The following is a 57016-nucleotide window of genomic DNA, read 5'->3' as shown; positions in this document are numbered from 1 at the left end:
TTTGTACTATCTACACAGTTTTTACTGCGAAATGTGGCTGGATCAGCATTGCCCTGAGCTAGACTTCTTTCGCACGTTCACCAACCAGCGTTGCCTGACCCCTTACCTCGACAAGCTGGCGTTGCCACTAGAGCAAAGCGTTGTTGTCCGGCAGGCCAACCGCAACGCCTAACCCCAGTACTCCTCCGCTGCTTTTCCACCAAAACATTCCGTTTCGTCTTTCTGGGCTATGGCCCCGGTAGCAGATAGCCCACCCGGTGCCATCTGCTGCCGGGGTTGCCTGTTTTTAGGGGTTTTCGATAACCCAACCGCCAATTTTCAGTTTGATAGCGTGTTCTGGCAGCTCAGTGTGAGGTGCCTTTCTTCATTCTATGTAATCTGTATGCAACACCGCGAACTAGGCCGCTCAGGCCTGCGTATTGCGCCGCTCGTGCTGGGTGGCAACGTTTTTGGCTGGACGGCCGACGAGGCAGCATCATTTAAAGTACTAGACGCTTTTGTGGCGGGCGGCGGCAATGCCATCGACACGGCCAACGTGTACTCGGCGTGGGTGCCGGGCCACCAGGGCGGCGAATCGGAGGCGGTGCTGGGCAAGTGGCTGAAACAGCGCAACCGCCGCAACGACGTACTGATTTTAACCAAAGTGGGCATGCAAATGGGCGACGGCAGCCAAGGCCTCGCTAAAAAGTACATCAAGCAACAGGTAGAAAACAGCCTGCGCCGCCTACAAACCGACTACATCGACCTGTACCAGTCGCACAAAGACGATGAGAGCCTGCCCGTAACCGAGCCGCTGGAAGCCTACGCCGACCTGATTCGGGAAGGTAAAATCCGGGCCATTGGGGCCTCCAACTACTCGGCCAGCCGCCTACGCGAGGCGCTGGATGCCAGTGAGCAGCACGGCCTGCCCCGCTACGAGTCGTTGCAGCCGGAGTACAACCTGTATGAGCGGGCGGGGCTGGAACAGGAAGTGCTGCCTCTCACGCGGGAGCGGCAGGTAGGCGTTATTCCCTACTTCGGGCTGGCCTCGGGGTTCCTGACCGGCAAGTACCGCACCGAGGCCGACCTCAGCAAAAGCATCCGGGGCAGCAGCATCGGTCCGAAATACCTCAACGACCGGGGCCGCCGGATTCTGGCGGCGCTTGATGCCGTGGTAGCCCGGCACGCGCAAGCCACACCCGCCCAGGTAGCGCTGGCCTGGATTATGGCCCAGCCCGGCCTAACAGCGCCCATTGCCAGCAGCACCACTCCCGAGCAGATAACCGAGCTGCTGCGCGCCACCGAGCTCCAGCTCAGCCCCGACGATTTGCGGGAGCTTGGCGAAGCCAGTGCCTAACAACGGTGGTTTAGGCCACTAAGCCCTAGCGCACACCCGTGTTTCAACGCCAGTGCCTGCATCAGGTGCTGGCGTTTTCATGTACGATTTGTGGGCTGCCCCCAAGGCCAGCAGGCCTGTGGCGCACATATAGAGACGTGCTGTGAGCAGCTGATTTTGTGGCCGCTACCTCTTGCTACCTCGGCCTTCCAACTGACCCATTATTTGCGAAGCCCGCGTTTGGGTTCTACTTTCACCTGTTTGCCTGCCTCCAGCTGCCGCCTTTTCACCTCCGTATGACCATTCGCGAAGCCACTATTCATGACCTCGACGAGCTGTACCGGCTGTGGTGCGAGCTGATGGAGATGCACCAGGCTTACCATCCAGTATTCGGCTTCCATCGGGCGGCCAAGGTGGAGCTGAAGCGGCTGTTGCGCGACCGGCTCTATGAGTCGTACACCCGCATATTTGTGGCCGAGAAGCCCGACGGGCTGGCGGCCCTGCTGGTAGCTACCTACCAAATTGGCAGCAAGGGCATGCACCTGCACCGCCGCGGCTACATTGCCGAAACCTTCGTGGAAGAAGCCCACCGCCGCCGGGGCGTAGGCCGGGCCCTTTTTCACGCGGCCAAAACCTGGCTAACCACCCGCGGCGCCGACCATCTGGAACTGCAAGTGGCCGTGGCCAACCCGGCGGCGGCGCAGTTTTGGGCGGCGCAGGGCTTCACCATCACCACCCAGCACATGACGCTGCCGCTGGTGGAGTTGTAGCACGGAGCAGCCTAACTGAACAGGGTATTCTTGCGTTAATGCGCGGACGTGCTTCCGCGCTTACCACTTGTTAGCCACCCCGTTCATGTTGCTTGCCGCCTCTGTCACCCCTTTCGATTGGAACCGTATTTTCTTTTCTGAAGAATCTCCGCCCCTCTTCCTACTGGAAGTGGTGCTACGCTGCGTTATCACCTACTTGCTGGTATTGGGTGCGCTACGCGTAACCGGGCGGCGCGGGGTGCGGCAGCTGTCCATTTTCGAGTTGAGCATCATTCTGGCCCTGGGCTCGGCCGCCGGCGACGCCATGTTTTACCACGACGTAGCCCTTCTGCACGTGGTGGTGGTGTTTGTGGTAGTAACGGTGCTGTACCTGCTTTTCAACCGCCTTACCGAGAAGTACCCCCATTTCAGCGACTGGCTGGAAGGTGCGCCCGTGCTGCTGGTAGAAAACGGCGAAATCAACATGGTTAATTTCAACAAGCAGAATCTAACTCAGAAAGAAATGTTTGGGGAATTGCGGCAGCGGCAGGTAGAACACTTGGGGCAAGTACGCCGCGTTTATATTGAAGCCACGGGCAATTTCAGTGCTTTCTTTTTTGAAGATGACGACGTGCGGCCCGGCCTACCCATCTATCCAGAAGGCTTAATACAGCCGCCGCACCGGGCTGAAGCGGCCGGCTTGCACGCCTGCGCCCAATGCGGCCACGTGAAGGAACTGCCAGCCGGCCCGGCCCAGTGCCCCGTGTGCCAAAACGATACCTGGCTTGCCACAATTGACAGCAAACGGGTAGCCTGAGTACCTGGCGGATTTTGGCTACTGCCCGGCCATGTCGTTGCAACTTTGCATCTTCGCCTTCATGCTGCCACTGCTCCACGTCCACCACATTGCCATTATTTGCCGGGACTACGCCGTATCAAAACGGTTTTACACCGAAGTACTCGGCCTGGAAATTATCCGGGAAGCGTACCGGGCCGAGCGTGACTCTTGGAAGCTGGATTTAGCGTTGCAGGGGCACTACATCATCGAGCTGTTTTCGTTTCCGGCACCACCGCCCCGCGCCAGCCGCCCCGAAGCGGCCGGTTTGCGCCATTTGGCCTTTGCCGTAGCCGACCTCGACGCCACTGTACGCGAGCTAACCACGCACGGCGTAGCCTCGGAGCCGATTCGGGTAGATGAGTTTACCGGCCGGCGCTTCACCTTCATTGCCGACCCCGACGGGCTGCCGCTGGAGTTTTACGAAGGGTAATTGCGCGGCAGTTAGCTTAGGTGATGGTCAGCTTCCAGTAGCTGGAAACCGGGCTGCTGCCCCCGTACGATTCGCGCCGCAGATACAAGCTGGTGGGAGAAGCCCAGAATATTTCGCGCGGCTCCCAACTGGTAGGGCGCATTTCCCACACTTTCTGTAACACGCCGTTCTTTATCTGGAGCAGTTGCACCACGTTGGGCTGCCCGCCGCTGTAGTCGAGGCCCGCGCAGATAGCCACTATGCTGTTTTGGTCGGGGGCGTACACGGGTTTGCCCCACAACGTGAGCCGGAGGCCATTTTCGGCAATCAGCCACCACTGAGTGGTTTCGTAGTACCCCACCTCTACCAGGTGCCGGTGAAAGTGCGCCAGATACCCCCGGTAGGTGTAAAGCGTGTGCTCAGCTTCGGAGTGCCCCTGCTGCACCTCGGTTTCACCAATCAGTATGTCTTGCAGCACCAGCGGGCCTTTGGTGGTTGGAATAGTGAGCTGGCTGGCCTTTTTCCAGACCGGAAATGTAATAGTGGTTTTGCTAGGCTGAGTGGCTCTTTGTTCCCGCTGGTACTCGGCCACACTGATTTGCTGAAACACCACCCCCGCTGCCTGCCCAGCCAACGGCATCATCAATAAAAGCGCAAGTGAAAAAAGCAGCTTAAGGAAGGCAGGCATACCTGTTGCCGGGTGCAGAATGGCGGGAGTTGTTACTGGCAAGATACACAACGAAGCCCTGCCATTGCTTTGTATAGTTGAGGCACCCACCTTATCACAAGTAGGGCTATCCAAAGACGCTTTACTACACTTGGTCCCTCAGTTGCCGCTTGGCTCAGCTACCGTCCAGCTTGCAGCAACCAGGCACGACGCGGTTGGCCATATTCTCCCTAGCAACAGCAACTGAATTTGGGGTTGCGAACAGCAGATTACGGCTTCTTACTTGGCATGTACAGTATTTTAAAAGGAAATTACTGTATGATTATTTTAATAATCATATAAAAATAACCAGTCGATTACCTTTGTAGCGTATTAGGCTACCCGCCTTATAAGTGCGTACTCCCTTTATGACTTCCTTCACCATTCCTTTAGCCAGTTGTTCCGACAAAGCAGCCAATCAGTTTCCCGACTTATTTCCTTTGTCTGCTGCCGTAACTGTTCCAACTCCTAGTGCCGTACTTGAGCGGAACAATGTGCGCGTATTCGGCAAAGGCGAGCAGGTAATGATGCTGTGCAACGGTTTCGGGTGCAGTCAGCATATCTGGAATCGTTTGACCACGGCCCTTTCCACGCGCTACCGGCTGGTACTGTTCGATTATGTTGGGTCCGGCGGATCCGATTTGAGTGCTTACACGCCTGAGCGCTATTCTTCGCTGGCAGGCTACGTGCAGGACGTGGTAGATATTTGCCAGGCTTTAGACCTGCGCGACGTGGTGCTGGTGGGCCATTCTGTGGGCGCTAGCATTGCTATGCTGGCCACTATTGCTGCACCTGTTCACTTCAGCCGCCTGATTGCGCTGGCCGCTTCGCCCTACTTTCTCAACGAAGACGATTACTATGGTGGCTTCAGCAAGGAAGACGTAGAGCAGTTGCTGGGGCTGATGAAAGTGGACCACGACAGCTGGGCCAATCTGTTTGCCAACTTGCTGCTCGGGGCTGAAAACGATGCGCTGCTGTCCAAGGAACTAGCGCAGCACTTCTGCAATGCTGATTCCAACATTGCGCAGCACTTTGCCCACATCACCTTCCTCTCCGATTGCCGAACCGAAATGGCCCATGTACCGGTACCCACTCTGCTGGTGCAATGCTCGCAGGATATTGCGGCCCCTTCGGAAGTAGGCGCCTTCCTGCTCGATCAAATTCCGCAGGCCACGCTAGTTACGCTCAGTACCACCGGCCACTGCCCACACCTGAGCGCCCCGCTAGATACTTTACGAGCCATGGAAACCTTTCTGGCGGCTTAGCCTGGCTCTAACGCCGTTTCAGTAAACCCCTAAGCTTAGGCAATTTCTCACCCTGCCAAGCAACACTACCACGCACCGCTGCAAGCAAAAGCCGTAATTTTGCGCCATGAATATGTTTCATGGCCAGCAGCTAGTACCCGTTCATCCGTTCAAGCCCGACGAGGCGAGCGGCAGCAAACTACTCACGATTGTTCGCTCGGAAGGCGAGCTGGCTTACGAGGCCGACATGCTGCTGCCACACCGTAAGGCGTATTATCTGCTGGTGTTTGTTAGGCACAGCCCTGGGTGCCACTGGGTGGACGCCATGCCATACGTGCGCCAAGACAACACGCTTTATTTCACGGTGCCGCGCCAGATGCTGGTTAAGGAAGAAGCCGTTCCTTCGTGGAGCACGCACCTAACATTTTCCGAGGAGTTTTTGGCCTTGCAGCAAAACGCGGCCCTGCGTACCCTGCCTCTCATCCAGAATCCGCACAACGGTCACCAACTAAACTTAACGGCCGCAGACACCGCCTTCATAGAAGAGCAATTACTAAAGCTGGAAGCCGAGTACCGCCGCCCCGGCGAGTGGCAGCACCGCATGCTAAGTGCCCACCTGACGGTGCTACTTACTTACCTGAGCCGATTATACACCGAGCAGTATGCCAGTCAAGCGCCATCGGCCGACCATTTGCTGCTACGAACCTTCCGGGCCAAGATTGAGGAGTGTTTCCGGGAGCGGCACGAAGTGGGCGCATATGCAGAGTTGTTGCATCTGTCGGCAGGGCATTTGAGCGAGGTGGTGAAAGCGCAGAGCGGCAAGCCCGCCATCAAGCACATTCATGAGCGGCTGGTGCTGGAAGCCCGGCGCCTGCTGTTTTACACATCCGATTCGCTCAAGGAAATTGCCTTCAGCCTTGGGTTTGCGGATGCCTCCTATTTCAACCGTTTCTTCAAGCGTGAAACCGGCCGCACCCCGGCTGAGTACCGCAGCAGCGCCCGGAAAATGTACCAGTAACACCGCGGAATGGGCAACAGTTACGCATTAGCGGCCCGGTAGCTTTGTGTCGTTCATCATCTACCTCATCAAGCACCCATGAAAACTGCACTCATTACCGGCGCCAACAAAAGCATTGGCCTGGAAACGGCCCGGCAACTACTTCAACTTGGCTACTACGTGTACCTCGGCAGCCGCGACCTGCAAAAAGGCCAGCAAGCCGTTGCGCAGCTCCAGTCAGAAGGCTTATCCACTGTGGAGCCGCTCCAACTTGATGTAACCGACAGCGCCTCCATTGCCGCGGCTCGGCAGACCCTAGGTCAGAAAACGCAGGCCCTAGATGTGCTTATCAATAATGCGGGCATTTTGGGCGGTATGGTGCAGCCAGCATCAAGCACCGATGTATCTCTGATTAAGCAGGTATTTGAAACGAATGTATTCGGTGTAATTGCGGTAACCCAGGCGTTTATCGACCTGCTGCAAGCTTCACCTGAACCTCGGATAGTCAACGTAACCTCGGGCCTGGGCTCCCTGACGCTGCACAACGACCCTTCCTGGAAATACTATGCAGTGAAAGGGGCCGCCTACCAGCCTTCCAAAGCCGCCTTGAATGCCTACACCATCATGCTGGCCTACGAGCTACGCGACACGCCCTTCAAGGTAAATGCCGTAGACCCCGGCTACACCGCCACCGACTTCAACCACCACAGCGGCCCCGGCAGCGTGTCCGATGCTGCCGCACGCGTGGTAAAGGCTGCTGTACTGGGCCCGGATGGCCCTACTAGCCAGTTTTTCAGCGACGACAACGCGTCCGAAACGGGCATTAGCCCGTGGTAAGCTAGGCGGAGTTGACTGGTGGGGCGGTCGGGTTCATGGAGGCTTCGGGCGCTGGCGGTGGAATTTTAGCTGTTCAGCCCAGCAACCAACCGTCAGTTTCCGTATACCAGTAGCACATACTTTCTCACCGCTACGCTATGCATAACGACCCCACCGCCAACAACACGCAATTAGTCCGGCACGAGCTGCAATTCGCGTCGGAGGCCAACAATGAGCAGCTGGTTGCCGCCCGTGAGTTACTGACCGAGCACGGTTTTGTAGTGGATACGCTGGCAGCCAACGAAGCCGTAGTAACCTCTGCCCACGGCACCGACCCGGATTGGCAACTAATCAAAGAAGCTTTCCAGCAGCTGAACTGGCCCATCACGCACGTAACCACCGCCGAGTAGCCGGGTAATTGAACACGCTGACGGGCAGACGACCCCATTAGGGAATCGTCTGCCCGTCAGCGTGTTTTTGGGGTATGCTGCCGCTCTCAATAGTACAGTCAGCAACGAGCCTTAGCTATATGTGCTACAGCCGGTACGCCAGCCCCAGCCGAAAGAATTGTGAATACGCTTCGCCGTCGATGCCTATGGAGTTGCCGTAGTTGTTGGTCAGGCCCCTGGAGTATCCTGCCGTTATGCCGAAATGCTTGTAATACGCGGCTGCATTCAGGCGGGCCCGGAAGTCAAGATAGGACTCGACGCGGGTATTGTCCGCATTGAATTTCTCACCTAGAGCAGTGGCATCAATTTCTTCTCGACCCGACAGCACAAACCCGAATTCCGGCCCCGCTGTCAGGTCGAAATCGATAACTTGGTGAGCCAGCCGGCGCCCGAAAAAGGGATGCATAGTAATGGTTTTATTGGCCAGCGTAGTATGGCCCGAAGCGGGGGTTTGCAGTCTGAAAGCCAGGATTTCGGTGATGTCCACTTGGCTCCGCAGCACCTCATAGCCCGCCTGCACGCCAAACAAGCTACGCTTTGGTGTAACGCGCTGAATCTGCCCGACCAGCCCGTAAGAAAATCCAAGGTTCTTACCGTATGGATTATTGGTGTAGGGCTTTGCAGGATAAATATCGGGCACCAAAACCACCGAGCTAGCGGCTGCTCCACTTCCCCGGTATGCAAAGCCACCCGAGTTCAGGTGCCCCGAATACTCTGTTTTTTGCCCGTAGCAAACGTGAGCGGCGAAAAGCCCGAAGGCGGCAAGCATGGCAGGTTTCATACGTTGGTAGTAAGGGACACCAGAACACTGAACTGCAAACTTCATTCAACGAACTGGTGGCCCGGCATTGGTTAAGGGATACTCTTCACAGAGAAACGATTGCAGCGTATACGTGGCCGATTTTTGTTCGGCTTTTCCTGCATGAACCAGCATTCCGGTTTACCTTGCCTGCATTATGCCGCACGACCCCGCACCGCTTCCGTACCTCATCATTGATTTCGACAGTACGTTTACCCAAGTAGAAGGCCTCGACGAACTGGCCGATATTGCGCTGGAAGGCCACCCCGACCGGGAAAAAGTGGTGGGCGCCATCCGGGCCCTCACCGACCGGGGCATGAGCGGCGAACTGAATTTTTCGGAGTCGTTGAAGCAGCGGCTGGCGCTGCTGCCGGCGCACCAGCGGCATCTGGCGCCGTTGGTGGCGCGGCTGAAAGGCAAGGTTTCGGAGAGTATTGCGCGCAACCGGGGGTTCTTCGAGGAGTTCCGGGGGCGGGTGTACATCGTGAGCAGCGGCTTCCGCGAGTTCATTGAGCCAGTGGTAGCTGAATACGGCATTGCCTCGGATTTTGTGCTGGCCAACACGTTCACCTACGCCCCCGACGGCAGCATCAACGGTTTCGACGCTACCAACATCCTGAGCCGCGACGGGGGCAAGATCGAACAGCTCCGGCAGCTCGACCTCCTTGGCGACGTGTACGTGCTCGGCGACGGCTACACCGATTACCAAATCCGGGAGGCTGGCTTGGCCAACCGCTTTTACGCCTTCACCGAAAACGTAACCCGCGACGCCGTAGTGGCCCGCGCCGATGAAGTGCTGCCTTCTTTCGACGAATTTCTCTACCAGAACAAGCTTCCGATGACCCTTTCGTATCCTAAAAACCGCATCAAGGTGCTGCTGCTCGAAAACCCCGACGCCCGCGCCGCTGAACTGTTCCGCCAAGAAGGCTACCAAGTGGAAACCATTACCGGTGGCCTCGACGAAGACGAATTGGTGCAGCACATTGAAGGCGTGAGCATCCTGGGCATCCGCAGCAAAACCAACGTGACGCCGCGCGTGCTGGAAGCCGCCAACCGCCTCATTGCGGTGGGTGCGTTCTGCATCGGCACCAACCAGATTGACCTCACGGGCTGCATGAAAAAGGGCGTGGCCGTGTTCAACGCCCCGTTCAGCAACACCCGCTCGGTGGTGGAGCTGGCCTTGGGCGAAATCATTATGCTGGCCCGCCGCATTCCGGATAAGAACCCCAAAATGCACCGCGGCGAGTGGGACAAGTCGGCGAGTGGCTCGTTTGAAATCCGGGGCAAAACGCTTGGTATTGTGGGCTACGGCAACATTGGCAGCCAGCTCTCGGTGGTAGCCGAAGCCGTGGGCATGAAGGTAGTGTACTATGACGTGGCCGAGAAGCTGCAACTGGGCAACGCGGTGAAGTGCCGCACCCTGGAAGAGTTGCTGCGCCAAGCCGACGTAGTAACCCTGCACGTAGACGGCCGCAAAGAAAACACCAACCTCTTCGGGGCCGCCGAGCTGGCCATGATGAAGCCCGGCGCGCTGCTGCTCAACAACAGCCGCGGCCACATTGTAGACATTTCGGCGCTGGCCGATGTGCTCCGCTCGGGCCACCTGGGCGGTGCCGCCGTCGACGTGTTTCCGTACGAGCCCAAAACCAACCAGGAGAGCTTCGAGAGTGAACTGCGCGGCCTGCCCAACGTGCTGCTCACGCCCCATATTGGCGGCAGCACGGCCGAGGCGCAGCGCAACATTGCCGAGTTTGTGCCGGAGCGCATCATGCAGTACATCAACTCCGGCAACACCCAGCAGAGCGTCAATTTCCCCAACATTCAGCTGCCCGAGCAGCAGGCCCACCGCCTCATCCACATCCACGCCAACGTGCCCGGCGTGCTGGCCCGCATCAACAACGTGCTGGCTCAGCACCACGTCAACATCCTGGGGCAGTACCTGAAAACCAACGAGCACATCGGCTACGTGATAACCGACATCGACAAGCAATACGACCAGGAGGTAATCGGCGAGTTGCGCAAAGTAGAGCACACCATCAAGTTCCGGGTGCTATACTAAGCTGCATGAACCCTAGTGGTTTCTGCTTCATTAGAAAGACCGTTGTGCCGCGCTACGCCTTGCATGACGGTCTTTTTAGTTGCTCTCGATAGATACTACTACTATGCCCGCAGACAACTGGATGGGGAGCTTGAAGAGAATAGTAGGCCACCGAAACGCTATTCTGTTTTGGCCGGGCTTGTTCTTTCTTGCTTTAGGCGCTACCCTAACATATAGAGGCGTTAACAACTTCGCCTACCCTGGACATACCGGCACACCCGCCCTGCTCTATTGGCTTGGCGGCGCCTTTGTAGTATTAGGAATAGTACGGATTATGCTTGCGCAGTCTGATAAGGCGGCCACCCAACGCAAGGCTTTGAAAAAGGCCGCCAACCGCCGTCATACTATCCGGCGAAAAAGCAGAAGATAATGCAGGCCATTGACAGGCTACGTAAGGCGCATACCGACACCTAAATTCGGGGTATGCAGGAAGACTTTTGGCAACAAAATGGCCTATATATAGTTGGTTTTTTATACTCGTTTATAATCCACTGCTATGAGAACGTACCTGCTTGGTTTACTGCTCTTACTGGGATTCTCTGTTAGCGCCCAGCAGGCTACATCTTTCACGCTCAAGGGTACTATTGGCAAGCTGAACCCGCCCGCCAAAATTTTCCTGTTGCAGGATGGCATATTCCATCAATCGGCCACTTTGCACAACGGGGCTTTTGAGCTGACAGGCACAGTAGACAATCCCATGTCCACGATGGTGCTACTGGCACACAATGGGAAGCTGGCCGACGCCATGCGTAGCCCTGCTATAGACCGCGCTTTCTTTTTTCTGGGGCCGGAGGTAGCGGTATTTACCAGCCCGGATTCCCTAAAGAATGCTAGAGAACACCGCAGGCTATTGGATGCCCTTCAGCCTATTAACGATAAGCTGGAGGCGCTGGAGGCACAATATCCGGAGGCACCCGAGCTGCAGCCAACAGAAGTCACTAAGCGTTTGGACGCACAGAAGAAAGTGCTTATACAAGAGCAACTCCGACAGCTCAAAACTCATATCAAAGCCAACCCCGGCTCGCCCGTGAGCCTTTATATGCTGGAACTGATAGGCGGCCCCATTCCGCAGTACGCAGAAGTAGCACCACTCTACGCTGCACTAACTCCAACCATCCGCAATAGCCCAGATGGCCGCGTCTACAACGACCGGCTTCAGATTATTAAAGCCGCAACCCGGGGCACTCAGTTGCCCAATGACCCAGCCGTGGTGGCAGCCGTTGAAAAATATGATAAAGCCCAGAGCGCCATTCTCGACAAAAAGCGTGAGCAACTGCGCGAAGCTCACCGCAACGAATTAATAGCTTTTGTTAAAGCCAACCCCAGTTCCTATGAGAGCTTAGAGGCGCTGAAGGAAGCAGCGGGGCCCGTTCCGGATTACACAGAAATAATGGCGTTGTATAGTACGCTAGCTCCTTCCGTGAAAAGCACTACAGAAGGCAAGGCCTACGGTGAAATGCTGGAGAGCCTCAAGGACGTTTCTGTTGGCGCCAAAGCTCCTGATTTTACGCAGAAGACACCCGACGGCCGGATAGTATCGTTGGCCGATTACCGCGGCAAGTATGTGCTAGTGGATTTCTGGGCTTCTTGGTGTGGCCCCTGCCGGGCCGAAAACCCCAACATGACCAAGGTGTACAACGAATACAAAAACCGCAACTTCGACATCCTAAGCGTGTCGCTCGACGACGAGAAAGGGCGCGGCAAATGGCTGAAAGCCATTCAGGACGACCAACTGGCCTGGACGCAGGTTTCGGACTTAAAGGGCATGGACAGTGAAGTGGCCGTGCGCTACCATGTGCGGGCCATTCCGCAGAACTTTCTGATAGACCCCAACGGCAAAATTATTGCCACCAACCTGCGCGGCGACGCCTTGCAAGCAGCAGTGGCACGCCACATCAAGTAATTTCCTTATTGCGTAGTTGCCTACAAATCCAGCATACATAGTAGGCCAGTAGGCCAAAGTAGCGCAGACCTACTGAAAAAACATATGGAAGCAGACGAGAACAGGGAGCCACAGTACCTCAGAGCTATCCGACTTATCAACACGGATGAGGAGCGGTGCTCATTTGAGGTAGGTAAACTTCCGATTAAAGCGCACATAGCGGCCACTTATTTCTTTGGCAAGACCGAAATAAGCAACGAACATAAGCCTCACCCCGCTCCTTGCACACAGTTTGTTGTCACCTTGAAAGGCAAATTGCGCTTTATGGTGAGCAACGGCGACACCTTTATTGTCGAGCCGGGCGTTATTCTCCTGGCGGAGGACACCAAAGGCCCTGGCCACAGTTGGGAGCTACTAGAAGGTGATACGTGGGAACGGTTGTACATCCCTTACCCGCCAGGCACCGACCACGGATTTGTCTCTGATAAAGTCAGTGCAGCAAGCAAGAAGTAACAACTCATCGGTTGCTTCCACTCCCCACTGCCCTGATCATTATCCTTGCGGTAATGGTCGGGGCAGTAGGAATTTTATAAGGAAGCTGTTTAGGAAGTTGTTCGACGGTCATGCTGAGCTTGTCGAAGCATCTCTACCGCTTCGTTGAGTAGCCCGAACGAAGCGGTAGAGATGCTTCGGCTGCGCTCAGCATAACCGTCTTTCTCGATTTTGCATATTTCCTAAACAGCTTCATGGTTAAAGGCGCAGCTGCATGTTGTCAGATATTACTCTGATTCAACAAAGGGTTTGAGTTGGGCACAGAAGTCAGCAAACGAGTCAGCCACAAAGTACGTGTTGCCGTCTTCTTCGCTGGATTGCGGAAAAAAATGCGCGTGGTCCCACAGATACACTCCTTTGTCTTCGCCAGTTGTGATATAGGTCAATAATGCCCCCCCTGGTTCCCGGCCAAAAATGAAAGCATCCTCTTGCAAGTCTTCCTGAAATTCATTTGCCCAAAATTGCACATTCTGACTTCGAATGGGCTGGTTAACGCCAAAAAAGACGTGCATCAAAACCTCTTGTGCTAATCCTCTTACGAAAAATGACTGGTAGTCTTTTACCTCACCCCCATTATGTTCTAATAGAAAAGAGTAATAGTCTTCAGGTAAAGAGAAGCCCAATGTCTGCTCAAGAGCCTTAACCTCTTGTTCGTTAGCTCGGCCGTTTGGAATAATGTCAAGCATCGCCTTTTCTGTTGATTTTGGAGGGTTTTGAAGTTTTTGAAGCTCGCAGTTGTGAACTGTTTTGAGCCTTTATAATAGACCGGGCACCAAAGTGAGTAAACCGAGCATGGACTTCTTCAGGTACTTCCTGCATAGTCCTCAAGTTTTGATGATGATGCCACGTATTATTCTTTAAAATTTTTCCCTTAGGTGCCAGCCGATTTGCGGCTATGTAATCAGTTGTACAATTGCCTTGCATATCGGGTATATCAACTTGTTGGCGTTCATGTGGACCAAAGTTGGGAAACTCTCCCTCATATACTACCGAGTTATGTTCCCAATCGGTGTATTTCCAGTCGCCGTTATTTAGCTGCTCAATCATGCCGCCTTTGCGGTACCACTTCGCAATAGTGGGTGCGTACGGCGGCTTTCGTGTAGGATCAAGTGCTGTTTTGGGCGGTTTGAATGCAACGACGGGCGGGGCGACAGCCGCCGCTGGCAACGGGGCAAGAGGCACCACCCGCAAACCGGGCGAGGGAAGCAAGGCGGCTGGCTGCGTGAGGGCGTTGAAGCGCGTTATCGGGTCTTTCTCCCACCACAGGCGAGTGTGGTTTTCAAGACGGGCACCGTTCAGATCTATAGCCGCCGCCGAAAAATGCACGTCGGTTTCCACGGAAGGTCGGTTTCCACGGAAGACTGGCTGGACTGCCCACGTGCGTCGAACCGGACTGCATAATGCACGCAGTAGGCATCATAAAAGGTAAGGCGTTGCGCCGTGTGGCCCGCTTCGTGAAAAAAAGCCAGGTGCCCACTCACGCGCCGAAAGGAGTCGAGTCCTAATTCGGCCCATACGTCGGCCAGGGCTACTTCCCCATCGAACGTCAGCTTAACCAGCCCACTGCGCACCTCGGTGCTGGGTCGGCCCTCGTAGTCGGTACCCTGCCAGAGGGAGTGGTGCGTATACCGGCAGGTGGCCCGAACTCCCGCTACCTGAACTTCAGCGTGTAGGATAGGCATAGTAGCTATAAGGTATAGTTGATAGACTAAGCTACCAGGTTTTCGCCGACTTGTTGCTGGTGGCTTGCCGCATAGACTGCGAGGCAGTTTTGAAAGGATTTGGCCGGCGGAAACAGCGGGTAGCAGCCGGAACCAAGTTTGGGGGCGAGGGAGTGGTTGGGGCAGTGCCAGCCTCGTGAGGTAGAGGGTGTCGGCCGCAGCTATTCCGCTAGCCGCGCCTCATAATCATAGTCAGGGAAGGCAATGCGGCCGAAGTCCTTGGTGGTTTCGATGTGAGTTTCCACTTTCTCGGGGTCGGCGGCGTGGAAACTGTCGCCGCCTTCGCGGTGCAGGTACCATTGCTGGTCGACGGGGGCGTACTTGAAGGTGGTAATGTGCGTCCATCGCCAGGCGCTGCCGCCGTAATGCTCGACGGAAAAGAAGCCTTTTTTAATGGTGATGCCCTGATACGGGTCGCCCATCATGCCGCCGCAACTGCTGCACATAACCGCCCGCTCGTTGCGGGCGGCCAGCCGGTAGCGGTGGTTGGGCTCACCAATCAATAGCAATAGTGGCCGGTTGAGCGTGTCGCCCATCGTGGTGGTGTCGGCATTTAGTTTCTGAAGCACCAGCACCTTGTCGGGCAAGGCATCTAGGTTCAGGTCGCCGCTGGTGGCGTCAAGCAGCTTGTAGCCCGCCGGAATGAATGGCGCTAACTGCTGCGCAGAATCAGGAGTGGCCGAAACGTAAGCAGCGCTATTGGCAGTTTTTTCACCGGGCGTTGCTTTCTGCGTCGGCGCCGTGGCCGCAGTGGCAGGCGTGTCGGTTTCACTTTTGGTGCTGTTGGACTGGCAGGCAGCGGCTCCCAACCACAGAATTACCACAAGGCAAGGGGCCTTTTTTATAGTGTATATCATCTTATGGAATGTGTACAGGCAGGCTTGCTACAGCCGTTCCCGCACCTGGGTTAAGATTTTTTCCATCTCGCTGCGCACGGGGGCGTCGTTGCCGGGGATGTTGTTGTTGAGGAAGCTGAAGGCCAGCAAGCGACCCGAGTTGGTACGCAGGTAGCCTACCACGTTGTGGTTGTTGGTGAGCGTACCAGTTTTGCCCCACAGCCACGGGCGGCCTTGCACCACCGGGCGGTAGCGGCGGCGCAGCGTGCCGTGGCCCCCACCCGTCGCCAGCAAGCCAAGCAGGCGTTTTTCGGGTACTTCTTGGTGCAGCTTCAGCAGCAGGCTGGTCATGGCGCGGGGCGTAACCAGGTTGAGGCGCGAAAGGCCGGAGCCATCCACCCAGCGGGGCGCGTCGGGCAGGTCGGCCAGGAACAGCGTGCGCATGACGCGGATGGGCCGGATGGTACTCAGCGAGTCGTTGCCGAGGCGGCTGCAACACATCAGCAGGAGCTGCTCGGCCAGGAAATTGTCGCTCACCTGCAACATGCGGCGGTACAACGAGTCGGCGGGCAAGCCGCGCAGCACCTGCACACTATCCTGAGTGCGCAGCCGGAATGGCACCGTACCAATGGGGCGGTGCAGGGTGTCTTGGAGCAGTTGCAGCAGTAGCGTGGGGCTCGTCCGGAAGGGCGTTTCGTCCACCCATTTCTGGGTGATAGGGAAATAAGAAAATCGATTTTCCAGCTCCGGGCGGCGGATATGGTCGTCAGCCGGATTGGGGGTGCCGGCGGGTACGGGCTCGGTCAGGCTGCGGAAGAAGCGGGGGTACACGCGGGGCCGGGGCTGGCCGGCAGTGGCATAAAAGCGCACCGTGTGGCCGTACACCGGAAAAGCGCCCCGCTCGGGCTGGTAGTAGTAGTTGTAATCGTCCCAGGTCCAGCCGGGGCCGTAGGGCGTTACACTCGGAATTTCGGCGTAGAACAGTTTTTCGGGGCGGGTGCGCAGAAAATCCAGCGCCCGGCGGCTTGGCACGTCGCCGTGCAGCAAGGTCGGGTCGCCGGTTCCCCAGAAGATGAGGCTGTCGTGGCGCACCACGTAGCGCAGGCTGGGCAACGAGTCGGACAGCAGGTGCAGGCCGGTGTACAAGCTGAACATTTTCATCACGCTGGCCGGCGTGAAATACTTATCGGCGTTCCACTCCACCACTTTCTGGCCGGTGTTGGCATCAGTAACGCATACGCCCACGTGGTGCTGCCGCAACACCACCGATTCGCGCAACAGCTTCTCCAGCCACGCCGTATTAACGGGCGCCGGCGGCGTGGGGACGGGCGTTTGGGCCGCTGCCAGGTGGGTGAACACAAGAACCACACCCGCAACCAGCAGGCGACGCGAAAACAGTGAAAACGGCATTGGGAAAACTAACAGGCAGAAACTTCTGCAACTTCAGTAAAAGCCTTGCCCTTTTCAACCTACCCAAAAATTTATGCCCCCGCTCAGACCAGCTAACAGCACCCGTTAGGGGTTAGGCAAGCTGAATGTGCTGGTTGATGCCGATTTCGTTGATGAAGTATTGGTCGTGCGAAACCACCACCACCGCGCCAGTAAAGTCCTTTACGGCAGCTGTGAGTACCTCTTGGCTATGCACGTCGAGGTTGTTGGTGGGCTCGTCCAGCACCAACAAATCAGGCGTGTTGTTGCTGACTACCAGACAGCAAAGAACCAGCTTCATTTTCTCGCCGCCGCTCAGGCCCGCGCATTTCCGGTCCCAGGTTTCGCTCGGAAACTGGTGGTAGTGCAGCAGCGTTTTCACCTCGTGCTCCGGCAGGTGCCGGTCGTTGAAGCGCTGCACCTGCTCGAACACTGACAATTGAGCGTTTACCAAGGAATATTCCTGGTCGAGGTATACGGCGTGAAAATCGGCGCGTAGCACCTCCCCTATAGTCGGCAGCGTACTGCCCAGCAGCAGATGCAACAGGGTGGTTTTGCCGCTGCCGTTGTTGCCGGCAATCCGGATTCTGTCGCCTGAGCGAACTTGGAAATTCAGTGGTTCCGGCCAAAGCACCCGTGCCCCGTAAGCATAAGTGAGGGCCCTGGCATCCAGTAAGATCTTACCGTGGTGCAGCGTCGATTTCCGCAGATCTGTTCGCAGCATGCTTTGCTCCTGAATCAGGGTTCTGAGCTGGGTCAGATGGTCGGCAACGGCCGTTATTTTCTCGTTTTGCACCTCTTTCTGCTGGGCCGAGCTTTGCTGGGCCTGAATCTTCAGGTTGCCAGCTACAATGCGCGGCAGCCCTTTCTTGTGTTGCTGGGCTTTGCCGCGGGCTTCCAGCTTCTGGCGCTGCTCGGCCAGGTCGCGCGCCTTTTGCTGGGTTTGCTTGAGCGTTTTTTCCTGCTCACCCACATGCGCCTGTAAGGCCGCCAACTGGCCCTGCTTCTGCTCCTTGTAGAAACTGTAGTTGCCGCCATACACCTCCACGGCGTTTTTACTAAGCTCCAAGGTGGTGTCCAGGAAGTTCAGCAAGGTTCGGTCGTGGCTTACTACTAGCACGGTTTCTTTGCTGCGCCGGATGAACTCGTAAAGCTGCGTCCGGCTGGCGGCATCCAAGTGGTTGGATGGCTCATCGAGCAACACAATGGCAGGCTCCTGCATAAGAATGCCCGCCAGAAATACCTTGGTTTTCTCGCCGCCGCTCAGCGTGTGCATGGGCTGCTCTAGGCTCAGATGCGCTAAACGCCAGTATGCCAAGGCAGCTTGCACTCTTTCTTCCAGCCCCCAATCATCGTTGAGAACAGTAAAGTTTTCCGCTGAGGCGTCGCCGTTCAGGATGGCGTGCAGGGCGCGTAATTTCTCGGCAACCCCCACGGCTTGTGCCACCGAGAGGTGGTCGTACTGGCCCATGTGCTGGGGCACGTAGTAGGGCACCGACGACAACACAATTTCGCCCGCTGAGGGCCTCAGGCGGCCGGCAATCAGCTGGAGCAAGGTGGATTTGCCCACGCCGTTGTTGCCCACCAACGACGCTTTTTCGCCTTTGCCAACGGTTAGATGCAGGTTTTCAAACAAAAGTGTCCGGTCGGGGTGGGAATAGGAAAGGGAGTGAACGACAATACTCATATAGCCAGGAAGGAAAGCGCAGGAAACGGGAATCAAGCCGACGAGCGAGGATGCGCCGTCGGGGAAGCAGATGTGCCGCGGCGTTTTTCCAGCATTCGAAAAACGACGGGCGTGCCGGAGCTACCAGATTGCGTCAGGGAGGTAGCCGAGAAATTGTGGTTGGATGCGCGCGCGCGGCAGAAGAAAAACTCCCGGTGCGCCGATAGTCACGCCGAAAACTGGCTTACATCAGTAGTACCAGGTGGGGCCGCCAGCACCGTGCGATGCGGCAGTCTGGAAAGAAGTGGCGTCGGGGCTGTTCCGCGGAGGGCGGAAGGCAGACAGATGCGCCAGATAGGGCCTTAGGCTTTTATTTCCATCGGGTGATTGGTGCGCTTATGCGGAGGCAAATATAAGCACTGCCTTGTATTCAACTGTTGGTGTTGGCACTGGCCGGGTACCAAGCTGTTTGCAAAGGACTTGTGAGAGAGGCAAAAGAGCAGGCAAATAAAAGTGCGGACAGCGTGAAGGCCAGGGGGTTATAGCCGTTCAGCTTCGATGGTCCTAGCTGTTTTCACTCGGCCAGTGAGCAACTTCCTGCTCGCCATACAGTACACTCTTCTTGTAATCAACCACCTGCATTCCTGTTTCCATGTCTTTCACCAACGAACTATTAAACACGGTGTTGCGCCACGCCGGCCAGGAAGTGTCGCGCAAAGAATTTCTGAACTTAGCCGGCCGCGGCCTGGCCGTGGGCGTGGCGGCCGGCACCCTCGCCAGCTGCCAGTCCGATGGGCCCGCCAAGGCCACAGCGGCGGCCACGCCTACCACCGGCACGCCCGCGTCGGAGGTAGATGCCAGCACCATCTACACTGCCCCCAGCGGCCAGCAAGTACCTTCCTCCGAAGCAGTGTCGCCGCCAGCCAAAGTGCCTGCCGGGCTAGACAAACCGATTGAGTTGGAAGCCTGGAAATCCGACGTGGACCCGAAATCGGGGCCGGTGCCTACGCCGCTGCCGCCCGACAAGCGGGTGGGCTATGCGCTGGTAGGGCTCGGCCACCTCACGCTGGAAGAGCTACTGCCGGCGTTTGGCGAATGTAAAAAATCGAAGCCGGTGGCGCTGGTCAGCGGCTCGCCCGAGAAGCTCAAGAAAGTGGCCCAACAGTACGGCATCAAGCCCGAAAGCTGCTACAGCTACCAGGATTACGAGAAGCTGAAAGACAACCCCGACGTGCAGGCCATTTACATTGTGCTGCCCAATTCCCTGCACGCCGAATACGTGATTCGCGGCGCCAAAACCGGCAAGCACATCCTCTGTGAGAAGCCCATGGCCAATTCCGCCAAGGAGTGCGAGCTGATGATTGCCGCCTGCAAGCAAGCCAACGTGAAGCTGATGGTGGCCTACCGCATTCAGTACGAGCCCTACAACCGCCAGGTGCGCGACATGATTCGGGACGCCAAATTTGGCAAGGTGAAATACATCCAGGCCCAGAACAGCCAAAGCTCCGCCAACCCCGACCACTGGCGCCACAAGAAGGATCTGGCCGGCGGCGGCGCCCTCCCCGACATCGGTTTGTATTGCCTCAACACGTCTCGCTTCCTGCTCGGCACCGAGCCTACCGAGGTATTTGCCCACTCGTACAGCACGCCCGGCAACCCGCTGTTCAAGGAAGTCGAGGAGATGATGACGTTCCAGCTGCGCTTCCCCGGCGGCATTGTGGTGGACAGCATCACGCACTACAACACCCACGACTCGCGCTACTACCGCGTGAACACCGAGCGGGGCTGGCTCCACCTCGACAACGCCTATGCCTACACCGGCCAGCAGCTGAAAACTTCCCACGCCGAGGGCGAGGCCAAGATGCAAAACCAGATTACCATTCCCGCCAAAAACCAGTTTGCCGCCGAAATGGACCACTTTTCGGAGTGCATCCTGGAAAACAAGCAGCCCCACACGCCCGGCGAGGAAGGCCTCCAAGACCACCGCATCATGGACGCCATCTACCAATCAGCCCGGGAAAACCGCCCCGTAAAGCTGCCCGAGGTAAAAGGCACCGACGTATTCCGCGGCCCAGAGCCCAAGCAAGCGTAATGTGAGGAGCTAGGAGCTAGTAGTTAGAAGCCAGAAGCTAACGTCTAGCTCCCCTCCTTTTTTCAAATTCCGCGCATCAAGCGGCGTGGGTTAGGGGTGGTTAACTAGGGTTAGGAAACTAGTTCTAACAGTCGTTCAACGATTTTACCACCCCCAGCCCCTCCTTGAAAAAAGGAGGGGAGCCATGTTCTTGCAGCCTTCTTCTAGCTCCCTCAACTCCTAGCTTCTAACTACATCTTCTCGCGCGTAGCACAAAGTTTCGTGGATTGCCCCGGATATATCCCCTAACTTTGTTTCCCGTTATGCCAGACCGAACCCCTACCCCCACGGCTGCAACGGCCAAGTACATTTTCGTCACCGGTGGAGTGACTTCCTCGCTGGGCAAAGGCATCATTTCCGCCTCCCTGGCCAAACTTCTGCAAGCCCGCGGCTTCCGCGTCACCATCCAGAAGTTCGACCCCTACATCAACATCGACCCCGGCACGCTCAACCCCTATGAGCACGGCGAGTGTTATGTAACCGACGACGGCGCCGAAACCGACCTCGACCTAGGCCACTACGAGCGGTTCCTGAACGTGCCCACCTCGCAGGCCAACAACGTCACGACGGGCCGCATCTACAACCACGTTATCAGCAAGGAGCGCGAAGGTGCTTACCTGGGCAAGACCGTGCAAGTGGTGCCGCACATCACCGACGAAATCAAGCGGCGCATGCTGCTGCTCGGCCAAACCGGCGAGTTCGACGTGGTGATTACCGAAATCGGGGGCTCCATTGGCGACATCGAGAGTTTGCCGTTTGTGGAATCGGTGCGGCAGCTGCGCTGGGAACTGCCCGAAAGCAGCTCCCTCGTGATTCACCTTACCCTGCTACCCTACCTCAAGGCGGCCGGGGAGCTGAAAACCAAGCCAACCCAGCACTCGGTGCGCGACCTGCGCAGCGCCGGCCTGCAGCCCGATATTCTGGTGTGCCGCTCCGAGTACCCCATTCCGGCCGAGATGCGCCGCAAGATTGCCCTGTTCTGCAACGTCAACATCAATTCCGTTATCGAGAGTCTGGACGCGGACAGCATCTACTCCGTGCCTTTGCTCATGCTCAAAGAGCACCTCGACGAGCGGGTTATCAAGAAGCTGAAGCTGCAAAGCAGCGCAGCCCAGCCCGACCTGGAGGCCTGGAAAGACTTCCTGGGCCGCCTCAAGAACCCAACCGAGGAAATTACGATTGCGCTGGTGGGCAAGTACGTAGAGCTGCCCGACGCCTACAAATCCATCAACGAAGCCTTCGTGCATGCCGGCGCCCAAAACGAGTGCAAGGTGACGGTGCGCAGCATCCAGAGTGACCACATCAACGAAGACAACATTGCGCAGCTGCTGCACGGCGTGGATGGCGTGTTGGTAGCGCCGGGCTTCGGGGAGCGGGGCTTCGAGGGCAAGATTCTGGCCGTGAAGCACGTGCGCGAAAACAACATTCCGTTCTTCGGTATCTGCCTGGGTATGCAGGTGGCCGTGGTGGAATTTGCCCGCAACGTGCTGGGCCTGAAGGAAGCTTCCTCCACTGAAATGCACCCGCAGACCACCGCCCCCGTCATTGCCATGATGGAGGAGCAGAAGAATATCACCCAGAAAGGCGGCACCATGCGCCTCGGGGCCTACGATTGTGAGTTGCGCCGCGGCTCGAAAGCAGCCAAAGCCTACGGCCGCAACCACATCAGTGAGCGGCACCGCCACCGCTACGAATTCAACAACCAGTACCTCCAGCAATTCGAGGACGCCGGCATGATTCCCTCGGGCATCAACCCCAGCACGGGGCTGGTGGAAGTGGTGGAGCTACCGAACCACCCGTGGTTTGTGGCCGGCCAGTTTCACCCCGAGCTGAAAAGCACCGTTCAGAACCCGCACCCACTGTTTGTGCGCTTCGTGAAAGCCGCCATCCAGCACCGCAAGGTGTAGGTGAGGTGGTGAAATAGTGAGATGGTGAAATGGTGAGTTTGATGTGCTGACATTCTGTCTGCTCGGTTCGCGCAACCGGAACATCAAACTCACCATTTCACTATTTCACCATCTCACCTTAATATTCCCTGACAAGTCCGACCTTTGCGGTAGCGTCGCCGGATTTTTGAAGGGGACGCGGCATACTTCACACTCTTTAGTGCCCTCATTTTTACCTGAATGGACAAAAATTCAGCAACCGGCCTGTTTCTGATTGCGGCCTTGCTCCTGGTCTACCTGTATTTCTTCAAGCCGGAAGCGCCCACCGAAACACCGGCCGACAAGCCCACCACGGCCGCCAGCGCCAAGCCCAACGCCACCGGCGCGGCTACCCCTGCCGCCCCGCTCGATTCGGCTACGGCAGCCCGCACCTTGGGCGCCTTTGCTGGCGCTGCTACCGGCACCGCCCAGCAAGTGGAGTTGAAAAACGACAACCTCGTGGTTACGTTTTCCTCGAAAGGTGGCCTGCCCGTGGCTGTGCGCCTGAACAAGTACAAAACGTTCTTCGGCAAGCCGCTCGACCTATTTGATGCGCAGAGCGCCCAGATTGATACTAAGTTTCGCACCATCGGGGGCCAAACGGTTCGGTTGTCGGACTTGTATTTTCAGCCTAGCGCGCCGCAGCCAGTAACGGAAGGCGACAAGAAAGGCCAGCGCCTGAGCTTTACGGCCGGCGTGGCGGGCGGCCAGGTAGAGCAGGTATATACCTTGTTCGACAACTCCTATGAAGTAGGCTACGACTTGCGCTTTACTGGTTTGCAACAGACCATGTCGCAGGAGCCGCTGACGTTCAGCTTCGTGGACCACGTGCGCCAGACCGAGCAGGACATCAAGCAGAACCGCAACCACACCACCATCAACCACTACCTCGCCAACGACGACCACGGCTCCCTCGCCGAGGCCTCCGAGAAGCCCGAGGAAGTGAGCATCACGGAGCCGCTGAAATGGGCCGCGCACAAGCACGACTTCTTCGTGGCCGGCATTATTGCCAACAATCAGTTCCCGAACGGCAAGTTCACCTCTACGGTTGACTTGAACGACAGCACGTTCATCAAGACCTTGAGCACCACGCTCAGCATCCCCTCGGCCGACGTGCAGCAGGGCAAAGCCAGCTTCCGCTACTTTTTCGGCCCGAACTCGTTCAGCATGTTGAAAGAGGTGACGCCGGGCTTCGACCGGAACGTGTACCTGGGCTGGGGCGTGTTCCGCTGGGTGAACCAGTTCGTGATTCTACCGGTGTTCCACGTACTGGAGAAGTTCATTTCCAGCTACGGCATCATCATCGCGCTGCTGGTAGTGCTCATTAAGCTGGTAACCTGGCCCTTGACCTACAAAACCTACGTGTCGCAGGCGCGCATGAAGGTGCTGAAACCGGAAATCGACGCCATCAAGGAGAAGGCCGGCGACGACCAGATGAAGGCGCAGCAGGAGACGATGAAGCTCTACTCCACCTTCGGGGTGAGCCCGCTAAGCGGCTGCGTACCCACGCTGCTCACCATCCCGATTCTGTTTGCCATGTTCCAGTTCTTCCCCAACGCCATTGAGCTGCGGCAGGAACCGTTTCTGTGGGCCAAGGACCTGAGCACCTACGACAACCTCATCAAGCTGCCCTTCGCAGTGCCGTTCCTGGGTAGCCACATTAGCATCTTCACGGTGCTGATGACCATTTCGACGCTGGTAATGACCTGGCAGAGCAACGCCATGAACCCGGCCGCCATGCAGGGCCCCATGAAGTTCTACAGCTACCTGATGCCGGTGGTGTTCATGTTCGTGCTGAACAGCTTTGCGGCTGGTCTGACCTGGTACTACTTGGTTTCCAACCTGGTAACGCTCGGCCAGCAGGCCCTCACCCGCCGCATGGTGGACGACACCAAGATTCGGGCGCAGCTCGAAGCCAACAAGGTGAAAAACAAAGACAAGAAGCCCAGCGGCTTCGGGGCGCGCCTCCAGGACGCCATGCGTGCCGCCCAGGAGCGCGACGGCCAGGGCCGCAAGAGCGACGATGGCACTTCGGCTACCGTACTGGAACCCAAGCCAAAGAAGCCAACCCGCCGCTCATAATGCGGAAGTGTTGCTTCACGAAGCAGTAACCTTTAAAAGCCCTTCTACCGTTTGGTGGAAGGGCTTTTTCGTTGCCGAGCGTAAACCGGCCTGCTTTTTGAAAACTGCTACCCACCTTCTTTTCCGTTCTTGCTATGCATTTCCTTCTGCCCTCCCTGCTGCTGACTGCCTTGCTTACTGGTTGCGCCTCGCAAACGCCTAACGCCGCCCAAACCACCAAGGCAACTGCCGAGCAGCCCGCTACTGCCGGTCCGGTTATCGTGTTTCGTAAAACGCCTTGCTTCGGCACTTGCCCGCACTATGAGGCCAGCATCTACGCTGATGGCCGGGTGAGCTACGAGGGCTTTAAGTACGCCCCCGTTGAAGGGAAGCGCGAGCTGAAAATGACCATCGAAACTGTGAACAACATTCTGGCGGAAGCCAGGGCGGCGCGCTTTACGGAGCTACCGGAAAAGTACGGTGCCGGCATCTCCGACCTACCTTCCACTTCCCTCACCATCACCCCCGCCGCTGGCCCCGCCAAAACCGTTACGGTGGAAGGGCAAGCGCCGGTTGAGCTGCAAAACCTGCTCAGCTACGTGCAAAAGCAGGTAGAGGAAAGTTTGGGCGCTTCGGCTACTCGCTAGCTCAACCGGCACCTGCCAATCCGCTGCACATCGGCTCCGAACCTTACGTGGAAGGGCGAAAACCGGGATTTTCGCCTTGTTGGGTATACTTGTGCTTGTGTCACCCATTGCAGAAATAATAGGTCGTGCGGGTGCACCCTGCGTATAGGCTGTTGCAGGAAGGCTACTTTCCTTCTTGCTTGAATGATGACCAATAAAACTGCTTTGATAGTTGGCGCCAGCGGAATTGTAGGCAGCAACCTGGCCCACGAGCTGCTTACTACGGGCTGGACAGTATATGGCCTGGCCCGCCGTCCGCCACAACATATCCTGGGTTTGCACCCCGTAGCCGCCGACCTGCTCGACCCTACCAGCCTGGAAGTGGCCCTGACCGACGTGAACCCAACCCACGTGTTCATCACGACTTGGATGCGGCAGGACACCGAAACCGAAAACATCCGCGTCAATGGCGCGCTGGTGCGCAATATTCTGGCGGCGCTTTCCCCGAAAAAAACCGTGCAGCACGTAGCGTTGGTTACGGGGCTGAAGCATTACCTGGGGCCGTTTGAAGCGTACGCCAAAGGCGGCACGCTGCCGGCCACGCCGTTCCGGGAAGAGCAGCCCCGGCTGGCCATCGACAACTTCTACTACGCTCAGGAAGACGAAGTATATGCCGCTGCCGCCCGCGACGGTTTCTCTTGGAGTATTCACCGCCCACACACCATCATTGGCAAGGCCGTGGGCAACCTCATGAACATGGGCACCACCCTGGCCGTGTACGCCAACATCTGCAAGGAAACCGGCCAACCGTTTCAGTGGCCCGGCTCAGAAGCGCAGTGGAACGGCCTTTCCGACGTTACCGATGCCCGCATCATTGCCAAGCAATTGGCCTGGGCGGCCACTACACCGGCTGCGCGCAATGAGGCATTCAACATCGTAAACGGCGACTATTTCCGCTGGAGCTGGCTTTGGCCCCGGCTGGCGGCCTGGTTTGGCGTGGAAGCCCGCGGCTTTGATGGCACGGTGCACCCGCTGGAAGTGCAAATGGCCGGCAGCGAAGCAACGTGGCAAGCTTTGGCGGAGCGCCACCAGTTGGCCGTGTCGGAACTTAGCCAGTTGGCCTCGCCCTGGCACACCGACCTCGACCTTGGCCGCCCGCTGGAAGTCATGACCGATATGACGAAAAGCCGCAAGCTGGGGTTCTATGAGTACCAGCCCACTGAGGATTCCTTCTTCGACCTGTTTGCGCAGCTGCGGCAGGACCGGCTTATTCCGTAGCCCTGGCCGTTGAAGCCCCTGCAAACCAAAGCCCCTTGGCACCCTTCGTTGTGGTGGCCAAGGGGCTTTTGGCTAGCTCCATTTGTTGAAGGCTTTCCGTTGTCTTTTCAGGTGGTCATGCTGCGCTGGCCGAAGCATGACGGACGTTTTGCTTACTGTCCACACTTTAGCTGACATCAATCTTTCCGGACTCGCTCCAGCACCAGTTGGTTCATGGGGTTGGGCGTGAGGCCTTGCACGTTGTTTTGGGTGAGGCGTACCACTTCGTCGTAGTACAGCGCAATAACCGGGCATTCCTCCACCACAATGCGGTCCATCTGCCGGTAGAGGTCGTAGCGCTTTTCCAGGTTTTGCTCCAGGCGGGCTTGCTCGTACAGCTGGTCGTATTTCGCGCTTTTGAAGTGCGTTTTGTTGGGGCCAGCCGGTGCGAAGTTGTGGCTGTAGAATAAGGCCAGGTAGTTTTCGGCGTCGGGGTAGTCGCCGAGCCAGCTGCGGGTGAAGAAGGCGGCGCGGCCGTTGTCAATCAGCTCCCCGTGGGCGGCTCCCTGGTTCACGTCGATTTCCACCTGCACGCCCACTTCGGCCCACTTTTTCTGATAATACTCGCAGTACTCTTTGCTTTCGGCCACCGTGCTCAGGCGCAGGCGCAACGGCTTGCCGGGTCCGTAGCCGGCTTCGCGCAGCAGTTGCCGCGCCTTATCGGGCTGGTAGGTGTAGCCCGGCACCAGTTTCGCGCTGAACGAGGGCAACGAGGCCGGCACGAACCCCGAATTGCCCGGCAACCCGATGTTGTTGACGAAGTAAGCCAGAAACTCCGGCTTGTTGAGGGCATAGTTCAGGGCCTGCCGCACCCGCTTGTCGCGCAGGGCGCGGCCGGTTTCGGCGTTGTCGCCGCGCAGGTTGGCGGGGTCCTGCTGCATACCCAAGTACTCGGTGTTCAGGTAGGGCACTTTTTGCAGCCGGAACTTACCCTTGAAGTCGTCGCGCACCGAGCCATCCGGATACAGAATCAAGTCGCGCGAACCGGACCGAATGCCGCTGATGAAGTCCAGCTTACCCTGCTGAAACGTCAGAAACTCGGTTTTACGGTCCTGAATGAAGCTGATTTGCACCGCATCGAGGTAAGGCAGTTGCTTGCCCTGGGCGTCGCGCTTCCAGTACGTAGGGTTGCGGTGGTAGATGATGGCGTTGCCTTCGTCCCACTCCTTGAACTGAAACGGCCCCGTACCCACCGGATGCTCCCGGAAGTCCTTGCCGTACTTCTGCACGGCCTCGCGCGGCACCACGTAGGCGTAAGGCATCGTCAGCATCCCCAGAAACGGAATAAACGGCTCCTGCAAATGGATCCGCAGCGTAGAATCATTCGCGGCCACGAAGGCAGTATCGGACGGTTCGCCCTGAGCGTTTTCCAGCACCTTGCCCCGGAAAATCCAGCCGCCGGGGCTGGCCGTAGCCCCATCGAGCAGCCGCCGGAAGCTGTACACGAAATCGTGCGCCGTCACGCGCCGGCCCTTGCCACCCGGAAATACGTCGGCGTCGTGGAAGCGCACATCGGGCCGGAGCGTGAAGGTATAGTGGCGGCCGTCGGCACTGATTTCGTAGCGGCGGGCCACCGACGGGCCGGGCTTGAGGCTGTCGTCGAGCTCCACCAAGCCGTTGTAGAGCTGGGTGGTAGCCCAGGTATTGGCTTGGTTGCGGGCAAAGGCGGGGTCCAGCGAGGTGAGGCTCTCGGGCTGGTTGTAGCGGAACACGCGGCGGGCCTCAGTGGCGGGCGCGGGCCCTTGGCAACCAGCTAATGCCGCTAGCAATACGAAAGCATAACCGGAAACCAGACGCGAAATCAAGGGCATGGGAAAGGCGGAATCACGTATATTTGCAACAAAGGTACCCGCTCTGGCCATTGCCTCCTGCCGCCGGCCAGCCACTTTCCAATTCTTATGCAACTTACCTACTACGGCCACGCTTGCTTCCTTCTCGAAACGGGGGGTAGTAGTGTGCTTTTCGACCCGTTCATCAGCCCGAACCCACTGGCCAAGGACATCGATATCAATACGATTAAAGCCGATTTCATCCTGCTCAGCCACGGCCACGCCGACCACGTAGCCGACGTTGAAGCCATTGGCCAGCGCACCGGTGCCGAGGTGGTAGGCATTGCCGAAGTAGTGGGCTGGTTCGGCCAGAAAGGCCTGAAAGCCAACTACGGCATGAACATCGGCGGTAAAGTGAAGCTGCCGTTCGGCACCGTGAAAATGGTAGCCGCGCTGCACTCCAGCTCCCTGCCCGACGGCTCATACGGCGGCATTGCGGCGGGTTTTGTAGTGGAAGCGGAAGGCAAAACCTTCTACTTCGCCGGCGACACGGCCCTCACCTACGACATGAAAATCCTGGGCGAGCAGTACAAGCTGGATTTTGCCATATTGCCCATCGGCGACAACTACACAATGGGCATCGACGACGCGTTGGTAGCCGCCGACTGGGTTGGCGCTCAGAAGGTTATCGGCATGCACTACGATACGTTTCCGGCCATTACCATCAACCAAGAAGAAGCCCAACAGAAAGCCACTCAGGCCGGCAAAGAGCTGGTGCTGCTGAAAATTGGGGAAACCATTACTTTGTAGAGTTATGAGTTGTGAGTTATAAGTTATGAGTTGGATTCTCGAAACACACCAATTCACAACTCACAACTCATAACTCGTAACTCATAACTCATACCCTCATGGGAAAAATCATTGCGGTAGCCAATCAGAAGGGCGGGGTGGGCAAAACCACTTCGGCTATCAACCTGGCGGCCAGTCTGGCGGCGCTGGAGTACCGGACGCTCCTCGTGGACGCCGACCCGCAGGCCAACGCCACTTCCGGCGTGGGCTTCGACCCCAAGGACATCGAAAACAGCATCTACGAGTGCATGGTGGATGGCATCAATGCCCAGGATATCATCCTGCAAACCAACATCCTGCCGCACCTCGACCTCATGCCCTCCCACATCGACTTGGTGGGCGCCGAGGTGGAAATGATTAACCTGCCCAACCGGGAGGAAAAGATGAAAGACGCCCTGCGGCCCCTCGCCGAGCAGTACGACTTCATCATCATCGACTGCTCGCCGAGCTTGGGTTTGATTACGGTAAATGCCCTCACTGCGGCACATTCCGTTATCATTCCGGTGCAGTGCGAGTATTTCGCGTTGGAAGGCTTGGGCAAACTGCTGAACACCGTCAAAATCATCCAGAGCCGCCTAAACGAGGAGTTGGAGATTGAAGGCATCCTGCTCACCATGTACGATGTGCGTTTGCGCCTAAGCAACCAAGTGGTGGAAGAAGTGAAGCTGCACTTTCAGCAGCTCGTGTTCGACACGATTATCCCGCGCAACGTGAAGCTGAGCGAGTCGCCGAGCTTCGGCATTCCGGTTATCCTGCACGACGCCGAAAGCAAAGGCAGCATCAGCTACCTCAACCTGGCCCGCGAGATTGTGGAAAAGAACGTGGAAGCCGCCGGCACCTCCGAAACCTCGGAAGACGCCGCGGCATAGCTTCCCCCCTTATTTATACGACAACAGCCCGCGAGTTTCGTGGGCTGTTGTCGTGTATAAGCTATTTGTATTGCTATGGAATCTTATGCCAAGGCCGGACTACTGCCTGATTTTCGAGTTAGCTATACCTTGTATAGCGCCGAAGAAGGTGGCCGCAAAACACCTGCCCGCCAGCATATCCGCTGGGATTTTAGGTACGACGAACCCGCCATATCCACTAGCACTTTCATGGTTTGGCCCGAGATTCTGCTCCCTAGTGGCGCCCTGCTGATAGATGGAGTTGTGCCCACGCATGGGCTAGCAGATATGTTCATCATATTTCCTACCTCTCGCGCCTTTCATCAGCAACACATCAAACCAGGCTTGCGGGGCTATTTTGTGGAAGGTGCCCGACGGGTTGCCGTATGTGAGGTAATTGCAATACTCAATCTGCATTCCAACCCACTGCAATAAAGCTCACTAAACAAAACATGAAGTGGTATTAACTCAACGTTCCACGCTTATTTTACTTTCGTGGAACAAAATACCCCGCCCTTCCCCGGCGTTTGTGTATTTTTGAATCCCGCTTTTTCCCGTGCCATTGCGGGAAGGTGGATTGTAGGTATGTCAGACAAGCAAGAAGAGAAATCTGTGCCGGCGGGGCCTCTCGGGGCCAAACGCAAAATTGGGGGCTTAGGCCGTGGCCTGAATGCCCTGATTGAAGGCAGCTACGAAAAGAAGAGCGAACGGGTAGGTCTGGTACCGCACCCCATGAACTCAGTGGGCATGATTCCGGTGGGCCACATTGAAGCCAACCCCTACCAGCCCCGCACCCACTTTGACCAGGATGCCTTGCAGGAACTGGCTGAGAGCATCAAGGTGCAGGGCATCATCCAGCCCGTAACCGTCCGCCAGACGGGCACCAACGCCTACCAGCTTATCAGCGGGGAACGGCGTTTGCAGGCGTCCAAGCTGGCTGGCCTCGATACCATACCGGCCTACATCCGGAAAGCCGACGACCAGCAAATGCTGGAAATGGCCCTCATCGAGAACATTCAGCGCGAAAACCTCAACGCCATTGAAATTGCGCTGAGCTATCAGCGGCTGGTGAGTGAGTGTAACCTGAAGCAGGAAGAGCTGGGCGACCGGGTGGGCAAAAACCGCTCGACCGTGACCAACTACCTGCGCCTGCTGAAGCTCCCCCCCGATATTCAAATCGGTTTGCGCGATACGGCTATCAGCATGGGCCACGCCCGCGCCCTCATCAATATCGAAAACCCGGAGCAGCAGCTTGCCCTGTTTCACCGCATTCTGGCCGAAGAGTTGTCGGTGCGCAAGGTGGAGCAGCTGGTGCGCGCCGGGCTGAGCCCAGCGGAAAAGCCAGGTGCCCCAACTGCTAAGCCTGAGCAGGAAGTAGCCGGCCAAGTGCCTGTTGCTGAGCTGCGTCGTACTGAGCGCCACCTGACGGAGCGGTTTGGCAGCCGGGTAATGGTGAAACCGGGCCCCCAGGGACGCGGTGAAATCAAGATTGCCTTCGATTCGGTGGAAGACATGCAGCGGATTCTGCACATTCTGCAACCTGCTTAAGAGGTAATAGCTTGAATGTGAGTTTATATAGCCACTTGCCAACTTCAACAGACTAGGTAATACCGGCTAGCGTTAGCTGCTCATTATTCAATCTATCGTCGCTCCTCCTTGTTTATGCACACTTCCTCCTGCTTTCGGACTATAGCAGCCGCTGTTCTGCTCATGCTGCCGCTTCTGGCAACGACGAAAGCGCACGGCCAGATTTCCCCGGCTACGTCTACCACTACCGTAACAGCGGGGCCAGACTCCACCCAGGTGAATACGGTTGTCGTGCCTGATTCGGTACGCCGTACGGCCAAGCTGTTTGGGTTGAAAATGACGAAGCCCAGTAAAGCCGGTCTATTATCGGCCTTGTTGCCCGGTGCCGGCCAGATCTACAACCGGCGCTGGTGGAAACTGCCGCTGGTATATGGCGCCGTTGGCGGAACGTTGTACGGGGAGCTATACTACCAGAGGCAATACAAAATATTCATTCAGGCCCGAGATAACCGCATCAGTGGCCAGCCAGACAACAATCCCATCACGCAGCGGCTCCAAGGCAATACCATAGACCGGGGCATCAATTTGTACCGGCGTCAGCGCGACGTGTTCATTGCCTACGTGGCGCTGGCTCATGCGGCACAGATTCTGGATGCTGTAGTAGATGCTCACCTGAAAGATTTCGACATCAGCGACGACCTAAGTTTACGCTGGGAACCCACCCTTATGCACATGCCCACAGCAGCAGTTGCTACGCCGGGCATTGGTGTTACACTCACTTTTAAATAAGTTGTCCGTTACCAGTTATCAGTTGCCGGTTGATATCAACTACTTAATGGCACTGGTAACTGGTAACGGACAACTGACAACTCACTATCATGAAGCTTCTGTTGATAGGCTACGGCAAAATGGGCCGGGCTATTGAGGCCCGGGCCGTAGCACGCGGCCACCAGATTGCCGGCATCATCGACCCGGCCTTTCCCGAAGCCAGCATCACCGACTTCGACCCGGCGACTGTTGATGCCGCCATTGAATTCACCCACCCCGACGCAGCCTTTGCCAACATACAGGCCTGTTTGCGCCAAGGGCTACCGGTGGTATGCGGTTCCACAGGCTGGCTGCACCATTTTCAGGAAGCCGTGCAGCTGTGCCAGGAAACGGATGGTTCGCTGTTTTACGCGTCCAACTACAGCATTGGAGTGAATCTATTTTTTCACTTCAACGAGTACATTGCCACCAAAATGCATCAGTTTGGTGGCTATGACGTGCAGGTGCGCGAAATCCACCACACTCAGAAAGTAGATCAGCCGAGCGGTACCGCCCTCACGGCCGCCGAAGCCATCCTGCGGCACTTCCCGGCCAAAACCACTTGGCGTAATGATGCCGCTCAAGCGCCCCACGAGTTGGCCGTGCTCAGTGAGCGAACCGGCGCAGTAGTAGGTACGCACATCGTTACGTACAGTTCGGAAGCCGATACGCTGGAACTCAAGCACGAAGCCCACTCGCGCGACGGTTTTGTGGATGGCGCTTTGCTGGCCGCAGAGTGGCTACCCGGCCACCAGGGAGTATTCGGCATGAAAGATTTGTTGGGTATCTAACTCGCGGTAGGTTTACCGGCTACTCCGGGGCAATACTGGCAGGCCCTAGCAGGCAAGCCGTTATCTTTACCACTCAAGCACCAGCTTAGGCTGGCGTCACATTTTCGACTCCTCCATTCATCATGGCCGTACAACAGTCTTGGGAAGAACGCATGAAAGCGGCTGCCGCTTCCAATAAGCCCATTGAAAAGAAGAAAAGCTTCTGGCGGGAATGGGGCGACGCCATTCTGTTTGCCGTAGTAGCCGCTACCCTCATCCGCTGGGCCACCTTCGAGGCGTATACCATTCCTACGCCTTCGATGGAAGACTCGCTACTGGTAGGTGACTATTTGTTTGTGAGCAAGCTGCACTACGGGCCACGTACGCCCCAAACGCCGCTGCAAATTCCGCTTACGCACCAAACGCTGTGGGGCACCGGCCTCAAGAGCTACTCCGACGCCATTCAGCTGCCGAGCTACCGTTTGCCGGGCTTTTCGGAGGTGAAAAGCGGCGACGTGGTGGTGTTCAACGTGCCTTTCGAGAGCCAGCACCCCGCCGACCTGCGCACCAACTACATCAAGCGGTGCGTGGCCGTAGCCGGCGACGTGCTGGAAATTAAGGATACGCAGGTGTTCATCAACGGCAAGCCGATGAGCAACCCGCCGCAAAGCCAGAACCGCTACTTCCTGCAAGTGCCCCAGCCCAACGACGACCTGTACAAGTCGTTTCAGGAGCAGCACGTTACCAATTTCAACCGCCCCGATGGGAAGCCCGAGCCGCTCTACGGCATGCAGGAGCCTACTTTCATGATTGACGCCACGCCTGCTACCGCCGAGTTTTTCCGGAAGCAGCCCTACGTGAAGGCCGTTATTCAGGACAAAGCCGCGCCGGGCCAGGCTGAGGCTGAGGTGTTCCCGAACAACCCCGACTACCCGCAGAGCACGCCCCAGCCCATCAACACTTGGAACAAGGACAATTACGGCCCGCTGCAATTACCCAAGGAAGGCCAAACGGTACAGCTCACCCCGCAGAACACGCCTATCTACCAGAAAATCATTATGCGCTACGAGCACAATGAAGGCGTGACGATGCAGAACGGCGTACTGACGCAGAACGGCCAGCCCATGAAGAGCTACACCTTCAAGCAGAACTACTATTTCATGATGGGCGACAACCGCCACGACTCGCTGGACTCCCGCTATTGGGGTTTCGTACCCGAAGACCACATTGTGGGCAAGGCCGTGCTCATCTGGATGTCGGTGGACCCCTACGGCGACTTCTTGCACAAAATCCGCTGGAACCGCCTGTTCAACACCATCGACTAGGAACGCGGATTTTGCAGATTAGTCGGATTGCACGAATTTTGGTGACCAACTAGTAAATGTTGTTGCAAACAAAGAAGGCTTGCCAAATGGCAAGCCTTCTTTGTTTGAGGGAGTTGCAATCGGCTACAAAATCCGTGCAATCCGACTAATCTGCAAAATCCGCGATTCACCAGACGATGGGGGGCAGGTTATGCTCCTGGAGGTAGGCATTGGTTTTGCTGAAGGGCTTGCTGCCAAAGAAGCCCCGGTCGGCGGCGTAGGGTGACGGGTGTGCAGCTTTGAGAATCAGGTGTTTCCGCTCGTCAATCAGCTCCGACTTCTTCTGTGCGTAAGCCCCCCACAGGATGAACACGACGTGCTGCTTTTCTTCGGATATTTTCTGAATGACAGCATCGGTGAATTGCTCCCAGCCTTTTTTCTGGTGGCTGGCCGGCTCGGCGGCGCGCACAGTAAGGGTGGCATTGAGCAGTAGTACGCCTTGCTGGGCCCACCTATCCAGGTTGCCGTTCGGCGCGGGCGGGGTGCCGGGCAAATCGTCCTGTAGCTCTTTGAAGATATTCTGCAAAGAAGGCGGGGTGCGTTTGTCCTCAGCTACCGAAAAGCTAAGTCCGTGGGCCTGGCCCTTGCCGTGGTAAGGGTCTTGGCCGAGGATAACCACTTTCACGGCATCAAACGGGCAGGCGTCGAAGGCATGAAAAATTTGCGGGCCCGGTGGGTACACGGTAGCCGTAGCGTATTCACCACGTACAAAAGCAATTAGGTGCTGAAAATACGGTTTTTCAAATTCGGGCTGTAATACCTTGCGCCAGCTTTCTTCTATCTTTACATTCATGCGTTGGAAAGAAATTATTATGGGTTGGGCGGACCAGAAAGGTCCCGGCTGCGTACATAAACCAATTTCCGGCCCAGGCTGTTAGTCTAACCCACACCGCATCATTTATCATGAATACGACCACCACGCAGGGCGTTACTGTGAGCGTCACGACCAACTATCTGCCCGACTATTCAAGCCCCGGCCAAGAACACTACGTGTTTGCCTACAAGATTGATATTCGGAATAATGGCGAATATACCGTGAAGCTGTTACGCCGCCACTGGTATATATATGACGCCAACGGCGTAGTGCGTGAGGTGGAGGGTGAAGGCGTAGTAGGCCAACAGCCCGTGCTGGAGCCCGGTGATGCTCACCAGTACGTGTCGGGCTGCAACCTGAAGTCGGGGCTGGGCAAGATGCGGGGCACCTACGAAATGGAGCGCCTGGCTGATGGCAGCGTCTTTACGGTGGAAATTCCGGAGTTCACGCTGGTAGTGCCGTATCGGTTGAACTGATTTGCCGACTAGTTGAATGGCTGAATCGGTAAATGGCTGGTCATTCAACAACCGTGGTAGAACCTTAGCCATTTACCGATTCAGTCATTCAACCAGTCACCACTTGCTCTTTCAAGCTCTTAGTTACGTTCGTTTTTTTTTCCGCTCGGGGAATGCGCATGGGCTGCATTCCCCGTTTGTTTTTGGGCTCTACAATTACGTTATCCATCATAGCGGGCAGTTCACAGCCTTTGAACCCATTGAGAAGCGCCGCCAAGAGCTGCTGCGCAACCGCCACTTACTTCAGGTGCGCGACTTTGGGGCCGGGTCGCACACCGGAGCCGGCCGGCAGCGCCGCATTGGGGATATAGCCCGCACGGCGGCCAAGCCGGCTGCGTTGGCGCAGTTGCTGTTTCGATTGGTGAATCACTTTCAGCCGCGCACCATTCTGGAGTTGGGCACCTCGCTGGGGCTTACTACGGCGTACTTAGCCGCCGCCAACTCGCGCAGCCGGGTACTTACGTTTGAGGGCTGCCCGAATACCGCCACCGTAGCCCGCCAGACGTTCGAGCAACTGCACCTATCAAATGTAGAGCTGGTAGAAGGCAACCTCGACGAAACTCTAGCCCCTACCCTGGCCACTCTCACGGAGCCGTTGGATTTCGCCTTTTTCGACGGCAACCACCGTTACGAACCGACGCTACGCTATTTCAACCTCTGCGCTGCGCACCGCACCGAGCGGAGCGTATTCGTCCTTGACGACATCCATTGGTCCAGCGAGATGGAACGAGCCTGGAATGCCATTAAGGAGCATCCCGAGGTGCGCCTCACCATCGACCTGTTTTTCGTGGGCTTGGTGTTTTTCCGCCGCAACCAGCCCCGCCAGCATTTCCAGCTGCGTTTCAACCACGTGGTTGATAAGGTGCTGAACGGGGTGAAACAGCTGGCGCCTTAGGTTAGTCTATGGTGAGTGGTTTTTGGATTTTCGTAATGCCAAGTGAAAGTTGAAACGTGACGAAAAACCAAAAACCACTCACCAAAAACCAACTATAAACCACTCTTACTTCACGGCCTCCCGCACTTTGGTGAGCTTCACCAGCAGTTCTTCCAGCTTGTCCAGCGCCAGCATGTTGGCCCCGTCCGATTTGGCCGTGGCGGGCGTGGGGTGCGTTTCAATGAACAGCCCGTCGGCCCCAACGGCAATGGCGGCTTTGGCAATGGTTTCGATGAGGGCCGGCTGGCCGCCCGTTACGCCGCTGCTTTGGTTGGGGCGCTGCAAGGAGTGCGTTACGTCCATCACCACGGGCACCCCAAAGTCGCGCATGGCAGGTAGGTTGCGGAAGTCCACCACCAGGTCGGAGTAGCCGAACGAATTGCCCCGGTCGGTGAGAATGACGTGCTGGTTGCCGGACTGGCGCACTTTATCCACCGCAAACTGCATGGCCTCACCGTTCAGGAACTGGCCTTTCTTGATGTTAACCACCTTGCCGGTTTCGGCGGCGGCAATCAGCAAATCGGTCTGGCGGCACAGGAAGGCCGGTATTTGCAGTACGTCCACGTATTGAGCGGCCAGCGCTGCCTCCCCCGATTCGTGAATGTCGGTAACGGTAGGCACCCCCATTTCGCGGCCGACTTTAGCCAGAATTTGCAGGGCTTTTTCGTCGCCAATACCAGTAAACGAGTCGAGGCGGGAGCGGTTGGCTTTGCGGTAGGAGCCCTTGAAGATGTACGGAATCTGAAGCTTATCGGTGATGTGGCGCACCTTTTCGGCGATGCGCAGGGCCATGTCTTCGCCTTCAATCACACAGGGGCCGGCCATCAAAAAGAACTGACCGGAATTGGTGTTGCGGAAATGGGGCAGGGTGTTGGCGAGGAGTTCGAGCATAAAGAAAGGCGTGAAGATGTGCGCAACAACTTGGTTCAGATCCTATCTGCTGGTTGCATCAAGCCAAAGGTAGGAGTATAACCCGAGCCGTACCGAGCAACTATTTTTTCTTCAGGCAGATAAACAGCTCCCGGTCCTGACGGGGCCGCAACGAATTGTAAGCCGTTTCAAAATGCACGAAATGAAAATAAGGCTCGAAGTACGCCCGGTATTCGGCGCGGGTACCACCAAATGGCGGCTCCGCCGATAAACCAAAATCGGTTTCAAACAGCAACCCGGCCAGAGTTCCACCGGGCTTGAGCAGGCGCGCGCACTGCTGCGCATACGCCGGGCGCAAGGCGGGGTCGAGGGCGCAAAAGAACGTCTGTTCCACTAGTAAATCGAAGGGCGGTGCGGGCTCAAGCGCGAAAAAATCTTGGTGCAGCAAGTGTGTAGCAGGAAAATCTGGTACCCGCTGCTGTAGTGCCTGCAAGGCCTCCGGGGCTATATCAGCCACATACACTTCCGAAAAGCCTTGCCGGTGCAGATACTCCGCCTCGTAGGCCCGGCCGGCGCCAGGCACCAGAATCCGGCGCGCGTCGGCGGGGCCTAACTGGTCGAAATATTCGCGCAAGGGCGGCGTTATAGCCCCGGCATCCCAGCCGGTTTGGTGGGCGGCGTAGCGGCCGCGCCAGTAGGCTTCATCAAGTTGGACAGCTGATTTCATGCAGACCTCGTACATTTCGTGTCACTGATTTCAATAGACAGAAATCAGTTTGTGGTAAAATTTCGTTTGTTTGCGGATAAAGATACCGCACTCCCGGCCTGTCCGGTTTTCATTTAACCCCCCTTGCAATGGAACAAGCTCCAAGTCCAGCTCCTCAGAACAATAGCCGTTTTCTACTCATTCTTGCCCTGGCCTTGGTGCTGCTGGGCATCAACGGCGTACTGTACTGGATGAACCGGCAGAAAAGCGCGGAGAACGAGCAGCTTACCACCCAGGTACAAGAGAAGGATGCTAAGCTGGAAGAACAAATCAAGCAGTACGAAACCCTAAAAGCCGATTTCGAGCGCCAAAGCCAGGAGGTGCAGGCTATGGGCTTGTCCAACGATTCGTTGGAATCCAAGATTGCCTCCATCAACGCCGATTTGCTGAAGCTGCGCTCCTTCAAAGCTGGTAGCTTTTCCATCAAAGAGCAGCAACGCTTCAAACAGCGCGCTATTAGCTTCGAGGCACAGCTACGCAAGAAAGACGAGGAAATTGCGCAGTTGAAAGCCGACAACGAAGCGCTTTACACGGAAACCACCACCCTCAAAGACCGTCAGAACCGCCTCACCGACACCATTACCACCATTGCCCGCTCCAACCAGGAGCTGAGCGAAAAGGTGGCCGTAGCATCGCGCCTGCAAGCTGAAAACATCCGGGTAGGCGTACTGAACTCGCGCGACAAGGAAAAGGATGATGCCGATAACGAGTTTAAAGCCAAGCGGGTGGAGAAAGTAAAAATCAGCTTCAACTTGGCTCGCAACGACGTGTCGCCGAAGGAAACCAAGCAGATTATGCTACGTCTGATTGAGCCCGACGGCTCGGCCCTCTACAACCTGAGCACCGGCGGCGGCACCTTCATGGTAGACGGCTCCGAGGCATTCTACACCGCCAAGCAAGACATCGTGTTCGACAACACGCGCCAGCCAGTGCAGTTTCTTTATGCGAAAGGCGCCGCTTACAAAACCGGCCAGCATACCGTAGAACTATATGAAGGCGGTGTGATGATTGGCAAAACCACCTTCACGCTCAAGTAAAAGCCCTGATTTTGCAGCTTAGTCAGATTTTGTAAACGACTATTCAACTCCTGATAAGAAATGCAAAACGGCTTGCCATCTGGCAAGCCGTTTTGCATTTCTTATGAAGGTCACGAAGCAGACGAGCCAGCCTGGCTTGCTTACTCCCAGATGTGGTTTGCCTCTGTTAGGATGATAGGCTGGCCATCTGTAATGACAATGGTATGCTCGTGCTGAGCCACGTAGCTACCGTCTTTGGTGCTCATGGTCCAACCGTCATTGAGTTGATGCGCCAGCGTGGCACGGGTGGAAATAAACGTTTCTACCGCAACCACCGAGTCCTTTTTAAAGCGCTTCAGGTTGTACCGGTCGTAGTAGCAGGGTATTTCCTTGGGCTCCTCGTGGAGGCTACGGCCAATGCCGTGCCCTACCAGGTTCTTGATGACCCGAAAACCCGCTTTCCGCGCTTCGCCCTCAATCAATCCGCCAATGTCGGCAATGCGGACGCCGCCACGAATACGGCTGAGAGCCGTGCGCAAAATTTGCCGGGAAGCATCAACCAATGGCTGATGATTATGAATGTCAGCCCCGAGCACGAAGGAGCCGCCATTATCGGCCCAGTAGTTGTCCAGCTCCGCCGATACGTCGATGTTCACCAGGTCGCCAGACTGTAGCACTTTGCGGTCTGATGGAATACCGTGCGCCACTTCGTTGTTTACACTGATGCACGTCCAGCCTGGGAAGCCATAGGTAAGCCGCGGTGCCGATTTAGCTCCCAGCGCCGCCAGAATACGTCCACCGTACTCGTCCAGCTCTTTGGTAGTCATACCCGGCTGGGCATACTCGCGCATCTGCTTCAAGGTGGTACCAACGGCTTCGCTGATGCGCTGCAAGCCAACTAGGTCTGCATGAGAGGTGATAGACATAAGACGAGAAGATTATTGCCCTACTGGTTTACCTGGTTAACAAGAAGAAAGCGCCGCCAGTTTACAATGCAATCCGGCTATTCAGCCAGTTTAGTGCGCTGATTCGTATTCTTCCAGTTTTTTCAGCACAGCCGTTATGTTCTCAGTGAAGAGTACTACCACTGCACCTTCCGGCGCATTGGCCAGCACATAATCCACGGCCTCCAGCTCGTTTTCAATGTAAGTGATGGGCAGTTCGGCGTGGTCGAGGCGTAGGCCGCGCTCCATGATTTCCTTGAGCTGCTCGGCTGTTTTACCGCGCAAGTCCCGGTCTTGGCGCAGAATTACCTCGTCGAAGATGCGGCCGGCAATTCGGGCGAAACCCAGCGTATCCTCGTCGCGCCGGTCACCCAGCCCCGACACCATCCCGATTTTCCGCGTGGCTTCCGTAGCATTCAGGAACTCCGCGAATTTCTCGATGCCGTGGGTGTTGTGCGCGTAATCCACAATCACCTCGAACTTCGGGAAGTTGAACACGTTCATGCGGCCCGGCGTCTTGCTGGCCGAGGGCACGAACGTACGCAGAGCCAGCTTGATGTCTTCCCGCTCGAAACCCGCCAAATAGCCGGTTAGCGCCGTGGCCAAGCTGTTTTCGATGTTGAAGGTAGCCCGCCCCCCAAAGGTTATCGGAAACTCGGCGGCCCGGTCGATCCGTAGCTTGTAGCTGTTCTTATAGATGGTCACGTAGCCTTCCTCATACACGGCGGCCACCCCACCGGCCTCCACGTGGTCGAGGATGCGGGGGTTGTTTTCGTCCATGCTGAACAGTGCCACGCGGCAGTCCAGCTTTTCGCGCATGGCGTACACCAGGTTGTCGTCGGCGTTGAGCACGGCCCAGCCGTTCTTGCGCACCGTGCGGGGCAGTACCCCCTTGACAGCGGCCATTTCCTCCACCGTATGAATGTCGCGCATGCCCAAATGGTCGGCGGCTACGTTGGTAACCACCGCAATGTCGCAGGTGTGGAAGCCCAGGCCGGAGCGCAACATGCCGCCGCGGGCCGTTTCCAGCACGGCGTAGTTGATGGTCGGATCTTTGAGCACGAACTCGGCACTTTGCCCGCCTGTGCAGTCGCCTTTCTGCAACTGCCGGCCTTGGATATAGATACCGTCGGTGGTGGTGAAGCCCACTTTATAACCCTTGGTGGTGACCATGTGGGCAATCAGGCGCGTAGTAGTGGTTTTGCCGTTGGTGCCGGTAATGGCAATGATAGGAATGCGGGCGTTGCTGCCGCGCGGAAACAGCATATCCACCACGGGTTCGGCCACGTTGCGGGGCAGGCCATCGGTAGGCGAAATGTGCATCCGGAAACCGGGGGCAGCATTCACTTCGATGACGGCGCCACGCGTTTCGTTCAGCGGCACCGCAATATCGGTGGTCATCAGGTCGATGCCGCAGATGTCGAGGCCCACGATGCCCGCTACCCGTTCGGCCAGCAGCACATTGTAGGGGTGCATCAGGTCGGTAACGTCGGTGGCGGTGCCGCCGGTGCTGATGTTGGCCGTGCTCTTCAAATATAGCGTTTCCCCGTCCGGCAGCACCGATTCCAGCGTCAGCTCCCGCCCTTTCAGAATATCAAGCGTGTGCTTGTCGGCCTTGATGCTGGTGAGCACCTTTTCGTGGCCGATGCCGCGGCGGGGGTCTTCGTTGACTTTGTCAATCAGCTCCTGGATGGTGCGCTGCCCGTCGCCGACTACGGCGGCCGGGGTGCGCTTGGCGGCGGCTACCAGCTTGCCGTTCACAACTAGCAGCCGGAAGTCGAAGCCTTCAATGAATTGCTCAACAATAACCGCTTTGGAATATGCCTGCGCCATCTTGAGGCCTTCTACCGCATCTTCCCAGTTCATGATGCGAATGGTAACGCCCTTGCCGTGGTTGCCGTCCAGTGGTTTGGTCACCAGCGGGAAGCCCAGGTCCTCAATGGCGTCGCGCAAGCCATTTTCCGAGTACACCGTAGTGCCTTTGGGTACCAGCACGCCCGCATCGTGCAACATGGCTTTTGTGCGGTTCTTATTACCGGCAATTTCCACCCCGGCGTGCGAGGTGTAGCTAGTAGTAGTGGCCCAGATGCGCTTCTGGTTGACGCCGTAGCCGAGCTGAATAATGCCGCTGTTCTTGAGCTGGATGTACGGTATGTTGCGCGAGGCCGCCTCCGACACGATGCTCCAGGTGCTGGGTCCGATGAATTCTTCTTCCCGGATTTCGTGCAGCTCGTCGATAATCGGCTTGAGGTCCACCTCTTTGCTTTGGCAAAGTGCTTCCACTATTTCCACCGCAGCCTCAGCAGCCCGGCGGCCGGCTCGTTCCTCCTGGTAGCTGAACACCACAAACTCAATCCCGTTTTCGCGCGCCGGGTACGATTTGCCCCAGAACACTGGCATACCGGCCTGCCGCTGCAACTCCAGCGCTACGTGCTGAATAACGTGGCCCAGTGGTTCGCCGTCGGCTAGTTGCTCCTTGGTTAGGGGCGGGTGCTTGGCGGCGTGCTTTTGCGTTTCGAAAGCAGCGTGCGGCTTGCCAATCTCCGGCATCAGTTCGGTTAGTCGGTCAGCTAGTTCGGGTACTGCATTCGACCATTGATCGGCAAAGTCTTCGAGGTCCACTTTCATTACAATTAGCTTGTAATGTTTAACGGACCAGTAGCTGGGCCCGCGCATGGTGCGTAGGTCAATAATTTTCATAAACGAAAACAGGGAGTGGAAGGCGAGTATGCGCGTTGTACGCGGAAGTTAAATGTAGGGATTTGAGCCTGCAAAGCCATCATATTCTCTTTTACCCCCTCTTACATCCTGTATTCGAATGCAAGGCAAGCTCAACGGGCAGCTACAGTATCGGTTACGCCGGTAGCCCAGGCCGAGGCTTTGAGGTGAGTAGGAGAATATTTTTCTGCCCCATTAAACCCAGGCTGCTATTTAAGGTCAGGAACAGTATGGAAACGATATATACCGGAATCTGGCAACCCAAAGTCTATGACTTTGCCGAAGGACAGCTGCGCGTAGAACTCCTGCCGGCGCAGGTATCAGGCGCTGATATAGTGATAAGCCACCGCGTCCGCATAAAAGCGGTGAATCTGCCGCCCAATAGGTACCGGGTAGCGGAAACGTGGATGGAGGAAGTTTATCCTAACGATGAGGCCGCCCGCCACCGTTACCACTCTTTTTCCGGCGCCGACGCTGAATACTGGATGAACAGCTTCTACCTGTTGCATATGCAGCCACTTACCGACTGAACGCACCGCGTAGCCAAGCACGAAAAAGCCCGCTGCAAGTTGAACTCACAGCGGGCTTTTTCGTGCTTGTACTTGAGGTGACGGGCGGATTCGAACCGCCGTAGGAGGTTTTGCAGACCTCTACCTAGCCACTCGGTCACGTCACCGGATTGGGGATGCAAACTTACACCTTAATCCGACTTATGCCAAACCCAATGTGGTATTCCTGCTTTCGGGTGGGGTAAATGACTGTTTTTCTGCGAGAAGAAATTCCAAGGAATTATTCCATCCGGTGCGGCTGGCACAAAAAAAGGCCCCGGACTCGTCCGGGGCCTCTCTAACTTACGAGTGCAAAAGCTTAGGCTTTCTCTTCGTCTTTCTTGTCGGCAGCGTCGTCCGAGTCGAGCAGGTGCTTGGCACGCTCTACTACGTCGCCGGCTACTTCGGTTACCTTGTCCAGGGCCGCGGAGGCAGCGCCCGTTACGGCCGACAGAATACCACCTTCGGCAGCTGGAGCAGCCTCAGCGGCAGGGGCAGCTTTAGAAGCGAGCTTCTGCTCACCTACCTGGCGCTCCGAACCCATCATCTTGTCGCGCAGAGCCGACAGAGCATCCAGGTCGCCGAGGGTCGACTTCTCAGCAGCAGGCTGCTTCTTGAGGTCGGTCAGCTTGCCTTCGCCTTGAGCAGCACCGGCAGCCTGGCCAGCGGGGCCTTTCTTCTTGAACTTGGCAGCACGCGTGTCTTCTTCCTGCTGCTGGTTGTAAACAGCAGTGTGCGACAGTACGATACGGCGGTCATCCTTCGAAAACTCAACCACGCGGAAGTCCAGCGACTCGCCGTTTTCGGCGTTGCTGCCATCTTCCTTCACCAGCGACTTCGGATACGCGAAACCTTCGATGCCGTAAGGCAACTCGAGGACAGCGCCACGGTCGGTTTTCTCGGTGATGGTAGCTTTGTGCACCGAGCCAGGAGTGAATACCGTCTGGAACGTATCCCAGGGGTTTTCTTCCAGCTGCTTGTGGCCCAGGGCCAGGCGACGGTTAGCTACGTCCAGCTCAAGCACGAGCACGTCCAGACGGTCACCTACCTTCACCACTTCCGAAGGATGCTTGATCTTCTTGGTCCACGACAGGTCCGACACGTGCACGAGACCGTCAACACCTTCTTCCAGTTCTACGAACAGGCCGAAGTTGGTGAGGTTACGCACGAGGCCATTGTGCTTGGTGCCTACAGCGTACTTGGTGCCGAAGTCGCCACGAGTCCATGGGTCTTCGCTCAGTTGCTTGATACCAAGGCTCATCTTGCGGTCTTCGCGGTCGAGGGTCAGGATCTGAGCCTCTACTACGTCGCCCTGCTTGATGAAGTCCTGCGGGTTGCGCAGGTGCTGGCTCCAGCTCATTTCTGAAACGTGGATCAGGCCTTCTACGCCGGGGATGATTTCCATGAACGCACCGTAGTCGGCTACGTTCACGATGCGGCCTTTCACTTTCGAGCCAACGCCCATATCAGCGGGCAGCGAATCCCATGGGTGAGCAGTCAGCTGCTTCAAACCGAGGCTGATACGCTTCTTGGCTTCGTCGAAGTCCAGAACTACGATGTTCAGCTTCTGGTCGAGCTGCAATACTTCGCTCGGGTGAGCGATGCGGCCCCACGAAATGTCGGTGATGTGCAACAGACCGTCAACGCCACCAAGGTCAATGAACACACCGAAGTTGGTCATGTTCTTGATAACGCCTTCCAGGATCTGGCCTTTCTCCAGGTTGTTGAGGATGGCTTCGCGCTGCTTCTCGAGGTCTTTCTCGATCAGGACTTTGTGCGAAACTACCACGTTGTCGAAAGCAGCGTTGATTTTCACCACTTTCACTTCCATGCGGCGACCAACGTAGATGTCGAAGTCACGGATAGGCTTCACGTCGATTTGCGAGCCGGGCAGGAAGGCTTCAACGCCGTCCAGGTCCATGATCAGACCACCTTTGGTCCGACGCTTTACTACGCCTTCCAGAATGGTGTCATTCTCGAGAGCGTCGTAGATAGACTTCCAGGCCTGCTTGATCTTGGCCTTCTTACGGCTCAGGATCAGCTGACCGTTCAGGTCTTCCTGGTCTTCAATGAATACCTCAACCTCGTCGCCGATTTTCAGGTCGGGCAGGTCGCGGAATTCGGTGATGGATACCAGACCATCGGATTTAAAGCCGATGTTCAGGATTACGTCGCGCTCGGTGATGCCCACCACAACGCCTTTTACTACTTCTTCTTCCTGTACGGTAGTCAGCGTGTTGCCGTACATCTGCTCCATTTCGGCGCGCTGCTCAGCGGTATAGTTACCACCGAAGCCCGACGCTCCTACGTTGTCCCAGTCGAAGTTATCTGCTACTTCAGCCATTTGTTGCTTGCGGCCCTGCTCTACACGTTCGGCTCAGGGCCAACTCCGAAACGCGTTTTTGCTTGATACACAGCGCAAAAGCGCCGGCCCGCCACCCTGACGGGGCGGCAAAGATAAGGAATTCAGAGGATAGATGCGAAAGGCTGACACATTACAATTTTGTACTTACCAGAAAGTCTGGATTGACGTAAACGGTTTTTTGAATTCGTTCTACAATTTCCTCGAACTCACTACTACATTCTCCACGAAAATTCAAAGTAATCGTGCGGTATGAACCAATATACTTGACCATTTTGTGGTAAGCATTGTCATCTGCATTCTCGTAACCTATTTCAATATAGTGATGGCCGTTTGTAGTTGATAGCGTATCAATTACTACCAGATTATGGTTCTTCTCCCTCAAACCTATTAACTCCCTTTTACAGTTAAGCACAGAAGACACTACGTTCCGTGGAATTATGCTAACCTGTATAAATACGCCTCTGGTACTGTCATCACCGAAAGTCTCTGCATACTCAGTGCCTGAGCACGAAAGACAATCAGCAGGAAATACAGGAAGCACTCGGTGAGTTTTCCAACTTTCTGGCAACTCAAACCTCATATTGTCAAAAGTCACTTGAACTGGCACAAGAACTTCTGTTTTGTGTTCACAACCATAAAGTGACCATGAAATATTCAATAAGATTACTATACGCTGAATTAGTTTTAATACCGACATAAAAGAGAGTTGCGGTGGGTACCGCAACTCTCCAAATATACCAAATCAGTATCGTTCTACGCCCGTCCCATTTCGCGTAGGTGGGCTACGTGGGAAGCTACAGCATAGCGCATTTTGGGGTATTCGTTGTACTCCACGCCGAACTCCTCGCAAGCCTGACGGATGATCTTGTTGAGCGCCGGATAGTGGATGTGTGAGATATTAGGGAACAGGTGGTGCTCCACCTGGAAGTTCAGCCCGCCGACCAACCAGCTGATAACTTTGCTATCAGTGGCGAAGTTGGCGGTGGTTTTGATTTGGTGGATAGCCCACTCGTCTTCCAGCTTGTTGGTGATTTCGTGCGGAATAGGGAAAGCGGCGTGCTCGACAGTGTGCGCCAGCTGGAACACGATGCTCATAGTAAACCCTACCACCGTGGTAAACACCAGGAAACCAACAATCCAGGCCACAAATCCAACGCTATAGATGGGCAATGCCACGAACAGGAACAAGTGCAGGGCCTTGAAACCCCAGAATACGCCTTGGTCGGAAGCCGTCATTTTCTTGAGGGGCATCTCGCCGATTTTGCCTTTGAAATACTTCTGGTAGTCCATGAAGAAAATCCAGGCAATGAAGAGCAGGGCGTAGAAAAACCAGAAGTAGAGGTGCTGGAAACGGTGGAAACGGTAGCGCGTTTGGGTGCTGCTCAGGCGCAGCCACGGCTGGGCGTCCAGGTCGTCATCTACGCCGTCCACGTTGGTGTACATGTGGTGGATGAGGTTGTGCTTCATGTTCCACATAAAGCTGTTGCCGCCGAGCACATTCAGCGTGAAGGAAGCGAATTGATTCACCCACTTCGACTTGCTGAACGAACCGTGGGCGCCGTCGTGCATGACGTTGAAGCCGATGGCCGAACCGACCAGGCCCAGCAGCGCGCATTCCAGCAAAGCCAGCCAAGTAGGTGGCGTCAGGAAAACGAGGTGGAGGTATAAGGCTACAAATGAAACCGTAAGGATAACGGCTTTGGCAAACAGCCGGGAGTCGCCGGTGGTGTCTTTGCCGGCTTCGGTGAAGTAGGCAGTGGTGCGGAGCTTCAACTCTTTATGGAAGGAGCGTGAAGCCGCGAATTTGGGTGCTTGCATAAAAGCGTATAGTGAAGAGAATACTGCAAAGGTAGCCCCTACAACGCCAGCGCCGCCGGAATCGTCCATAAGCCCCGCATTTTGCACATTTTCTGCACGAGCTTCTCCGATATATCTGAGCACCTTCTTGCAAGGTTTCTCGGAGTTTGGTGCTGATATTCAGCCACAAACGCTCTATACTGTTGCTTAGCGTGTTTTTTTAACTGGCGCCCGCAGCTTCCAACCCAACTTGGGCTACCGCCGGCTAACTTCTCCCCCACCCCACGGCAGACCGGATTTTAACAAGGGCCGTAGTTGCTCGCGCGGCACGAACAACCGGATTTCACCTTGCGCATACGAGGCAATTTCGTAGGGCGTGTAGATGAACACCGCGCCGCCACTGGTCAGGTATACGTTGTATGTGACGGGCATCTTCTTCACGAATAGAAATTGGTCGAGCGGGACGTTAGCAGGCTGCTTCAGGGTGCGGCGCACTGCCTGTTCTAATAATGCACTGAGTTGCGCCTGGGCATCAGACCGAAGAATATCCTTGAAGCGCAGTTCTTGTCCTGTACGGGCGTTGAATGTGGCAGCACTGGTGCCGTAATTACCGTGCGCGCCGCCACTGTAGCTATACGAGAAAAAGCCCAAGCTCAGCAGGTTATCCTGGTTCCAAAGCACATGAGTGGCCGCCTGGTCTTCGAAACGCAACACGTAGTCGTAGGACGGGGCAGTGGAGCTGGTATCGGGGTTCGTGGGGAGGTTGGGGGCTAGGTCGGCTACGCTGGCGCGGTAGTCTTTCTGAAACGCGCTGAACCGTTGCTGCCAGTATTGCTGCACCGAAGCCGGTACGGCTTTGGTAGCCAGCGAGTCGCCACGCAAATTACGCAGTATGCCGTCGGTGAGGGTGCGGCGGATGGTTTCGGGGCCGCTGGTGGGCAGTAGCACATGCAAGCTGGTGCGGCCGTGGGGAGAGGCTGGCTTGCCGGGATACGCCGCCACCGAGTCGGTGAAGTAGCGCGACGCGAAGGTGATGCTGCCGGGCAATGTGGCTTCGCGCAGTTGCACCCGCTGGCTGCCTCGCGTACCCATCAGCTCTTTGCCCACCAAGCGAAGCCGCCACACCGGGCCACTGCCGTTGTCGTCGGCAAAGGTCAGGTCCCGGTCGCGCAGCACAATGCTGTCGGGCTTGGCCTCGGTGTTGTAGTCGGTGCCCAGTTCATACGGCTGGCCGTCGGCACCACTGTAGGAACCCACGAAACTAGCGTTTCGGCGGCTCTCGAAGCCAGCGGGCCAGGTTTGCAGGTGCAGCGTGATACTGTCGGTGCCGAGGGTGCCACGGTAGATTCGGTACCACGTACCGGGCGAATCCTGCGGGCCGGCTGCCGCTGGCTGCTGAACGGGAGCAGTGGCAGTGGTGGTACCTGAATCGGTTTTGGACTGGCAGGCGGCCAGCACACCCAACAGTAGCACCGATAGACGAACCCGGTAGCGGGCAACGAGAAAAGCCATCTAATTGAGGTTAAGCAATGAATAAATGTGCAAGATATTGTCAGAAAAGTACCTCAGCCGAATCTTCCGCGTATGTACGGACACCAAATCCATTCCACATCTTCTACACACTTTTCACTGATGAGTTACATAAAAGCTGGCCAAGACGTCAACGGCGAAGAAATAAAACTGCACTACACCGACCAAGGCCAAGGCAAACCCGTTGTGCTGATCCACGGCTGGCCCCAGAGCCACGAAGCCTGGACCTACCAGCTTGGTGAGCTGCCCAAGCATGGCTTGCGCGTGGTAGCTTACACCCGCCGCGGCTTCGGTAACTCCTCGAAACCATTTGAAGGCTACGACTACGACACGCTGGCCGATGACCTGAAAGCCGTACTTGACACGCTTGATCTGCAAGACGTAACGCTGGTGGGCTTCTCGATGGGCGGCGGCGAAGTGGCCCGCTACATGAGCCGCCACGGTGGGGCCCGCGTATCGAAAGTGGCTTTCGTATCGGCCGTAACGCCTTATTTGCTGAAAACCGACGACAACCCCGACGGCGTAGACAAATCAGTGTTTGACGACATCCTGAAGAACATTGCCAAAGACCGGTTCGACTTCCTGCAAACCTTCGGCAAGCAGTTCTACGGCGAAGGGCCGCTGTCTAACCCAGTCAGCAAGGCCGTGCTCGACTGGTCATTCGGCATGGCTTCGCTCGGCTCGCACCAAGCTACCGTAGCCTGCGGACATGCTTTCGCTGAAACCGACTTCCGCCAGGACCTGGCGACCATCAGCGTACCGGCCCTCGTTATCCACGGCGAAGACGACAAAACGGTGCCTATCAAAAACAGCGGCGACCGTATGGGCGAATACCTCAAGCACGCTACTTACATCACCTATGATGGTGCGCCGCACGGTCTATTCATCACCGAGAAAGACAAGCTGAACCAAGACTTGGTGGACTTTGCTACTACCGGCACCGTCCGTAGTGGCGAAGAGAGCTAGTAATTACTGCAATCAAAAAAGCCCTGCTTTTCTCGAAAGAGAAGCAGGGCTTTTTTTGTGCGTACCGAATTCAGCAAGAGTGGTACGATTCTATTCACTCCGCGTTATAGGGCACAAAAAAGCCGGAAGCAGCGCTTCCGGCTAGTTATTGAGGTAAGCATGCCAGTTATGGTCGATGGTACCGGCGCTGAGCTTAAGGAAACCGGATAAGGTCGGTTTCTTTGGTTGCTGTCTTATCGTGAGGCCAGCTTCGGAGGGGGTGCGGTGCCCTTTGGCGTGGTTGCACCGGGAGCAAGCCGTCAATAGATTACCCCAGCTGGAGTCGCCGCCGCGCGAACGAGGCAGCACGTGGTCGAGGGTCAGGTTTTTGGTGGAACCGCAGTACTGGCACTCGAAATGGTCACGCTTCATGATGTTGTGGCGGCTCAGGGCAATGCCTTTGTAAGGCACGCGCACGTAGCGCTGCAACCGAATAATGCTGGGCTTGGGATACGAGGTGCTAACGGTACGTATCACGCCATGCTCCGAGTTGGCAATCATCTCGGCTTTATCAAGAAACAATAGAACAAATGCTTTCTGCACACTGCACAGCGTAATGGCCGTGTAATCACCATTCAGAACTAAAACTTTTTGGTCCATACGCTCAAACGGATAAGAATCATGTGGTACAGCGAAAGCTATATGATTCTAAGCGTATTAACAATAGCTGGAAAGTTTAGTTTCCTGGTCAGTTGCCGGTTGTGAGTTGCCGGTTGCCAGTTCCATCAACTAGCAACTGACAACTCGTAACTGGCAACTCGCAACCGGCACTCACTCCGCCAGCAGGCGCTTAATGAGGCGCAGCTTGTGGGTGTACTTCTGGCGGCTGCGGTTGAAGATGCCGTTGTGGTCGAGGGGGTCGATGCGGACTTCGCCGCTGGCGTGGATGATTTGCTGATCTTCCAGCAGCAAGCCTACGTGTACGATGTTGCCGTCGGCGTTGTCGAAAAAGGCCAGGTCGCCGGGCTGGGTTTGGGCCACGAAGTGCACGGTTTGGCCGAGGTTGATTTGCTGGCGGGCATCGCGCGGGAGCTGCACCCCAATCAGGCCATAGAGTTGCTGCATGAGGCCTGAACAGTCGATACCGAACAGGCTTTTGCCGCCCCACAGATAGGGGGCTTTCAGGTATACCAACGCCATTTTCTGGAGCAGGCGCAGGCGGGCATCCACGGGGCCGTGGGGGCCGTGGCCGTTTTGGGGGTTGGTGGCGGCGCCGTTGTAGAATAATTGCCGCTCCCCCAAGCGCAGGGTCATACCATCAAAAAATGGCAGCCGGGAGCCTAGCTGCACCGGAATGCGGGTGTCGGGGTCACTCACCATTTGCACCACATCCAGGGTGCGGGGGTGGTCCTGGGTTTGCCAGGCGGCGAGGTAGTCAGTTGAAACGGGCGTGTGCTGCTTAACGTCCATCCAGCCCACGTACTGGTCGGCGATGATGCGCACCTGCTGCCACTGGTTTTGCACCTGCAAAATGGAATAGCACTCCCCAAAAATCAGCTGGGTGACTATTTCGGCCTTATCTGTAGGCTCGGCGCGTACCGGCACAACGCTCAGCGCGCAGATTCCGTGTTCCAAGGTGGTGAAATGGTGAGGTGGTGAAATGGTGAGTTTGAGGTGGCATCGGCGCAGCCAGTACCTCAAACTCACCGTTCCATATCAGATTACAAGCTTATAAAATTGAACCGCCAGCGCAATTCAAAAGCAAAGAACGTCAAACTCACCATTTCACCACCTCACAATTTCACCTTAATACTCGCGCGCTCGGTCTAACTCGCGCTTCTGGTCTTTCTCCTTGATGCTGTCCCGCTTATCGAACAGCTTTTTGCCTTTGGCCAGGGCAATTTCCAGCTTAGCAAAGCCCCGGTCGTTCACAAACATCCGGATGGGAATGATGGTGAGGCCTTGCTCCTGGCTTTTGTTGTGGAGCTGGTTTAGCTCGCGCTTGTTGAGCAGCAGCTTGCGCGGGCGGGTGGGCTCATGGTTGTTGTAGGTACCGGCGGTGTATTTGGCAATGGTGAGGCCGTGCACCCACAGGCCGCCGTCGGGCTGGAACACGCAGAAACCGTCCTGAATCTGCACGCTCCCGTCGCGGATGCTCTTGATTTCGGTGCCTTGCAGCATAATACCGGCGTCGTACTTGGCCAGAAACGCGTATTCGTAGGAGGCGCGGCGGTTCAGGATGTTGACGCGCTTAGGGAGGTCTTCTTTCTTACTCACGGTAATTCAAGGGTTATTTCTGGCAGTATCAGGCAGGCTCCGAGTGGCTACTCTTTTGAGCGTAGCTGCTGGAAACGAGCCTGCAACCGGGCACTGCTCACAATACGCTGGCCGGTTCGGCCGGTGGCTACCAGCCGCGCGCCTACCCGGGCTTCTACGCAGCAAGTCAGCGTGGGGCCTTCCAGTTGTTCAAAAATAGCTCGAATTTCCACGGTTTCTCCTTCGAAGGCCGGGGCATGGTGCTCGATGGTCAGCAGCGTGCCAATCCCGGCCTCCCCTTCTTCCAGCATCTGCTCTACAAACTGCCGACTGCACCATTCCATAGCCTGCCCCAGCGCAAACGTGCTCAGCACCGGATGAATCAGCCGGCCGTTGAGTACGGCAAAGTCCGGTGGCGCAACCACCAAGGAGTACGTTTGGACGTCGCCGGGCTGGAAAGGGTTCTGCATCGTTGTTGATGGTTGGTTATTGGTTTTTTGTTGTTTGTATTTGGCTTTCCGGCAGCGGCAACACGGGCTTGTTTTGTCGAAAAACAAAAAACCAATAACCAACAACGAACCCTATACCAGCTTCAGGCGCGGGTCGGAGCTGACGAGCTGGGTGGCGAAGTCGTTGGCTTCGTATTGGAAATGGGCCGTCATGGCAATCATGCCGGCGTTGTCGGTGCAGTATTGGAAGGCGGGAATGAACACCTGCCAGTTTTGCGCGGCGGCTTCGTCTTGTAGTGCCTGGCGCAGCCCGGAATTGGCCGCTACACCGCCAGCTAAGGCAATGTGGCTGAGGTGATGGTCGTGGGCGGCGCGGCGGAGCTGGCGCAGCAGCGTCTGGATGATGGTGTGCTGGATGCTGGCGCACAGGTCGGGCAGGTTTTCCTGCACGAAGTCGGGATTCTTGGCGACTTCCTTTTTCAGGAAATACATAACGGCCGTTTTCAAGCCGCTGAAGCTGAAGTCGTAGCCGGGCATGGCGCCTACCGGGAACGGGAAGCGCGTGGGGTTGCCTTGGCGGGCCAGCTTATCGAGGTGAGGGCCGCCGGGGTACGGTAAACCGAGCTGCTTGGCCGTTTTGTCGAAGGCTTCGCCGGCCGCGTCGTCAATAGTCTGGCCGATAATTTCCATGTCCAGGGCGCTGCGCACGATAACCAGCTGGGTGTGGCCGCCGCTCACGGTGAGGCACAGAAACGGAAATTCCGGCCGCGGGTCCTCAATGAAATGCGCCAGAATGTGGGCCCGCATGTGATTCACGGCAATCAGTGGCTTGCCTAGGGCCAGAGCCAGGGTTTTGGCAAACATGCCGCCTACCAACAACGAACCCAGCAGCCCCGGACCTTGCGTAAACGCCACGGCGTCCAGGTCGTGCTTGGCAACGCCGGCTTTGTGCAGCGCGGCCGTTACCACGGGCAGCAGGTGCTGCTGGTGGGCGCGCGAGGCCAGTTCGGGCACTACGCCGCCGTACTGCTCGTGCACTTGCTGCGTGGCTACCACGTTGGAGCGAATTTCCCCATCAACCATTACGGCCGCGGAGGTATCGTCGCAGGAAGATTCGATGGCGAGAATGGTGGGCATTGGATGGTATGGTGAGAGTAGGAAATATTGCTACAACAGCCCGTCATGCTTCATCTGGCGTCCGCTGGTCGAAGCATCTCGCGTGCTGATGTTGTAAGAGTAACCTGACGTCAGCACGCGAGATGCTTCGACTAGCGGACGCCAGATGAAGCATGACCGTTCTATGGGGTGTGCATGATGGTCTACTTCACTGCTTGAAATAGACGGAATGCGCAGTAAAGTTCGTTGAAAAGCGTAAACCAATTCCGTTTACTACCGTCAGAAGCTTAACCATTCGCGGCGTGGTATCGTTCTTGCCACGGCGGCTGCCAGCCGGTACCCGGTTAGCACACAACCACTAACCCCGTATCTTCGCCCCTTACGCCCCGTTTCGCCTGTGCCTCGTTTCCTCTCCATCCTGCTTAAAGTGCTGCTCGGCCTGGTGCTGGTGTTGGTGCTCGTGGTGGTAGGCGCGCTGGTGGCGTTGCGCGTGCCCAGCGTGCAAACGCGCATTGCCCGCGAGGCGGCCAGCATCCTCACCGATAAGCTAGGCCAGAAGGTGATAGTGGGCCGGGTGGATGTGCGGCCGTTTTCGAGGGTACTGCTGCAAGGCGTGCAAGTGCTGGACCGACGCGGCGGGGAGCTGTTCAATATTGGCCGGGCCGACGCGTCCATCAGCTTGTTCAGCGTTTTCGACCCTTCGCACCTGCACATCAGCAACCTGACGCTGGAGGAGCCGCGCTTTTCGCTGGTAACCTATAAAACGCAGCCCGACTCCACCACCCTCTCGCAGTTTTTGAGCGCGGTGCGGCGGCTGGTAGGCCCCTCCGATACCACCAAGGTCAGCAAGCCCTTCGACTTCAAGATTGAAACCGTCAGCCTGCGCAACGGCCGCTTCGTGCTCGACAACCAGGCCACGCCCCGCGCCGAATACTACGGCCGCTCGATGGATTACGCCCACATGTACCTCGACAGCATCTACGCCGAGGTATCGGACATTCAGCTGCACGGCGACACGATTCACACCCAGATCAACAACCTGCGCACCGTGGACACGCCTTCCGACACGCGCCTGCGCGAGCTGACGGCCAACATGACCTACGCCGATAAGTTCTGGGAGTTCGACAAGCTGAATCTGCGCGTTGGTCGCAGCCAGATTCATGATTATCTGCGCTTTGAGTACAACCACTTTCTGAACTTCACCGACTTCAACGACTCGGTGCGGGTGGTGGCCCGGCTGAAACCGTCGCGCATCTACTCCGACGATATTGCCCATTTCGCGCCCCAACAATCGGTTCGCGACCTGAAGGAAACCGTGCTGATTGCCGGTCAGGCCGAGGGTTACGTCCGAAATTTCCGCACCAAAAACCTGGACGTGCGCTACGGCCGCAACTCACGCGTGGTGGGCGACATTGCGGTGGAAGGCCTGCCCAATTTTCAGGAAAGCTTCATTGAAATGAAGCTGCAACCCTCGGTGGTGGACGGGCGCGACATTCGGCGCTACATTCCGGCTTCGGGCTGGCCCTACGTGCAGCGGCTAGGCACCGTGAAGCTAAAAGGGCAGTTTCTGGGGTTCTACAACGACTTTGTGGCCAACGGCTCGTTTGATACGGCGTTAGGCTCGGTGGTGTCGGACGTGAACCTGAAGTTCAAGACCGACCCGCGCTACTCGTCTTATAGCGGCGACATCAAGACCACCAATTTCCAGCTGGGCCGCCTGCTGGGCCAGGAGCAAGTGATTCGCGACGTGACTATGAACGGGCGCGTGCAAGGCGTGGGCTTCTCGCTGAAGGATGCCACCCTGACGGCCCGCGCTACGGTGCAGCGCATCTGGCTGAACGGCTACCGGTTCCGCAACATCACCACCGACGGGCGCTTCAGCCGCGAGTCGTTTACGGGCCGCGTGGCCGCCAACGACCCTAATCTGCAATTCGACGCCGACGGTACCGTTAACCTCAACAAAGCCGCGCAGGCGTTTGATATGCGGGCCCGCGTCCGCCGCGCCGACCTTAAGGCCCTGGGGCTCACCAAGCAAAGCGTAACGGTAGCCACCACCGCCGACCTGAAATTTCGGGGGCTGCGCCTCGATGATTTGTTGGGCCGCATTATTCTCCGCAACACCCGCCTGGGCTACGCGGGCCGCACCTTGGATTTGGATACGCTGGATTTGCTGAGTGTCCGGCGCGACGGGCAGCGCCAGCTCCGGATGCGCTCCGAGGCGTTTCGGCTGACTGCCGTGGGCAACTACAATTACACCGAAGTAATCAAGAGCGCGCAGGTGCTCATAACTGAATACCAGCTCAATTTCGAGAGTAATGACGCGGCCATTGCCAACTACTACCGCCGCAAGCGCCAGTCGCCGATTCGGGAGTACGCCATTGATTTGGATTTGTATCTGAAGAAGCCCAACCCCGTGCTGCAACTGTTTGTGCCAGGGCTGAAAGTGGCCAACAACTCGCACATCGACGCCACGTTCCGCAACGGCCAGACCTCGATTTTCCAGATGGGCGGCAGCTTCGACACGCTCCAGATTGACAGCGTCCGCACCTACCGCACTGATTTCGACTTCACTACCTCCAAGCTGCCTTACCAACCGGAGGTGCTGGCGCAGGCCAGCGTGACGTCGGAGCGGCAGGTGCTGCCGGGGCTGGGGGCTACCCAGGGCTTCTATCTGGAAGGCGTGTGGGACCAGGAGCGCATCAACTTCTCCACGGCGCTGGCCCAAACCAATACCACCAACAAGGCGCAAATCAACGGGGCGCTGTCGTTTCTGCCCGATGCGGTGAAAATCGTGTTCCGGCAGTCGGGCGTGAATTTGCTGAACAAGGATTGGCAGATTGCGCAGGATAATGCCGTGGTGATTTCCAACAAAGGCAAGGAGATTGATATTCAGAA

At 56.7% G+C, this 57016-nt stretch carries 53 protein-coding genes and 1 tRNA gene (2 of these 54 cut by a window edge); 30 read left to right on the top strand and 24 right to left on the bottom strand.

The window, feature by feature from the left end; translation table 11 throughout:
* The 5 genes from J0X19_RS12870 to gloA2 form a co-directional block, all read left to right on the top strand.
* On the top strand, positions 1-172 hold the 3' portion of the coding sequence (locus J0X19_RS12870; RefSeq protein WP_206984767.1) for a hypothetical protein. Its footprint begins 113 nt before the window's first position; the window shows 172 of its 285 coding nt (coding positions 114-285); its start codon lies off the left edge, out of view; it ends in the stop codon at positions 170-172.
* Positions 173-382: 210 nt separating this feature from the next.
* The gene (locus J0X19_RS12865) at positions 383-1336 is read left to right on the top strand and encodes an aldo/keto reductase (protein WP_206984766.1); all 954 of its coding nucleotides are present in this window, start codon (positions 383-385) and stop codon (positions 1334-1336) included.
* A 275-nt stretch (positions 1337-1611) separates the two neighbouring features.
* A complete protein-coding gene (locus J0X19_RS12860; RefSeq protein ID WP_206984765.1) occupies positions 1612-2085 on the top strand; it encodes a GNAT family N-acetyltransferase in 474 nt (157 codons plus the stop codon).
* 85 nt (positions 2086-2170) lie between these two features.
* Positions 2171-2881, top strand: coding sequence for a DUF421 domain-containing protein (locus J0X19_RS12855; protein ID WP_206984764.1), 711 nt, complete (start codon positions 2171-2173; stop codon positions 2879-2881).
* A 61-nt stretch (positions 2882-2942) separates the two neighbouring features.
* Positions 2943-3332: an SMU1112c/YaeR family gloxylase I-like metalloprotein gene (gloA2, locus tag J0X19_RS12850; protein WP_206984825.1), complete on the top strand. Its 390-nt coding sequence runs from the start codon at positions 2943-2945 to the stop codon at positions 3330-3332.
* Positions 3333-3348: 16 nt separating this feature from the next.
* Here gloA2 and J0X19_RS12845 read toward each other — a convergent pair whose 3' ends face one another.
* Entirely contained in the window at positions 3349-3999 is a 651-nt protein-coding gene (locus tag J0X19_RS12845; RefSeq protein WP_206984763.1) for a hypothetical protein, read from the bottom strand.
* A 371-nt stretch (positions 4000-4370) separates the two neighbouring features.
* Between J0X19_RS12845 and J0X19_RS12840 the strand changes: the two genes are divergently transcribed.
* The 4 genes from J0X19_RS12840 to J0X19_RS12825 all read left to right on the top strand — a co-directional run bounded on the left by J0X19_RS12840 (position 4371) and on the right by J0X19_RS12825 (position 7484).
* A complete protein-coding gene (locus tag J0X19_RS12840) occupies positions 4371-5282 on the top strand; it encodes an alpha/beta fold hydrolase (protein ID WP_206984762.1) in 912 nt (303 codons plus the stop codon).
* A 106-nt stretch (positions 5283-5388) separates the two neighbouring features.
* The gene (locus J0X19_RS12835) at positions 5389-6279 is read left to right on the top strand and encodes an AraC family transcriptional regulator (protein WP_206984761.1); all 891 of its coding nucleotides are present in this window, start codon (positions 5389-5391) and stop codon (positions 6277-6279) included.
* 78 nt (positions 6280-6357) lie between these two features.
* On the top strand, positions 6358-7095 hold the full coding sequence (locus J0X19_RS12830; protein ID WP_206984760.1) for an SDR family oxidoreductase: 738 nt from the start codon (positions 6358-6360) through the stop codon (positions 7093-7095).
* Between the two features lie 137 nt (positions 7096-7232).
* Positions 7233-7484: a hypothetical protein gene (locus J0X19_RS12825; protein WP_206984759.1), complete on the top strand. Its 252-nt coding sequence runs from the start codon at positions 7233-7235 to the stop codon at positions 7482-7484.
* 124 nt (positions 7485-7608) lie between these two features.
* Here J0X19_RS12825 and J0X19_RS12820 read toward each other — a convergent pair whose 3' ends face one another.
* Complete coding sequence (locus J0X19_RS12820) at positions 7609-8304, bottom strand: hypothetical protein (protein WP_206984758.1); 696 nt, start codon at positions 8302-8304, stop codon at positions 7609-7611.
* 175 nt (positions 8305-8479) lie between these two features.
* On the opposite strand from J0X19_RS12820, the gene serA reads away from it, so the two are divergent.
* The 3 genes from serA to J0X19_RS12805 all read left to right on the top strand — a co-directional run bounded on the left by serA (position 8480) and on the right by J0X19_RS12805 (position 12815).
* Positions 8480-10381 carry a phosphoglycerate dehydrogenase gene (serA, locus tag J0X19_RS12815; protein ID WP_206984757.1) on the top strand — a complete coding sequence of 634 codons (1902 nt, stop codon included), beginning with the start codon at positions 8480-8482 and terminating at the stop codon, positions 10379-10381.
* A gap of 535 nt (positions 10382-10916) precedes the next feature.
* Complete coding sequence (locus J0X19_RS12810; RefSeq protein ID WP_206984756.1) at positions 10917-12323, top strand: AhpC/TSA family protein; 1407 nt, start codon at positions 10917-10919, stop codon at positions 12321-12323.
* A gap of 84 nt (positions 12324-12407) precedes the next feature.
* A complete protein-coding gene (locus J0X19_RS12805) occupies positions 12408-12815 on the top strand; it encodes a cupin domain-containing protein (protein ID WP_206984755.1) in 408 nt (135 codons plus the stop codon).
* A gap of 266 nt (positions 12816-13081) precedes the next feature.
* Here the strand turns inward: J0X19_RS12805 and J0X19_RS12800 are convergent, their stop codons facing one another.
* The 6 genes from J0X19_RS12800 to abc-f form a co-directional block, all read right to left on the bottom strand.
* The gene (locus J0X19_RS12800) at positions 13082-13540 is read right to left on the bottom strand and encodes an SMI1/KNR4 family protein (protein WP_206984754.1); all 459 of its coding nucleotides are present in this window, start codon (positions 13538-13540) and stop codon (positions 13082-13084) included.
* Positions 13533-14192, bottom strand: a complete 660-nt coding sequence (locus J0X19_RS25140; protein ID WP_206984753.1) for an HNH endonuclease signature motif containing protein — start codon at positions 14190-14192, stop codon at positions 13533-13535. The genes J0X19_RS12800 and J0X19_RS25140 overlap by 8 nt, the downstream gene beginning before the upstream one ends.
* A complete protein-coding gene (tssD, locus tag J0X19_RS12790) occupies positions 14156-14536 on the bottom strand; it encodes a type VI secretion system tube protein TssD (RefSeq protein ID WP_206984752.1) in 381 nt (126 codons plus the stop codon). The genes J0X19_RS25140 and tssD overlap by 37 nt, the downstream gene beginning before the upstream one ends.
* Before the next feature lie 200 nt (positions 14537-14736).
* Complete coding sequence (locus J0X19_RS12785; RefSeq protein ID WP_206984751.1) at positions 14737-15432, bottom strand: hypothetical protein; 696 nt, start codon at positions 15430-15432, stop codon at positions 14737-14739.
* 27 nt (positions 15433-15459) lie between these two features.
* Complete coding sequence (locus tag J0X19_RS12780; RefSeq protein ID WP_206984750.1) at positions 15460-16821, bottom strand: D-alanyl-D-alanine carboxypeptidase; 1362 nt, start codon at positions 16819-16821, stop codon at positions 15460-15462.
* 112 nt (positions 16822-16933) lie between these two features.
* Positions 16934-18526: a ribosomal protection-like ABC-F family protein gene (gene abc-f, locus J0X19_RS12775; protein ID WP_206984749.1), complete on the bottom strand. Its 1593-nt coding sequence runs from the start codon at positions 18524-18526 to the stop codon at positions 16934-16936.
* A gap of 631 nt (positions 18527-19157) precedes the next feature.
* Here abc-f and J0X19_RS12770 point away from each other — a divergent pair.
* The 5 genes from J0X19_RS12770 (at position 19158) to J0X19_RS12750 (ending at position 26526) form a co-directional block, all read left to right on the top strand.
* Positions 19158-20597, top strand: coding sequence for a Gfo/Idh/MocA family protein (locus J0X19_RS12770; protein ID WP_206984748.1), 1440 nt, complete (start codon positions 19158-19160; stop codon positions 20595-20597).
* Positions 20598-20899: 302 nt separating this feature from the next.
* Positions 20900-22543, top strand: a complete 1644-nt coding sequence (locus J0X19_RS12765; RefSeq protein WP_206984747.1) for a CTP synthase — start codon at positions 20900-20902, stop codon at positions 22541-22543.
* Between the two features lie 219 nt (positions 22544-22762).
* Positions 22763-24643 carry a membrane protein insertase YidC gene (gene yidC / locus J0X19_RS12760; RefSeq protein WP_206984746.1) on the top strand — a complete coding sequence of 627 codons (1881 nt, stop codon included), beginning with the start codon at positions 22763-22765 and terminating at the stop codon, positions 24641-24643.
* A gap of 134 nt (positions 24644-24777) precedes the next feature.
* A complete protein-coding gene (locus J0X19_RS12755; protein ID WP_206984745.1) occupies positions 24778-25269 on the top strand; it encodes a DUF6438 domain-containing protein in 492 nt (163 codons plus the stop codon).
* A gap of 183 nt (positions 25270-25452) precedes the next feature.
* Entirely contained in the window at positions 25453-26526 is a 1074-nt protein-coding gene (locus tag J0X19_RS12750) for an SDR family oxidoreductase (RefSeq protein ID WP_206984744.1), read from the top strand.
* A gap of 176 nt (positions 26527-26702) precedes the next feature.
* On the opposite strand, the gene J0X19_RS12745 is transcribed toward J0X19_RS12750, so the two are convergent.
* Positions 26703-28376, bottom strand: a complete 1674-nt coding sequence (locus J0X19_RS12745; RefSeq protein ID WP_242582553.1) for an ABC transporter substrate-binding protein — start codon at positions 28374-28376, stop codon at positions 26703-26705.
* Between the two features lie 87 nt (positions 28377-28463).
* On the opposite strand from J0X19_RS12745, the gene J0X19_RS12740 reads away from it, so the two are divergent.
* The 7 genes from J0X19_RS12740 (at position 28464) to lepB (ending at position 34499) form a co-directional block, all read left to right on the top strand.
* A complete protein-coding gene (locus tag J0X19_RS12740; protein ID WP_206984743.1) occupies positions 28464-29144 on the top strand; it encodes a metal-dependent hydrolase in 681 nt (226 codons plus the stop codon).
* Between the two features lie 98 nt (positions 29145-29242).
* On the top strand, positions 29243-30052 hold the full coding sequence (locus J0X19_RS12735; protein WP_206984742.1) for a ParA family protein: 810 nt from the start codon (positions 29243-29245) through the stop codon (positions 30050-30052).
* Positions 30053-30127: 75 nt separating this feature from the next.
* On the top strand, positions 30128-30505 hold the full coding sequence (locus J0X19_RS12730; RefSeq protein ID WP_206984741.1) for a hypothetical protein: 378 nt from the start codon (positions 30128-30130) through the stop codon (positions 30503-30505).
* A 150-nt stretch (positions 30506-30655) separates the two neighbouring features.
* Complete coding sequence (locus tag J0X19_RS12725) at positions 30656-31618, top strand: ParB/RepB/Spo0J family partition protein (protein WP_206984740.1); 963 nt, start codon at positions 30656-30658, stop codon at positions 31616-31618.
* A 114-nt stretch (positions 31619-31732) separates the two neighbouring features.
* Positions 31733-32386 (top strand): DUF5683 domain-containing protein, encoded by a 654-nt coding sequence (locus J0X19_RS12720; protein ID WP_206984739.1) that lies wholly within the window; start codon positions 31733-31735, stop codon positions 32384-32386.
* 89 nt (positions 32387-32475) lie between these two features.
* Positions 32476-33195 carry a 4-hydroxy-tetrahydrodipicolinate reductase gene (gene dapB, locus J0X19_RS12715; RefSeq protein WP_206984738.1) on the top strand — a complete coding sequence of 240 codons (720 nt, stop codon included), beginning with the start codon at positions 32476-32478 and terminating at the stop codon, positions 33193-33195.
* A 122-nt stretch (positions 33196-33317) separates the two neighbouring features.
* On the top strand, positions 33318-34499 hold the full coding sequence (gene lepB, locus J0X19_RS12710) for a signal peptidase I (protein ID WP_206984737.1): 1182 nt from the start codon (positions 33318-33320) through the stop codon (positions 34497-34499).
* Between the two features lie 166 nt (positions 34500-34665).
* Here lepB and J0X19_RS12705 read toward each other — a convergent pair whose 3' ends face one another.
* A complete protein-coding gene (locus J0X19_RS12705) occupies positions 34666-35331 on the bottom strand; it encodes a uracil-DNA glycosylase (protein ID WP_206984736.1) in 666 nt (221 codons plus the stop codon).
* Between the two features lie 110 nt (positions 35332-35441).
* On the opposite strand from J0X19_RS12705, the gene apaG reads away from it, so the two are divergent.
* Positions 35442-35828, top strand: coding sequence for a Co2+/Mg2+ efflux protein ApaG (gene apaG / locus J0X19_RS12700; protein ID WP_022822610.1), 387 nt, complete (start codon positions 35442-35444; stop codon positions 35826-35828).
* Between the two features lie 103 nt (positions 35829-35931).
* Positions 35932-36762, top strand: coding sequence for an O-methyltransferase (locus J0X19_RS12695; RefSeq protein ID WP_242582551.1), 831 nt, complete (start codon positions 35932-35934; stop codon positions 36760-36762).
* A 105-nt stretch (positions 36763-36867) separates the two neighbouring features.
* Here the strand turns inward: J0X19_RS12695 and kdsA are convergent, their stop codons facing one another.
* Positions 36868-37692, bottom strand: a complete 825-nt coding sequence (kdsA, locus tag J0X19_RS12690) for a 3-deoxy-8-phosphooctulonate synthase (protein ID WP_206984734.1) — start codon at positions 37690-37692, stop codon at positions 36868-36870.
* A gap of 100 nt (positions 37693-37792) precedes the next feature.
* On the bottom strand, positions 37793-38398 hold the full coding sequence (locus J0X19_RS12685) for a methyltransferase domain-containing protein (RefSeq protein ID WP_206984733.1): 606 nt from the start codon (positions 38396-38398) through the stop codon (positions 37793-37795).
* 128 nt (positions 38399-38526) lie between these two features.
* Between J0X19_RS12685 and J0X19_RS12680 the strand changes: the two genes are divergently transcribed.
* Positions 38527-39474 carry a hypothetical protein gene (locus J0X19_RS12680; protein ID WP_206984732.1) on the top strand — a complete coding sequence of 316 codons (948 nt, stop codon included), beginning with the start codon at positions 38527-38529 and terminating at the stop codon, positions 39472-39474.
* A 140-nt stretch (positions 39475-39614) separates the two neighbouring features.
* Here J0X19_RS12680 and map read toward each other — a convergent pair whose 3' ends face one another.
* Both map and cphA read right to left on the bottom strand, forming a co-directional pair.
* Positions 39615-40379, bottom strand: a complete 765-nt coding sequence (map, locus tag J0X19_RS12675) for a type I methionyl aminopeptidase (RefSeq protein ID WP_206984731.1) — start codon at positions 40377-40379, stop codon at positions 39615-39617.
* 90 nt (positions 40380-40469) lie between these two features.
* Positions 40470-43097, bottom strand: coding sequence for a cyanophycin synthetase (gene cphA, locus J0X19_RS12670; protein WP_206984730.1), 2628 nt, complete (start codon positions 43095-43097; stop codon positions 40470-40472).
* A gap of 248 nt (positions 43098-43345) precedes the next feature.
* Between cphA and J0X19_RS12665 the strand changes: the two genes are divergently transcribed.
* Complete coding sequence (locus tag J0X19_RS12665; RefSeq protein WP_206984729.1) at positions 43346-43645, top strand: hypothetical protein; 300 nt, start codon at positions 43346-43348, stop codon at positions 43643-43645.
* 75 nt (positions 43646-43720) lie between these two features.
* On the opposite strand, the gene J0X19_RS12660 is transcribed toward J0X19_RS12665, so the two are convergent.
* The 5 genes from J0X19_RS12660 to J0X19_RS12640 all read right to left on the bottom strand — a co-directional run bounded on the left by J0X19_RS12660 (position 43721) and on the right by J0X19_RS12640 (position 49337).
* Positions 43721-43791 (bottom strand) — tRNA-Cys (locus tag J0X19_RS12660).
* A gap of 191 nt (positions 43792-43982) precedes the next feature.
* Positions 43983-46007 (bottom strand): 30S ribosomal protein S1, encoded by a 2025-nt coding sequence (gene rpsA / locus J0X19_RS12655; protein ID WP_242582549.1) that lies wholly within the window; start codon positions 46005-46007, stop codon positions 43983-43985.
* A 151-nt stretch (positions 46008-46158) separates the two neighbouring features.
* On the bottom strand, positions 46159-46725 hold the full coding sequence (locus J0X19_RS12650; RefSeq protein WP_206984728.1) for a hypothetical protein: 567 nt from the start codon (positions 46723-46725) through the stop codon (positions 46159-46161).
* Between the two features lie 56 nt (positions 46726-46781).
* Entirely contained in the window at positions 46782-47846 is a 1065-nt protein-coding gene (locus tag J0X19_RS12645) for a fatty acid desaturase family protein (RefSeq protein WP_206984727.1), read from the bottom strand.
* A gap of 234 nt (positions 47847-48080) precedes the next feature.
* Complete coding sequence (locus J0X19_RS12640) at positions 48081-49337, bottom strand: DUF3298 and DUF4163 domain-containing protein (protein WP_206984726.1); 1257 nt, start codon at positions 49335-49337, stop codon at positions 48081-48083.
* A gap of 120 nt (positions 49338-49457) precedes the next feature.
* On the opposite strand from J0X19_RS12640, the gene J0X19_RS12635 reads away from it, so the two are divergent.
* Complete coding sequence (locus tag J0X19_RS12635; RefSeq protein WP_206984725.1) at positions 49458-50321, top strand: alpha/beta fold hydrolase; 864 nt, start codon at positions 49458-49460, stop codon at positions 50319-50321.
* Positions 50322-50462: 141 nt separating this feature from the next.
* Here the strand turns inward: J0X19_RS12635 and J0X19_RS12630 are convergent, their stop codons facing one another.
* The 5 genes from J0X19_RS12630 to tsaD all read right to left on the bottom strand — a co-directional run bounded on the left by J0X19_RS12630 (position 50463) and on the right by tsaD (position 54142).
* Positions 50463-50960 (bottom strand): HNH endonuclease, encoded by a 498-nt coding sequence (locus J0X19_RS12630; RefSeq protein ID WP_022822599.1) that lies wholly within the window; start codon positions 50958-50960, stop codon positions 50463-50465.
* Between the two features lie 171 nt (positions 50961-51131).
* On the bottom strand, positions 51132-51935 hold the full coding sequence (locus J0X19_RS12625; protein WP_242582547.1) for a C40 family peptidase: 804 nt from the start codon (positions 51933-51935) through the stop codon (positions 51132-51134).
* Positions 51936-52106: 171 nt separating this feature from the next.
* Positions 52107-52583: an SsrA-binding protein SmpB gene (smpB, locus tag J0X19_RS12620; RefSeq protein ID WP_206984822.1), complete on the bottom strand. Its 477-nt coding sequence runs from the start codon at positions 52581-52583 to the stop codon at positions 52107-52109.
* Between the two features lie 41 nt (positions 52584-52624).
* Positions 52625-53026 (bottom strand): thioesterase family protein, encoded by a 402-nt coding sequence (locus J0X19_RS12615; protein WP_206984724.1) that lies wholly within the window; start codon positions 53024-53026, stop codon positions 52625-52627.
* A 111-nt stretch (positions 53027-53137) separates the two neighbouring features.
* Positions 53138-54142, bottom strand: a complete 1005-nt coding sequence (tsaD, locus tag J0X19_RS12610) for a tRNA (adenosine(37)-N6)-threonylcarbamoyltransferase complex transferase subunit TsaD (RefSeq protein ID WP_206984723.1) — start codon at positions 54140-54142, stop codon at positions 53138-53140.
* Positions 54143-54518: 376 nt separating this feature from the next.
* Between tsaD and J0X19_RS25135 the strand changes: the two genes are divergently transcribed.
* A protein-coding gene (locus tag J0X19_RS25135; RefSeq protein ID WP_206984722.1) for a translocation/assembly module TamB domain-containing protein crosses the window boundary here: on the top strand, positions 54519-57016 show its 5' portion. The gene runs 2080 nt beyond the window's last position; 2498 of the gene's 4578 nt are visible here — the first part of the coding sequence; its start codon is at positions 54519-54521; its stop codon lies beyond the right edge, outside the window.

The organism is Hymenobacter telluris (genome assembly GCF_017313265.1).
GTDB classification, from domain to species: Bacteria; Bacteroidota; Bacteroidia; order Cytophagales; family Hymenobacteraceae; genus Hymenobacter; species Hymenobacter telluris.
Note: the sequence above shows the minus strand (reverse complement) of the source record. Positions and strands in the feature narration are given on the sequence as shown.

Excerpts from the sequence above, each read along its gene's own strand:
- J0X19_RS12865 (WP_206984766.1), top strand. The coding sequence starts at position 383 with ATGCAACACCGCGAACTAGGCCGCTCAGGCCTGCGTATTGCGCCGCTC.
- J0X19_RS12860 (WP_206984765.1), top strand. The coding sequence starts at position 1,612 with ATGACCATTCGCGAAGCCACTATTCATGACCTCGACGAGCTGTACCGG.
- J0X19_RS12855 (WP_206984764.1), top strand. The coding sequence starts at position 2,171 with ATGTTGCTTGCCGCCTCTGTCACCCCTTTCGATTGGAACCGTATTTTC.
- gloA2 (WP_206984825.1), top strand. The coding sequence starts at position 2,943 with ATGCTGCCACTGCTCCACGTCCACCACATTGCCATTATTTGCCGGGAC.
- J0X19_RS12845 (WP_206984763.1), bottom strand. The coding sequence starts at position 3,999 with ATGCCTGCCTTCCTTAAGCTGCTTTTTTCACTTGCGCTTTTATTGATG.
- J0X19_RS12835 (WP_206984761.1), top strand. The coding sequence starts at position 5,389 with ATGAATATGTTTCATGGCCAGCAGCTAGTACCCGTTCATCCGTTCAAG.
- J0X19_RS12830 (WP_206984760.1), top strand. The coding sequence starts at position 6,358 with ATGAAAACTGCACTCATTACCGGCGCCAACAAAAGCATTGGCCTGGAA.
- J0X19_RS12825 (WP_206984759.1), top strand. The coding sequence starts at position 7,233 with ATGCATAACGACCCCACCGCCAACAACACGCAATTAGTCCGGCACGAG.
- J0X19_RS12820 (WP_206984758.1), bottom strand. The coding sequence starts at position 8,304 with ATGAAACCTGCCATGCTTGCCGCCTTCGGGCTTTTCGCCGCTCACGTT.
- serA (WP_206984757.1), top strand. The coding sequence starts at position 8,480 with ATGCCGCACGACCCCGCACCGCTTCCGTACCTCATCATTGATTTCGAC.
- J0X19_RS12810 (WP_206984756.1), top strand. The coding sequence starts at position 10,917 with ATGAGAACGTACCTGCTTGGTTTACTGCTCTTACTGGGATTCTCTGTT.
- J0X19_RS12805 (WP_206984755.1), top strand. The coding sequence starts at position 12,408 with ATGGAAGCAGACGAGAACAGGGAGCCACAGTACCTCAGAGCTATCCGA.
- J0X19_RS12800 (WP_206984754.1), bottom strand. The coding sequence starts at position 13,540 with ATGCTTGACATTATTCCAAACGGCCGAGCTAACGAACAAGAGGTTAAG.
- tssD (WP_206984752.1), bottom strand. The coding sequence starts at position 14,536 with ATGCCTATCCTACACGCTGAAGTTCAGGTAGCGGGAGTTCGGGCCACC.
- J0X19_RS12785 (WP_206984751.1), bottom strand. The coding sequence starts at position 15,432 with ATGATATACACTATAAAAAAGGCCCCTTGCCTTGTGGTAATTCTGTGG.
- J0X19_RS12780 (WP_206984750.1), bottom strand. The coding sequence starts at position 16,821 with ATGCCGTTTTCACTGTTTTCGCGTCGCCTGCTGGTTGCGGGTGTGGTT.
- abc-f (WP_206984749.1), bottom strand. The coding sequence starts at position 18,526 with ATGAGTATTGTCGTTCACTCCCTTTCCTATTCCCACCCCGACCGGACA.
- J0X19_RS12770 (WP_206984748.1), top strand. The coding sequence starts at position 19,158 with ATGTCTTTCACCAACGAACTATTAAACACGGTGTTGCGCCACGCCGGC.
- J0X19_RS12765 (WP_206984747.1), top strand. The coding sequence starts at position 20,900 with ATGCCAGACCGAACCCCTACCCCCACGGCTGCAACGGCCAAGTACATT.
- yidC (WP_206984746.1), top strand. The coding sequence starts at position 22,763 with ATGGACAAAAATTCAGCAACCGGCCTGTTTCTGATTGCGGCCTTGCTC.
- J0X19_RS12755 (WP_206984745.1), top strand. The coding sequence starts at position 24,778 with ATGCATTTCCTTCTGCCCTCCCTGCTGCTGACTGCCTTGCTTACTGGT.
- J0X19_RS12750 (WP_206984744.1), top strand. The coding sequence starts at position 25,453 with ATGATGACCAATAAAACTGCTTTGATAGTTGGCGCCAGCGGAATTGTA.
- J0X19_RS12745 (WP_242582553.1), bottom strand. The coding sequence starts at position 28,376 with ATGCCCTTGATTTCGCGTCTGGTTTCCGGTTATGCTTTCGTATTGCTA.
- J0X19_RS12740 (WP_206984743.1), top strand. The coding sequence starts at position 28,464 with ATGCAACTTACCTACTACGGCCACGCTTGCTTCCTTCTCGAAACGGGG.
- J0X19_RS12735 (WP_206984742.1), top strand. The coding sequence starts at position 29,243 with ATGGGAAAAATCATTGCGGTAGCCAATCAGAAGGGCGGGGTGGGCAAA.
- J0X19_RS12730 (WP_206984741.1), top strand. The coding sequence starts at position 30,128 with ATGGAATCTTATGCCAAGGCCGGACTACTGCCTGATTTTCGAGTTAGC.
- J0X19_RS12725 (WP_206984740.1), top strand. The coding sequence starts at position 30,656 with ATGTCAGACAAGCAAGAAGAGAAATCTGTGCCGGCGGGGCCTCTCGGG.
- J0X19_RS12720 (WP_206984739.1), top strand. The coding sequence starts at position 31,733 with ATGCACACTTCCTCCTGCTTTCGGACTATAGCAGCCGCTGTTCTGCTC.
- dapB (WP_206984738.1), top strand. The coding sequence starts at position 32,476 with ATGAAGCTTCTGTTGATAGGCTACGGCAAAATGGGCCGGGCTATTGAG.
- lepB (WP_206984737.1), top strand. The coding sequence starts at position 33,318 with ATGGCCGTACAACAGTCTTGGGAAGAACGCATGAAAGCGGCTGCCGCT.
- J0X19_RS12705 (WP_206984736.1), bottom strand. The coding sequence starts at position 35,331 with ATGAATGTAAAGATAGAAGAAAGCTGGCGCAAGGTATTACAGCCCGAA.
- apaG (WP_022822610.1), top strand. The coding sequence starts at position 35,442 with ATGAATACGACCACCACGCAGGGCGTTACTGTGAGCGTCACGACCAAC.
- kdsA (WP_206984734.1), bottom strand. The coding sequence starts at position 37,692 with ATGCTCGAACTCCTCGCCAACACCCTGCCCCATTTCCGCAACACCAAT.
- J0X19_RS12685 (WP_206984733.1), bottom strand. The coding sequence starts at position 38,398 with ATGAAATCAGCTGTCCAACTTGATGAAGCCTACTGGCGCGGCCGCTAC.
- J0X19_RS12680 (WP_206984732.1), top strand. The coding sequence starts at position 38,527 with ATGGAACAAGCTCCAAGTCCAGCTCCTCAGAACAATAGCCGTTTTCTA.
- map (WP_206984731.1), bottom strand. The coding sequence starts at position 40,379 with ATGTCTATCACCTCTCATGCAGACCTAGTTGGCTTGCAGCGCATCAGC.
- cphA (WP_206984730.1), bottom strand. The coding sequence starts at position 43,097 with ATGAAAATTATTGACCTACGCACCATGCGCGGGCCCAGCTACTGGTCC.
- J0X19_RS12665 (WP_206984729.1), top strand. The coding sequence starts at position 43,346 with ATGGAAACGATATATACCGGAATCTGGCAACCCAAAGTCTATGACTTT.
- rpsA (WP_242582549.1), bottom strand. The coding sequence starts at position 46,007 with ATGGCTGAAGTAGCAGATAACTTCGACTGGGACAACGTAGGAGCGTCG.
- J0X19_RS12650 (WP_206984728.1), bottom strand. The coding sequence starts at position 46,725 with ATGTCGGTATTAAAACTAATTCAGCGTATAGTAATCTTATTGAATATT.
- J0X19_RS12645 (WP_206984727.1), bottom strand. The coding sequence starts at position 47,846 with ATGCAAGCACCCAAATTCGCGGCTTCACGCTCCTTCCATAAAGAGTTG.
- J0X19_RS12640 (WP_206984726.1), bottom strand. The coding sequence starts at position 49,337 with ATGGCTTTTCTCGTTGCCCGCTACCGGGTTCGTCTATCGGTGCTACTG.
- J0X19_RS12635 (WP_206984725.1), top strand. The coding sequence starts at position 49,458 with ATGAGTTACATAAAAGCTGGCCAAGACGTCAACGGCGAAGAAATAAAA.
- J0X19_RS12630 (WP_022822599.1), bottom strand. The coding sequence starts at position 50,960 with ATGGACCAAAAAGTTTTAGTTCTGAATGGTGATTACACGGCCATTACG.
- J0X19_RS12615 (WP_206984724.1), bottom strand. The coding sequence starts at position 53,026 with ATGCAGAACCCTTTCCAGCCCGGCGACGTCCAAACGTACTCCTTGGTG.
- tsaD (WP_206984723.1), bottom strand. The coding sequence starts at position 54,142 with ATGCCCACCATTCTCGCCATCGAATCTTCCTGCGACGATACCTCCGCG.